This is a genomic window from Xenorhabdus beddingii (assembly GCF_002127545.1).
GTDB classification, from domain to species: domain Bacteria; phylum Pseudomonadota; class Gammaproteobacteria; order Enterobacterales; family Enterobacteriaceae; genus Xenorhabdus; species Xenorhabdus beddingii.
Genome location: NZ_MUBK01000014.1, coordinates 1 through 57,671, shown reverse-complemented (window position 1 = coordinate 57,671; position 57,671 = coordinate 1). Strand labels below are relative to the sequence as shown.

Genomic DNA, 57,671 nt, shown 5'->3' with positions numbered 1-57,671 from the left:
CGCAGCCCACTTTCTGCCAGACGAGACTGCTCGCTCTGGTGTTTACGGGCGCGAAAACGTAGTGCAAAGCGATCCATGCGGTCAATCTGACCGGCAAACAGACGATCCTGCGGCTTATTAAACGTCAGCTTGCTATCCAGAAAAACTTCCCGTAGGCAGATATTTTCTTCTTCAGTATCCAGACGAGTACCGATGTAGATCAGCAGGCCATTATCTTGCTGAACGTCATCGATCTTGAGTTTCCAGCCTTCGTGACTGGTCACGGTATCGCCCGCATTAAACATAACGCGGGTAATGGGGGAGTCATTGCGTGCGTAAAGGCGGTTTTCTCCGCTGGCAGGAAAAAGCAACGTCACCATGCGCGTATCAAGCGCCACGACGGTTCCTAATCCAAGTTCGCTTTCTGTATCGCTTATCCAGCGTTGACCAAGAGTAAATGGCATAAATTTTGGCTCAGTTTTCTGTTAGACAATGTTATTTATGGTTGCAGGATGGCTGCTTTTGTTGGATATCGATCATCATTGGTTATCGATAGGGATAGTTTTCAATGGCACTTTACCACACCCGTTTTCTTGAAAATGGGGTTACAAAATCACCATTGCCCATTAGAGGGGCGATATGTTAATTGAAGCGGAGCAAGCCGTCACCTGCAAAAATAGCCATTACTCAAAAGAGATGCTCATTTGCCCGGTGAGCAGCGCCATAAAGTCATCTTGCATAAAGGGCAAAATCGCATCGGCAATCGGCATCAACTGCTTATTGATATAGTGCTCATAATCGGGTGCTGCCGTCTGATTTTCCAACGGTTCCGGCCCGGATTGCGTGATGATATAGTTGATCCAACCGCCATTCTGGTACTGCAACGGGCGATGATGCTGCTGATTATACTCATCTGCCAAACGTGCGGCCCTGACATGGGGAGGAACATTGCGCTGATACTCCGACAGCTTGCGGCGCAGTCGTTTGCGATAAATCAGGCGATCATCAAACTCACCGGCCAGCGTCTTGGCAATATACTCACGAAGATAATTCTGATAGGGCCGTTGATGGAAAATCAGGGTATACAGCTCCTTCTGGAACATTTGTGCGAGGGGCGTCCAATCCGTTCTTACCGTTTCCAGCCCTTTAAAAATCACGTTATCACCACTTAATCCGGCATAACGTTTTTTACTGCCTTGCTCCGTACCCCGTACCGTTGGCATCAGAAAGCGCCGATAGTGCGTTTCAAATTCCAATTCCAGCTTACTGTCAAGATTGAATTCGGTTTTAAGGTGATTTCGCCACCATTGGTTAACAAACTGCGTCAGCGTATGACCAATCCGGTTGGCTTCTTCTTCAGAATGGGGACGTTTTAGCCAAACAAAGGTTGAATCCGTATCGCCATAAATCACCTGATAGCCCTGTGATTCGATCAACTCACGGGTTTGATGCATGATTTGATGCCCACGCATCGTAATGGAGGATGTCAGACGGGGATCAAAAAAGTGACAGCCGGAAGCCCCGAGCACGCCATAAAACGCATTCATGATAATTTTCAGCGCCTGAGAAAGCGGGGCGTTCTGTTGCCTTTTGGCTTTGTCACGTTCGTGCCAGATGTGTGTGACGATATCGGGCAGGCAATGTTGAGTACGGGAAAAAAATGCCTGCTTAAAACCCGGAACGGCATGTTCACCATCGGGGTTGGCAATTCCCTCGACCATTCCGACCGGATCAATCAGGAACGTGCGGATAATCGAAGGATAGAGGCTCTTGTAATCCAGTACCAGCACCGAATCATATAGCCCCGGAAATGAATCCATCACAAAACCGCCGGGGCTGCTATCATCGAAAACCGTTGGCTGAACGGGCGCGACATAACCCATGCGGTGCATTTTGGGCAGATAAAGATGTGTGAACGCTGCCACCGAACCTCCGCTGCGATCCACCGCCAATCCGGTTACCGTAGCGCGTTCCAATAAGAACGCCATCAGATCCGTTTTCTCAAAAATACGATTGACCAGAATACAGTCCTGCAAATTATAGTGAGCGAGCGCGGGCTTATCTTCCTGAAAGCGACGATTGATCTCGATCATCCGGTCATAAGGATTATCCAGCGCTTTTCCTTCTCCCAACAATTCCTGCGCAACATATTCAAGGCTAAAGGAAGGAAAATTCCACGTTGCCGTTTTCAGCGCATCAATGCCATCAATAAACAAGCGGCCTTCTGCGGAGGCAAAAAAATGCCCCGGCTTGAAGCCATGTTCGCGCCATTCGAGCAAACCCTGATTACGGCCGAATTTCAGTGGCACATTATAGTGTTCGGCATGTTGTTGCAGCACCCTTAAGTCAAACTGAATCAAATTCCAGCCAATAATGGCATCAGGATCGTAATGAGCCAGCCATTCATTCAGTTTTTCCAGCATCCGTGGGCGGCTGGCAACATACTCCAGTTTGAAATTAAGATCCTGCCGACAACCCTTTTCCGGTTCCAGCATAAACACGGTTTTCTCACCGCATCCCGCCAGACCGATGGAATACAACTCCCCATGCTGACTGGTTTCGATATCCAGGGAGACCCATTTCAGATTGGGACGATAGGCCGGGTTGGGTTTCATCTGATAACTCCCATCCGGTTTCTGGCTGAACCAAACCGGAGCAGTAATAAAGCGCTCCATCATAAACCGATCGGGAGGACGAATATCGGCCTCGTAGAGTGGAATATCGTGCTCTTTAAAGATTTTTTCCAGATATTGCAGGCGGTGATAGTGTAAGCAGTACAGTGCAGCGACCGGCTGACGATGGAAATCTTTCAGTGATAATGCTTTTAGCTCGCAAGGCTTTTCCTGTACGAGTAAACGCTTGGCTTTGGGTAAATCATGTTGAGGAATAAAGGCAACCGCTTTTTGGTGAGGGATAGTAATGCGGCGTGCCCCCTTATCTGTCGCGAGCCAATACACCAACTCAATGCCAGCCGAAGTCTCTTTCCAGTGGCGAGTCAGTATAAAACCTTGTTCAGCGTGATTTATCTGCATGATTTTTCTTTGTTGAGACCCATTAGCCATATTGAGTTTTGTGGAGGATAACTTCAATCATAGCATTTATGGTGTGTATTTATACAGTATTTTTTGAAGAAATAACAACACGAGGATTGTTAATGATATGAGCCACTTTATTTCTTTATAAAAAAGGGGTATCTCATTAATAATGATGTAATGGAAACTTCCCTAAGGAAATAATATCCATTTAAATATAATTACGGTGCCATTTTTCAATGAATTTAATTTCATCATATTAATGTCAATGAATTTAACTAATTCTATAATATAGAATGTTTATCCGGTGTGATCACGCGCATTTTGTTATAATTTCCAATGAGGTAAGATGTCATAGGTTTGTATGCAGAAGATGAATGCTCATTGAATTTGGTAAATATTGATGAATAACCCCAATAAACTGACTCACACAGATATCAAAGCGTTGCTGTTATTTGTTACTTTCACATTGCTTTATTTATTACCTGGCGTTTATGGGCATACGCCTTGGAAACAAGATGAAAACTATAGTTTTGGCATTATTCAAACCATGTATGAAACCGGAGACTGGCTGGTAACCATGAATGCGGGGCAACCTTTCATGGAGAAGCCCCCGCTGTATTATTGGACAGCGACTTCCTTTGTGCATCTATTATCTCCTTGGCTTCCGATGCACGATGCGGCCAGAACCGCGACACTATTTTTTTCTGCGATCAATTTTTCCTTTTTCATTCTATTGTCCCGCCGTGTCTTAAATGTCAGAAACTTTACCGACAACCGGATATGGATTGCTTTTGCCTTATATGCAAGTGCTCCCGGCCTGATTCGCCACAGTCATGATATGTTTACTGACACGGCATTAATCACCGGAACCACCCTCGGTTTATATGGTCTGCTGGGATTAATTAAAAACGAAAAAACACCTTATTCCTGTTTATGGTTGATCATGGGTACGGCCATAACCTTATTATCAAAAGGGATATTTATTCCGGGATTATTATGGCTTTGTTTGCTGCTTGCCCCGATTTTTCTTAAAGGTTGTCGGACTAAACAATATTGGCTAAGTGCTTTAACGTCAGGCGTTATTGCACTGGTTTTGATCCTGCCGTGGCCGGTGATGTTACTTATTGAACATCCTGATTTATTCAAAATCTGGTTTTGGGATAATAACATTGGCCGATTTTTAGGTTTCTCTGTTGAAGATCTTGGCGCCCGGGGTAATTTAACCATGATCCCGGAAGCCGTGTTATTGTTTGCCCTGCCTTCCGGTATTCTGGCATTTATCTTTATCCTCATGAATCCAATCAAGGCCCTGTCAGATGAACATTATTTCCTTTGTTCTTCATTTGTTGTATTAGGTATTATTTTATTGCAAATATCAGCCTCCGGTCGTGCATTATATCTATTGCCCTTTATTGCACCAATGGCCATTCTGGCCACAGAAGTTTTTATTAAATTACCTAAAGTCATCTATAAATCTTTAACCCTATTCTCCTCTACACTTTGGTCTGTTCTGATGCTATTTTTGTGGGGGTGTTATTTATTGTCGCTTTCTCCGGATGATAAGCATTGGTTGTCGCCGCTTGGCCGATGGTTGCCGATGAGTTACCAGATGCACTTTTCGGGATTTATCGTCGCCATTGCTGCTTTAATCACCGTGATATGGATAGCAAAAAGCGGGTTTCTCTCTCAATCACCCGCCTTGCGCGCCGCCCAACATTGGGTTTTAGGTATCGCGACGGTTTGGGGTTTAGTCTTTACATTATTTATTGGCTGGATTGATTATGCCAAAGGTTATCAAGACGCATTTCTTGATTTAAAGCAGAAATTGGCAGGCGTGTATCAAGTGAATGACTGTATGGCGTCGTATAACATTGGTGAATCAGAAGCGCCAATGCTTTATTACTATGCCCATATTCTACATCAACAACAGAATACGTTTGATACGCCAAAAAAATGCGACTGGTTGATTGTCTTATCCAAAGAAATGGCACCTGCACCCAAAGGCATGGTGCTATTCTGGCATGGGCACAGGCCGGATGAAGATAGGGAGAATTTGGTGGTTTATAAGAAAGTGGAGTTTAGTAATCATTCTTAAACCTATCTGCGAGAATCAGGCAGGTAGACAACTCTCAACCAATGTTCTGAGAGTTTCCCCTTAGCGGTAACTTCTTGGATCGCGACTGAAAATCTGATGCCTCAACCTATCCCCAAAATCACCGCCTCATCCGCCTCTCCACTCACCAGCTTCTCGGTTGCCCCATCATAATGAATCTTCCCATCCACAATCAGCAAAGCGCGCGGAGCGATTTTTGCGGCATCATCAAGATTATGGGACACCATCATTAACGTGATTTGGCGCTCGGTGCAGACTTGATCCAGCAATTCCAGCATTTCATTACGCAAAGCAGGATCAAGTGCCGAAAACGGTTCATCCAGCAATAAGATCGGTTGATGGCGGACTAAGCAACGAGCCAGTGCTGCCCGCTGACGTTGCCCGCCGGAAAGTTGGGCGGGCAGACGAGGCAAAAACGCTTCCAGCGATACCTGAGTGGCAATCTGCTGGAGTGCCTGCTTTTGTTCAGCATTTAGTCGCAATCCGGGGTGCAATCCCAAGCCCATATTTTGCTCGATGGTTAAATGGGAAAACAGGTTGTTTTCCTGAAACAGCATCGAAACCGGCCGCTTGGAGGGCGGGGTGTGGGTATGGTTTTCGCCATCCAGCCAGATATGACCTTGTTCTGGAAACTGGAAACCTGCCATTAAACTTAACAAGGTGCTTTTACCCGCCCCGCTTGGGCCAAGGATCGCAATGCGTTCTCCGGCTTTTACTCTCACATTGAAATGCATGGTAAGGTGCTCATAAGTGTAAATGACATTTTCAAGTTTAATCATGGCGTCGGCTCGGTAGGCGTTCAATCACAGTGAATAAAATAAAACAAAGCAGGAGTAGCAGAAATGCGGTCACTGCACCATCCTGACCGCGATAGGCCCCAATTTGTTGATAAAGATAGAAAGGCAAAGTGCGAAAATCTTCGTTGCCAAATAAGGCGACAACCCCAAAATCGCCAATGGAGAGGACGCAGGCGAAAGCCAGTGCTTGTGCCAATGGAATTTTCAGCGCCTTAAGCTCAATTAAACGTAGCCGGTGAAGACCCTGAATATTGAGGGAACGACATAGGGGATTGTAGCGTTCCGCCAGATCACGCATGGGATTTTCCAATACTTTCAGAGCATAAGGGATCGCCATCAGTGCGTTGGTCAGGATAACCAATCCATAAGGTGATTGAGGTAGGCCAATAGTGGTGTTCAGCAGGAGAAAAAAGCCCGTGGCAAGGACAATTCCCGGCATGGCAAGAATCAATAAACCGCTGGTTTCCATCGCTTGCCCCCAGCGGGACAAGTGGCGTAAGCGCAGTTCGCGGCTGCTCCATAGCAGCATCATCGTGAGAATGACGCACAGCAATCCTGCGCCCAACGCGATAATGAGGGAAGTGATAAGAGCCTGCCATAAAGCGGGTTGGCTTAAGACACCCCAAATATCAGGGTTCAGGCCATCAATGATGACCGCCAAAAAAGGAGGGAGCAAAAGCAATAACGCCATGCCAATCAGTAAACCATCCGATAATTTTTGCAGCCATGAATCCTGCGGATTACGCCATTGTTGTTGATACCCGTAACCAACGGAAAGTACGCCCTTAAGTCTTTGGCTAAGAAGCACCAAACCGAGGCAGCAAAAAAGCTGGATCAAGGCAAGCAGGGCGGCATGGGCAAGATCGTAGTCATAACTGAGCGCCTGATAAATGGCAAGTTCAATGGTCGTTGCTGCCGGGCCGCCGCCCAGCGCAAGAACGATAGCGAAACTGGCAAAGCACAGCATGAAAATCAGGGCGCCAGTCGGCAGAATTTGACGGCGCAGATAAGGCCATTCCACAAAACGAAAATGCTGCCATTCGCTCATGCCAAGCTGGGCAGCGAGTTGGCGCTGCTCAATGGCAATATTTTCCAGAGATTGCAGCAATAACCGGGTTGCCATTGGCATATTGAAGAAAATATGTGCCAGTAGAATGCCTTTTAACCCGTAAGGTGTAAAACGATATTCAACGCCTATCCATTGGGCAATCGTTGCCAGCCAGCCGGTTTGACCATAAACGGTAAAGATGCCAAACAGAGCGACTAAAACTGGAAGAATCAATGTCATGGCGCATAAGCGCAGAAATAGGGTCTTGCCCGGAAAATGGCGACGGTAAAGTGCCCGGGCAAGAAAAATGGCCGGGGTGACCGAGAAGACCGCAGAGAGAAATGCCTGCCAGAAAGTAAACCGAATGACATGCCAGAGATAGCTGTCATTCAAGAATTCCTGCCAGTCGCTTTCAGGCGCGTTGAACCACAGCGTCCCGAATGCTGACAGGGCAACAACAATCAATAGGCCGGAGGCAATGACCCCCGGCAATAACCAACCCGCGATTAACGGCTTACAGCGCTTTGCCATGTACGGATCCATTTTGTACGGTGTTTTGCCACATTCTCTGCGTTGAATAGCAGCGATTTTTCAGGAACAGGAAGTTGTTTGAAAACGTCAGGCAAAGGAATATCAATGGCGGGATACATCCATTGAGTGGTTGGCAGAACTTGCTGGAATGCGGGTGAAATCATGAAATTCATGAATTTTTGTGCCAGTTCAGGCTGCTTGCTTGAGGCTAATTGAGCCGCGACTTCAACCTGCAAATAATGTCCTTCCTTGAATATGGCCGCCGCATAATTGTCTTTTTTCTCTGACATGATGTGATAGCCCGGTGATGTGGTATAGCTCAACACCATATCACCTTCACCTTTCAGGAACAGGCCATAGGCGTCACTCCAGCCTTTCGTGACAGTGAGCGTTTTTTTGGCGACTTTCTGCCACTCCTGTGCGGTTTTATTTCCATAGAGATCTTGCATCCAGAGCAGGAAACCCAATCCCGGCGTACTGGTGCGTGGGTCTTGATAAATTACTTTCCAATTCTGGTGACTATTGATTAATTCATCCATACTTCTTGGTGGATGAGGTAGGGTGTTTTTGTTGTAAATAAAAGCAAAATAGCCGTAATCGTAAGGAATAAACGTCGTATTGTTCCATGCGATGGGTAATTTCAGTTTTGAGGTATCAACGTGACTCGCTGTGAATAACCCTGTTTGTTGAGCCGCTTGAATCAGATTGTTATCCAAACCCAGCACGATATCTGCTGATGTTTTTTTGCCTTCCATTCTCAAACGGTTCAGCAAGGATACCCCATCTTCCAAAGCAACGAATTTCAGCTCACAACGACATTCTGTTTCAAACGCTTTTTTAATGGCTGGCCCGGCTCCCCATTCAGAGGCAAATGAATCATAAGTGTAAATTGTCAATGTGGGCTTCGCCTGGGCAGAGACACAAGCAGAAACCAATAGCGTACTGATAGCAATAAAGCTGAAAAATAATTTTTTAAACACTTTGCGCTCCTGTAGTTATAGCTATATCTATAAACATCAATAAATAACGTTTGTTATTCGCGGATGGCAAAGGATCTGAGAAGGTGCTAAATGAAAATTACATATGTTATATCAATGATTAGCATCCCAAATCCCTACGACGGTACTAGCAGGTTCAGGTTCGACGGGTTTGTTCTCAGCAAAACTGTTTCATCACGGCCGCACCCCGTTGAGATGGCGGTATTGTAGAGACTTCGGCTGCGTCTGCAAAGTCCAATCATAGAGGTTTACCGCTTGAGATGAGTGTGAAACAATTAGCTATCTTTTCAAATGTGTTTTATCAAGAGGTAGTCTGGTGATCGATGATGATGGCTACCGCCCGAATGTAGGAATTGTAATTTGTAATCGCCAAGGGCAGGTGTTATGGGCCCGCCGTTATGGGCAGCATTCCTGGCAGTTTCCTCAAGGGGGCATCAATCCGGGGGAATCACCAGAACAAGCGATGTATCGCGAGTTGTTCGAAGAAGTTGGTTTAAGTCGCAAAGATGTACGGGTTCTCGCCTCTACCCGGAGTTGGTTGCGTTACAAATTACCCAAGCGTTTGGTGCGTTGGGATACAAAGCCTGTTTGTATCGGGCAGAAACAACGTTGGTTTTTACTACAATTGCTGTGTAATGAAGCTGATATTAATGTGCAGCGCAGTAGAACGCCGGAATTTGATGGTTGGCGTTGGGTCAGCTATTGGTATCCTGTTCGGCAGGTGGTTTCCTTCAAACGGGATGTGTATCGCCGCGTGATGAAAGAATTTTCTCCCATTGTGATGCCGGTGCAGGAATCTGCTTCACAACTATATTCACCTTATTTACATCGTCGCAGAAGAAGTTAGGCTATTGTTATGCTCATGCGCTTACGGGAAATTGTCGAAAAGGTTGCCATGACCGCTAATTTATCTGAGGCGCTTGAGCTGCTGGTCAATGAAACTTGTCTGGCGATGAATACGGATGTTTGTTCTATCTATCTGGCCGATCATCAACGACATTGTTATTACCTGATGGCAACCAAAGGGTTGAGAAAACCCCGGGGAAAGGCGATTAGCCTGGCCTTTGATGAAGGTGTAGTGGGTGAAGTCGGGCGTCTGTCTGAATTAATCAATCTTGCCGATGTCCGTGAGCATCCCAGTTTTAAATATATCCCCCAAGTCAAAGAAGAAAGCCTGCGGGCTTTTTTAGGTGTGCCGATTATTTATCGCCGTCAGTTACAGGGGATCTTGGTCGTTCAGCAACATGAACGGCGGTTGTTTGATGAAAGTGAAGAATCTTTCATGGTGACGCTGGCGACACAGCTTGCGGTTATTCTCGCTCAGGTGCAGTCAAAAGGATTATTTGGTCAGTATCGTCAAACCCGGATTAAGGCGCTCGCCATTTCTAACGGCATTGTGATGGCCCAAGGATGGCAAGATTGCTCACAGCCTTTATTGGATCAGGTATCTGAGGCATTAACGCTGGATTATCAGGCTGAACGGTCGAGACTCACTCGCGCCCTGGAGCAGACAACAGCGGAATGCCGCCGGATTAGTAAACGTTTCACTGCCAGCTCACAGAAAGAAAGCGCGGCTATTTTTGACCTCTACTCTCATTTATTAAATGATCCCCAGCTCAAGCAAGATCTGTTTTACTCCGTCGATAATGGTTTTGTGGCGGAATGGGCAATCAAAACCGTGATTGAAAAATACGCCGAACAATTTGCCAGCCTGCAAGATCCCTACATGAGAGAAAGAGCTTCCGATTTGCGGGCGCTGGGGCAACGGGTATTATTTCATTTGGACGATTCTTTCACGGGTGCTGATCAGTGGCCGGAATACTTTATTCTGGTTGCCGATGAACTCAGTGCCAATTTATTGGCTGAAATGCCGCAGGAGCAATTGGCCGGCGTGATTGTGCGGGATGGCGCAACGCATTCCCACTCTGCGATCCTGGTTCGGGCGATGGGCATCCCCGCTATCATGGGGGCGGATATCCAGCCTGAGTTACTGCATAACCGGATGCTAATTCTGGATGGTTATCGCGGAGAGATCTTCATTGAGCCAGAGCCGCTGATTGCTCAGGAATATCGGCAGATCATTGAAGAAGAACAGGTTCTCAGCAAATTGGCCGAAGGTGAACAGCAGCAAAAAGCCCGGCTCAAGAGTGGGGAGCGGGTTTTAGTGCAACTTAACGCCGGCCTGAGTCTGAAACATGAACAGCACATAGCGGACAGTATTGATGGTGTCGGGTTATATCGTACAGAAATCCCCTTTATGCTACATAACGGTTTTCCATCAGAAGATGAGCAAAAAAATCGTTACCAAGAGATGCTGGAACTGTTCCCCGATCAACCTGTGGTATTGAGAACATTGGATATTGGGGCTGACAAACAACTTCCTTATATGCCGATTAGTGAAGACAACCCTTGTCTTGGCTGGAGAGGGATCCGCATCACGCTGGATCAACCAGAAATTTTTCTTATTCAGCTCAGGGCGATGCTGAAAGCCAATACCTGCACGGGTAATCTAAAAATACTGTTGCCGATGGTGACAAGCATTGAGGAAGTTGATGAAGCCCGAAAACTGATAGAGAGAGCGAAAACGGAAGTTGAGCAAGCCATCTCCGGCACACTCACCATGCCCCAGATTGGCATCATGATTGAAGTACCATCGACTCTTTTTCTGCTCCCACAGTTAAAGAAATGGGTTGATTTTGTTTCCATTGGCACCAATGATTTAACCCAGTATTTACTTGCGGTGGATCGCAATAATACCCATGTCGCTTCGCTGTATGATAATTTACACCCTGCGGTAATTAGGGCACTGAAACTGGCCTTTGATGAATGCCAACGCCTTGATCTTCCTGTTAGCATATGTGGTGAGATGGCCGGTTCACCCATGGGGGCACTCATATTGCTTGGTTTAGGTTATCGTAGCCTGAGCATGAGTGGCCGAAGCGTTCCACGTACCAAATACTTGTTGCGCCATTTGGATGTTCACGAACTGGAAGGCTTTATGAATGTTGTACTGAAAGCAGAAACCAGCCAGCAGGTAAAAACATTGTCGGCTGAGTTTATGGAATCGCACGGACTGGGAGGCTTAATTCGAGGTGGTATTTAAGCAAAATAATTCATTCGCACAAGATAATTTATCCGCATATCATTCATTCACACAACATTACTTTTAGCGGGGAACGATGAGCACTAGCTATCTGGAATTTCCTAAAATTGACCCTGTCATATTTTCCATCGGGCCTGTATCTCTTCACTGGTACGGTTTTATGTATCTGGTTGGTTTTGTTTTTGCTATGTGGTTGGCAAATCGTCGTGCGGCAAAACCAAACAGTGGCTGGAACAAAGTGGAAGTCGAGAACTTGCTGTATACAGGGTTTGTCGGGGTTTTTGTCGGTGGGCGCCTCGGTTATGTCCTGTTTTATAACCTCCCGATGTTCCTTGATAATCCCCTTTATCTGTTCAAGGTTTGGGATGGGGGCATGTCTTTCCACGGTGGGCTGATAGGGGTTATCTGCGCCATGTGGTGGTTTTCCCGCCGGACTAAACGTCACTTCTTGCAGGTCGCTGATTTCGTTGCTCCACTGATCCCTTTTGGTCTGGGAGTAGGGCGTATCGGCAACTTTATCAACGGCGAGCTATGGGGCCGTGTCACGCTTGATACGCCGTGGGCGATCCTGTTCCCGCATTCTCGCAGTGAAGACATTGCAATGGCGACAGCCGATCCTTCTTTATGGCCGATTCTGGAAGAATATGGTGTCCTGCCACGCCATCCATCACAGTTATATGAGATGGTGCTTGAGGGGATTGTACTGTTTATCATCCTCAATTTATTTATCCGCAAACCCCGTCCGATGGGCAGCGTTTCAGGACTGTTCCTGATTGGTTACGGCATATTCCGCATAATAGTCGAATTTTTCCGCCAGCCTGATGCACAACTCGGGTTATTCGACGGGATCAGTATGGGACAAATCCTTTCAGTTCCAATGATCTTAGTGGGAATTTTACTGATGATATGGGCATATAAATGTCCTCGCAACAAGATTCAAGACAACAAGATACAAGAGGCAAAATGAAACAGTATCTGGATTTAATGAAAAAAGTGCTGGAAGAAGGCACAGTAAAAGATGATCGCACGGGGACGGGGACGCTCTCTCTCTTTGGTCATCAGATGCGTTTCAATTTGCAAGACGGTTTCCCACTGGTAACCACCAAGCGTTGCCATCTTCGTTCCATCATCCATGAACTGCTTTGGTTCTTAAAGGGCGATACCAATACCCAATACCTGCATGATAATGGCGTGACCATCTGGGATGAATGGGCTGACGAAAATGGAGATTTAGGGCCGGTTTACGGTAAACAATGGCGCGCCTGGGGCTCGGCGGACGGTCGTCAGATCGATCAGCTAGCCCAAGTTCTTGAGCAATTGAAAAGTGATCCTAATTCACGCCGGATTATTGTTTCCGCATGGAACGTTGGCGAATTGGATAAAATGGCATTGGCGCCATGCCATGCTTTTTTCCAGTTCTACGTAGCAGATGGCAAACTGTCCTGCCAGCTTTATCAGCGCTCCTGTGATGTGTTTTTAGGATTGCCATTCAACATTGCCAGCTATGCTTTGTTAGTGCATATGATGGCTCAACAGTGTGATCTTGAAGTGGGTGACTTTGTTTGGACCGGCGGAGACACCCATCTTTACAGCAATCATATGGAACAAACTAAACTTCAATTAAGCCGTGAGCCGCGTGCGTTGCCTAAATTGGTGATTAAGCGTAAGCCTGACTCATTGTTTGATTATCGATTCGAAGATTTTGACATCGTGGATTATGATCCGCATCCGGGCATTAAAGCCCCGGTCGCGATTTAAGAAACTATTCCCATCGTTTCCAAACGAATACCAAATTGTTAAAGAGCGGGTTTTGCCTGCTCTTTTTACATTTATCATCAACGGTTCTCAAGATTAAAAATCAGCCCCTTATCACTTTTGCGTGTCGCTCCACAAATAAAATGAAAAAATCATTTCACGGTTATTCTTCTCGGAAATCGCTTCGCATAATGTGATTAATCGTCTTTTCATGTTGCTATGAATCAAAGATATTTTCAGCCGGAAAACGCACTCCTGAAATAGAAACAGAGAAAACGGATATGGCGAAAATAGGTTATGACGATAATGACGACAGAAAAAAATGCTCTGGGAATGACCTGATAAATAGTGCGGTAAATAGAAGGATAAATAGAAGCGTAAATAGCAAAATAAAGAGTCCCGAACAATCAGGCTTTACACTATTGGAGTTATTGATAGCGATGCTCATCATCTCCATCAGTTTGTCTTGTGGATTGTATTATTGGGGGAAATACCAAAAACGTCTGCGTTTGCAATCCGCCGTGCATAATGTTCTGTCATTTATGGAAAGACAACAGGCGTTGGCAAACTATTTGAATCAGGATCGCACCTTATGGGTGGTTATGGGGCATTCTTGGTGTTTGGTCTCGTCTGTAACCAAAATAGCTGCTTGCAGTGAAGGCGAGAGGGAACGAGTTAATTCTCCTCATGAAGATGTATTTTTGCCATTTTCCACGGATGATCGCATTAATTTTTATGGGATCAGAAATACAGCAATACCAGCCAGTTTTACTCTGGCGAACGCGGCTGGTGAAATTAGCATCGTAATTTCGGGACGCGGCCGGATTAGGACATGCAGCAATACAATGAGTCAACTGCCTAATTGTGAGGGAATAAAAAATCCATGATGCTGACGAATTTCTGTTTTAAACCTATTTTTTGTTTAAAACCTATTTTTTGTTTTAAACAAAAACAGGCTGGATTTTCCTTGCTGGAAGTGATGGCAGCCATGTTGATTAGCAGCGTAATACTGGTTGCCATGACCAAAACTTATCCGGTCTTATCTGGTCAAATTCTCGATCTCTATCGTCAATATCGGCTGCATTATCTGGTGAATAGAACCGTTTATTTGATGGAAAAAGATATCCGGCGGGCAGGTTATTGTCTGGATAAAAAATTGTGTGAAGGTGAGCCATTGATGATTAAAAATAAAAATACGGAATTGCCCAATTCCTGTTTTATTGTCGCTTTTGATCTCAATTTAAATCATCGATGGGAAAAACCTGATCATATTGAATCCGAGTTTTTTGGTTATCGCCTAAATAACCGGGCTCTCGAATGGAAAAGAGGCGCGGGTGATTGTCAGGAAAATGGCTGGGAACGGTTATTTGACCCAAAAGAGATCGTGATTGAGACCTTTCATCTTGAAAAATCACAGGCAAAAGGGGAACTGATTTTTGTCACTTTATCCATCACAGCCCGGTGGCTGAAATCTCCACTTATTGTATATCGCCATCAAACGACGATCCGATTGCGTAATGTCAGGGAGTGAAGAGGATATGGCAGATAGGCAACAGGGAAATGTTTTACTGGTCTCTATCATGATGTTATTGGCGTTGAGCTTAATGATGTTGAAAGCGCTGCATTATCAACAGGAAAACGCGCTGCTCATGATGATGGATGAACAAAATTATTTAAAGGCTTTTCTGCGGGCAGAATCATCACTGGCATGGGGCAAAGTGCAGTCATGGCAGATCAATCAACCAGAAATGGAGGGCTGGCTTTGTTTGCAGCAGGCTGAATTTAATTTGCATAGTTGCTTAAGGCGTTATTCGGATGATCTTTTTTTATTAAAAGGCATTGCCCAACTTACGTCAGGGGAAAATGTTGAACTTTATCAATGGATGAAACAGATGAAACACGTAAATCAAGATACACTTATTTCTAGTGGGCTGATCCCCGTTGAAAGTGGTTGGTTGGATTTTTGTCCGGTTCCTCAGGCTGAGTTTTGTTTATGAAAAGAGTCCATCAAGCTGAGAGTCAAGGGGGCATGAGTTTGCCAGAAGTCTTGGTGGCATCGGTAGTATTTGCGATCTCTCTATTGGGTTTAATGCGCTACCATCAGGCATTGTCAGCAAATTTTCAGCAATACTGGGGACAACTTAACGCAATGCGCTATGCCCATGATCAGTTGGAGCAGTATGAACGTTTGCAGGGGCTGATAGGTTCAAATCAAACAGAGGGAGAAATGGCATCAAGGCAGAAATGGAACATGGAGTTTCAGCGAGATTTTCACTCTCAGGGATGCTTTCGGGTAACCGTTAAATTGACAGTACATTACAATAAACCGAGTAAATTAGAACGCTGGTTTTGTGCAAGTGGGAGCATTGATGTTTAGAGTTTACCATTCAAATCAACTCGATATTCTTAAGGAGTTGATGGCGATATTGATCGGGGAAAACCCCCTTTCTGACCCATTTGGCAAAGAAATGATTTTGGTTCAAAGCCCGGGAATGTCACAGTGGTTGCAAATTCAGTTGGCAGAAAAACTGGGCATTGCTGCGAACATGGAATTTCCGCTTCCTGCGACGTTTATCTGGCAGATGTTCACTCAGATATTACCCGATGTCCCTAAAGATAGTGCGTTTAGCAAGGATGCCATGAAATGGAAGTTAATGACATTACTGCCTAATTTGTTAACGGAACCCGAATTTTCAGCACTCAGGCACTATCTTGATCAGGATATCGATAAACGTAAAATCCACCAGTTAGCGGGTAGGGTTGCCGATCTATTCGACCAATATCTGGTTTATCGTCCGCAATGGTTAGAGAGCTGGGAAAACGGTCAATTAATTGATGGGTTGAGCAACAATCAATTGTGGCAAAAAAGACTCTGGTCTGAACTGACAGAATATACTCATCAGCTACAACAGCCAATGTGGCACCGCGCCAATTTATATCACCGATTTATAGAAACCTTGGCCAATGGAAATTTTCCATTGGCCAACCTTCCCTCACGTATTTTCATCTGTGGAATATCTGCATTGCCCCCCGTTTATCTGCAAGTCTTTCAGGCATTGGGACAACATATTGATATTCATCTGATGTTTACTAACCCGTGCCAATATTATTGGGGAGATATCCAGAGTTATGCGTTCCTTGCCAAGTTAAACAGCCGTAAACCCAAACATTATAAAAGCAGAAAATTGCTGGAAAGATTCAAAGATCCTGATAATGCGCCATCACTCTTCAATGAAGAAGGGGAACAGTATCTGAATAATCCACTCTTGGCATCCTGGGGAAAATTGGGCAGGGATAACCTCTACCTGCTGTCACAATTAGAGCCGGATTCCGATGTTCATGCTTTTGTTGAACTGGAATCTGACTGCATCTTGCATCAAGTCCAACGGGATATCCTTAATCTTGAAGATCATACTCAGATTGGTTCTACGGATATTACTTTCAAAAATAGTTTAAAAAAACGCCCGTTTGACAGTGCGGATCGTTCCCTGACTTTTCATTCATGCCATAGTCCACAAAGGGAAGTCGAAGTGTTGCAGGATCAGATCCTGCATTTGTTGGATAATGACCCCTTGCTGTTACCGAGGGATATCATTGTGATGATGGCTGATATTGACAGCTACGCCCCCTATATTCAGGCGGTTTTCGGCAATGCACCCGATGATCGCTATATCCCTTTTGCCATTTCTGACCGTAAAGTTCGTCAGGCGCACCCTGTTTTACAGGCATTCATGACGTTGTTGGATTTACCGCAGAGTCGATTTACGGCCGAGCAGGTGCTGGCATTATTGGAAGTGCCGGCTTTAGCCTGTAAATTTGAGATTCAGGAAGAGGGGCTGCGTTTATTGCGGCGTTGGGTAAAAGAATCAGGGATCTGCTGGGGGCTGGATGATGACAATATCGAGGCATTGTCTTTGCCTGCTACAGGGCAGAATACCTGGCGCTTTGGCCTGATGAGGATGTTATTGGGTTATGCGATGGATAGCCATGCGGGGCCGTGGAATGAGGTGTTGCCTTATGATGAATCCAGTGGCCTTGCTGCTGAACTTGCCGGACAGCTCGCCGAGTTTTTAATGGAACTGAATCGCTGGCGTAAAATTTTGAGTGAAGCACAGCCATTGTCGGATTGGTTGGCCGTCTGTCCGCAACTGTTGGACACTTTTTTCGCAGCGGATGATGAAATTGAACTGGTATTGGCACTGATCACGCAGCAATGGCAAAAAGTGATTGATAACGGCCTTAATGCTCATTACAACGAGCATGTCCCTTTGGTGCTATTGCGTGATGAATTGGCGTTTCGTTTTGATAATGAGAAGATCAGCCAGCGCTTCTTAGCCGGATCACTTAATTTTTGTACCCTGATGCCCATGCGCTCCATCCCTTTTAAAGTTGTCTGCCTGTTGGGAATGAACGATGGTGTTTATCCGCGCACAATCTCTCCGCTTGGGTTTGATCTTATGGTGGAAAAGACGCAGCGGGGGGATAGAAAACGGCGTGATGATGACCGTTATCTCTTTCTGGAAGCGTTGGTTTCAGCGGAGAAATTTTTTTATATCAGCTATATCGGTAAATCGATTCGGGATGATACCGAGTGCAACCCCTCTGTTTTGGTCAATGAGCTACTGGATTATGTCTGCCAGAGCTTTTGTCGATCGGGTGATGAAATGCTGAATGTTGATGACAGTGCGAAAAATGCCAGAGATCATTTGCTTTCACAGCATACCCGGGTTCCTTTTGCGACAGAAAATTTCCTGCCTGACCATAACTTACAAAGTTATGCCACAGAATGGCTGCCCGCAGCGACGCAGCAGGGCATTTCAGGGGCTGATTTCTGCCAGCCGATTGCTTTTGATCGTGGTGCAGTAAAAGAAATTGGATTGGATGAATTGATCCGTTTTTATCGCCATCCTGTCAGGGCCTTTTTTCAGCAACGACTAAAAGTCCATTTTGTTATTGAAGAGAGGGAACTACCTGAAGAAGAACCTTTTGTCCTGGATAATCTGCAACGTTATCAATTTAACCAACTGTTACTCAGTATCTTGATAGAACAAGGAGCACCAGAGTCTTTGTTCCATCATCTCCGGGCATCAGGGGGATTGCCATATGGCTCTTTTGGTGAGGTCTATTGGGAAGAACAATTGGGTTCCATGCGGCCATTGGCGGATAAAGTCCGTGAAGAAAGAACGGAGACTTTCTCCATCAACTTGTATGAGGAACTGAACAGCGTAATATTGACCGGAAAAATCAATCAGGTACAGCCTGATGGAATTTTACGTTGGCGTCCGGCGAACTTAACGGCCAATGATAGTATCCAATTATGGATTGAACATCTTGCCTATTGCCTTTCAGGTGGAACCCGCGAAAGTCGCATGTATGGAACGGGGAAAAAAGACAAAAGAGAGAAGGAGGGTAAAAATGTGCCGGATTGTCGATTCCTGCCAGTAGGGCAGGATGAAGCGAGAAACTATCTGAATCAGATGGTAGAAGGCTATTTTCAAGGGATGTCTGAACCTCTCCCCCTCTTTTGTCGAAGCGGTTGGGCATGGTTGATGGATTGTTTTAACAAGCAAAGTCAGGAAATCGACTTTAGTGAGGAAGCTCAACAAAGTGCTGAAAGTAAGCTGATGGAACAATGGCTGGGAACACATGATAAAAAAGGCGAAAGTTACGATCACTATGTACAACGGGCTTTCCGGCAAGTTGATCAATCACTTTTGGCGCGTATGAAACGCGAAATTCAGCGCTATTTGTTGCCTATGGCCCGGTATTCAAATGGCTCGTTGTTCAAATAAATAGGGAGAATATTAGGTTATGCCTAAGTATATTATCCGCATCATGATGATGTTTGTTCTGCTACTGTGTGGGGTAACGAGTGGGGTAACCGCATATGCCCAATCGCTGTGGCAACCATTGCCGGAGACGATCCACAAAAGTGATCGCGATCCTCGCCAATATAAAGCCATTCAATTGCAAAATGGTATGACCGTCCTACTGGTTTCTGATGAAAAATCCATTAAATCATCGGCCGCCGTTTCGCTTCCGGTCGGTCATATGGAAAATCCAGATAACCAGCTTGGTTTGGCTCATTATTTGGAACACATGGTATTAATGGGTTCTAAGCGCTACCCTCAAGCCGGTGGTTTTACTGACTTTCTGCAAAAACATGGCGGAAGCCATAACGCGATGACCACATCGAGCAGTACGATATTCTATTTAGAAGTTGAAAACGGCTCCTTGACGGAAGCCGTTGATCGTCTGGCTGACGCACTGGCTGAACCGCTGTTGGATCCGGAGAATGCGGATCGTGAGCGCCATGCCGTTGATAATGAAATGACCATTGCCCGTGCGGGTGAAGGGCATCGCATTTGGCAAATCCGTTCAGAAACCCTCAATCCTGCTCATCCTAACGCTCGCTTTGCCGGTGGAAATCTAGAAACACTCAAAGATAAATCCGACAGCAAATTACACACGGCACTGATTGATTTTTACCAACGCTATTACTCCGCCAATTTGATGAAAGGGATCGTGTATGGGAATCAATCGATAGACAAACTGGCAGAGCTGGCAGCGGAAACTTTAGGCCGTGTTCCAAACCGACATGCGTCAGTGCCTGCCATTACAGCACCGGCAATCACGGATAAAGAAAAAGGCATCATCATCCATTATGTACCTGCACAGCCTCATAAATCCTTGCATCTGGAATTTAGCATTGCTGATAACAGCGCTGAATTTCGCAGCAAAACAGATCAATATATCGGGTACTTGATTGGTAATAACAGCCAAAATACGCTATCTGACTGGTTACAAAAGCAAGGATTAATCGAAAATATCAGTGCTTCCGCAGATCCAAAAGTAGATGGTAACTCAGGAACATTTAGTATTTATGTTTCATTAACGGATAAGGGATTGAAACAGCGCGATCAGGTTATTGCCGCCATTTTTTCCTACATCAATCTGTTAAAACAACAGGGCATTCAAAAGAGTTATTTTGATGAAATGGCGAAAGTGCTCAATTTGTCATTCCAGTATGCGTCCATCGTGCGGGATATGAACTACATTGGGGGATTGTCCTATGCCATGCTGGAGCTGCCTGTTTCCCATGTGCTGGATGCCTATTCCCTTACAGAAAACTTCAACCCAAAAGCGATAGCCAGCCGTTTGAGCGAGCTGACGCCTGAAAATGCCCGTATCTGGTTTATCAGCCCAACAGAGCCACATAACAAAGAGGCTTATTTTGTTCAGGCTGCGTATCAGGTGGATAAAATCACGCAGAAACAGCTAACGGAATGGACAACGCTCGAAAAAAGTACCTCTTTCTCTCTGCCTGAGTTGAATCCGTATATTCCTGATGATTTGTCCCTGATTAAAACCGCTGATCGCCAAAAACATCCTAAAATTATTTTGGAACAGCCAAATGTTCGCTTGCTTTATATGCCTAGCCAATATTTTGCGGATGAACCCAAGGGCAGTATTGCATTGGAGATGCGCAATCCCAATGGATTGAAAAACATTAAAGATCAAGTTTCAGATACGTTATTGAATTATTTATCTGAGCTGGCACTGGACCAACTGAGCTATCAGGCGTCGGTTGGGGGCATGGGAATATCTACGGGTTATGCTAATGGCCTGAGGATCGGAGTCAGCGGCTATACACAACATTTACCCGAGTTGTTAACTTCAGTGATTAACCGGTTCATTTCGTTTACACCAACACAGGCAGAGCTGGATCAGGCAAAATCGTGGTATCGGATGCAACAGGACGTCGTCAATAATAGCAAAGCCTATCAAATGGCTATGCAGCCTGTTTCGCGCCTTTCGGGTACGCCTTACTTTGAACAGGCTGATAAATTGAAGGTGCTGGATACCATCACCATTGATGATATTGTGAAATACCGCCAGATGATGATCCAACATTCGGCTTTACAAGCGCTGATCTTCGGTAATTTCACGGAACAGCAGAGTATCCATATCGTTCAGTCGGCACAGAAACAGCTCGCCAATCAGGGAACGGTGTGGTGGACGGGCGATCATCTTGTGGTCGATCGCAATTATGCGGTTGATTTTAAGGGAACGGCGAACAGCACGGATAACGCGTTGGCTGAAATCTATATTCCAACCGGGTATGACCGCACCCTTGGCCATGCCTATTCCGGTTTGCTGAGTAGCATTTTGTCACCATGGTTCTTTGATCAATTGAGAACGACAGAGCAACTTGGCTATGCCGTCTTTGCTTTCAGCCAAAATGTAGGCGAACAGTGGGGATTAGGTTTTCTGTTACAGAGTAACAGCAAGCAACCGGACTACCTGCACCAACGCTACCAGAATTTCTATCAACAGGCGGATAAGAAATTGAAAGCAATGCCTGATGCCGAATTTGAACAGTATAAAAAAGCCTTGCTGACAGAAATGCGTCAACCGCCGGAGACTTTTTATGCCGAAATAGGGCGTTATAATTTTGATTTTGGACGCAATAATTTCAAATTTGATACGCGAGAGAAAAATATTGCCGCCATGGAGAAAGTGACGAAAGCACAACTGATTGAGTTCTATGAAAAAGCGGTGATCAAACGTCAGGGATTGGCATTGATGTCCCAAATTACCGGGAAAAAAGGCACTGCTCATCAATATGCTGAACTGAAAGGCTGGAAAACTTACGATTATGTGTCAGATTTCCAGAAACAATTACCGGTTAAGGCGAATGCTCAGTGAGCAAAGAAACACCGGGCTATGAAAGACTGGGCACGCAGATGCAATCCCATAAACTTAACCCGCTAACATTGCCGCTGCATGGTCAGCGGCTGATCGAGGCTTCAGCAGGCACAGGAAAGACCTACACGATAGGGTTGCTTTATCTGCGCCTGTTACTGGGACTGGGCGGCTCTGCCGCCTTTTCCCGGCCGCTGAATGTTGAGGAAATTCTGGTTGTCACCTTTACGGAAGCGGCAACGGATGAATTGCGTGGGCGTATCCGCGAAAATATCCACCAGCTTCGTTTGGCCTGCATACGGGAAGAAACGGCTGTGAGTGATCCGGCCTATCAGCAATTGCTGGATGAAATTCCTGATAAAGAGATCGCCGCTAACTGGTTATTAGCCGCTGAACGCCAGATGGATGAAGCGGCGATTTATACTATCCACGGATTTTGTCAGCGGATGCTGGTGCACAATGCGTTTGAATCCGGTGTGCTGTTTGATCAAACCCTGATTCAGGATGAGAGCCAACTGCGTAAACAAGGCTGTGCCGATTTCTGGCGGCGTCACTGTTATCCCCTGCCACTGCCTATTGCCTCAGAGATCAGCCGAATATGGAGTGGGCCGGAAGCCTTGCTGAAAGATATCTCTGACTATTTGCACGGGGATATGCCGTATATCGTCAATGCCCCTGATAGCGATGAAACCCTGTTTAGCCGCCATCAGAAAATCATTGAGCAAATTGATGTGATAAAACGTCAGTGGAATGAGGCTGCCGCTGATTTACCCGATCTTATTGCTAATTCCGATGTTAATAAGCGCAGCTATAGCAGCCGGTATTTATCCACTTGGTTAAGTAATATCTCTGAATGGGCTAAATCACCCACGAAAGATTATCAGCTTGCGAAGGACTTGGAGAGATTTAGCCAATCACACTTGCTGGAAAAGACGCCAAAAGGCGATGCTCCACGGCATCCGTTGTTTGAAGCTATTGATGAGTTATATCAGCATCCACTGACATTGAAAGATATCATTATTGCTAAGGCGATTGTTGAAGTTCGCCAGTCGGTGAATCACGAAAAGTTGATGCGTGGCTACATGGGGTTTGATGATTTGCTGACCCGTTTGGACAGTGCGTTGAGGCGTACAGGGGGCGAGCGGCTGGCAGCGACTATCCGCCAACGTTATCCGGTCGCGATGATTGATGAATTTCAGGATACTGACCCCCAGCAATATCGCATTTTTCAGGCGATATATTGCGATCAACCAGCAAATAAGCCGCCAGAAGAGCCATCATCAGAAAATGGCTTGCTGTTCATTGGTGATCCTAAGCAGGCGATTTATGCGTTCCGTGGTGCGGATATTTTTACCTATATCCGTGCCCGTTCCAATGTCAAGGCTCATTACACGCTGGAGACTAACTGGCGCTCTTCCGCACCGATGGTGCGGGCAGTCAATAAACTGTTTTCTCAGGCAGAACGTCCATTTTTGTTTGCACAAATCCCATTCATTAATGTGAACGCAGCGGAAAAAAATCAGGGGCTGAATTTCTCCTTACATAATGAGGAACAGGCTGCATTGCGATTTTGGTTACAGCCCGGTGAAGGGGTTACCAAAGGGAAATATGAACAAAGTATGGCACGGTTATGCGCCGCCCAGATTCGGGATTGGTTGCAAGCCGGGCAAGAAGGTAAGGCACTTTTGTTCAGGGCAGGAAACAGTCGTCCTGTGATGGCGGCGGATATTACGGTATTGGTGCGTGATCGCCGGGAGGCAGCGTTAATCCGTAAAGAATTGAACACATTAAAGATACCGTCGGTATTTCTTTCTAACCGGGAAAGTGTATTTGATACCCCCGAAGCCAAAGATCTACTTTGGTTATTACAGGCGGTATTGTCGCCAGAGAAGGCCCGAGAGCTGAGAAGTGCATTAGCCAGTAGTTTATTTGGCCTGAGTGCGCAGCAAATCGATCAACTGAATCACGACGAAACCGCTTGGGATCGTCTGGTTGATGAATTTGATGGTTATGCCCGTTTGTGGCGTACACGGGGGGTATTGCCGATGCTGCGGGCCGTGATGGTGAAATATCAGATAGCGGAAAACTTGCTGGCCGGGGATGACGGTGAGCGCAGGCTGACGGATGTTATGCACATTGGGGAGTTATTGCAGGAGGCATCCCTGCAACTGGATAGCGAACATGCGGTTGCCCGTTGGCTGGCGCAACAGATTTCTCGCCCTAATCCACAAGCAGAAGCCCAGCAAATGAGGCTGGAGAGTGATCGACATTTGGTGCAGATCTGTACTATCCATAAATCAAAAGGGTTGGAATACCCCTTGGTTTGCCTACCTTTCATTTGTGGTTATCGGAAGCAGAAACAGGCGGTTTATCATGATCGCCATAATTTCGAGACTCATCTCAGTATTTCCCATGATGATGAAAAGCTGAAAGAAGCCTTGGAGCTGGCTGATGAAGAGCGCTTGGCAGAGGATTTACGCTTACTCTACGTTGCATTAACACGTTCGATTTATCACTGTAGCATGGGTGTGGCGCCGCTGATTAAGGGAAACAGAGGAAAAAGCGGGGATACCGATTTACATTTGTCTGCCCTTGGATATCTGTTGCAAAAAGGGCAGAAAGGCAATGCAGAATTGCTGCTAAATCGCTTAAATGAGCTTTGTGATGACAGTGACAGTCCTTGTAATAACAGTATAGAAGTCAGTCTGGTAGAGGACATGGCTGATGAGCAATGGTGTTCACAAAGCGAAATGCCCTTTTCGCTGGAGGCGAGAAGATTTCAGCGCTCTATTCGGGATGATTGGCGTGTGACGAGCTATTCAGGCTTACAACATTCAGCTTCCCACACGATGTCAAATACGCTTTCCCGTGATCGTACCAGTGCATTTGGGGAGTCAGTGGATGTCATCGTGCAATCCATTGCCCCGAAGCTGGATATTGATGCGCGAGGCGAAAAACAGGGGGAGCAATCGTTGCAGATGACCCCACATACTTTTCCTCGCGGGGCTTCAGCGGGAACGTTCCTGCATAGTATTTTGGAAGATATGGATTTTTCCCATCCTCCGGATCAAACTTGTCTGGCAGAAAAACTGGCAGCATCGGGATTTGATGAAAATTGGGCGCCGGTATTGCAACAGTGGGTAGAAGATATTCTGCGTGCAGCGCTGAATGAGCAAGGAATGCGGCTTGCCGATGTTCCCCGCCATCTTCAGCAAAGTGAAATGCAGTTTTATTTACCGGTGGATAAGGTACTGCATTCAAAAGCGCTGGATGCACTGACCCGTCGTTATGATCCGCTGTCAGCACAATGTGCACCGTTGGACTTTCATCAGGTCAAAGGCATGTTAAGAGGGTTTATTGATTTGGTTTTTTGCTGGCAGGATAAGTTTTATGTGGTGGATTACAAATCAAACTGGTTGGGAGAAAGCAGCCTGTCATATACGCAGGAAGCGATGGCCAAGGCGATGATAGATCACCGTTACGATTTACAGTATCAACTCTATACTTTGGCTCTGCACCGTTATTTGCGTCACCGATTGGTGCATTATGATTATCGTCAGCATTTCGGTGGAGTGATCTACCTGTTTTTGCGCGGTATTGATAAAAATAACCCCGGACAGGGTATTTATCACTATTTACCCCCCGTTGAGTTTATTGACGAACTGGACACGCTTTTCAGTGCGGCGGCTGAGGAACAAAGCGCATGAATTCCATGATGTCATTATTACAACAAGCCGTAAGCCAGAAATTGTTGCGTCCGCTGGATGTACAGTTTGCTTATGCGATGATTGAAGATGAACATCCGCTGTTACTGCTGATTACGGCCTGGTTGAGTGCTGAATCAGGGGCAGGGCATGTGTGTTTACCTCTGGAACGGATCTCACCGGAATATTTATTTGAAGGCAGGCAGCCTGAGTTGGCGGCTGCGCTTTGGTCTTTGGCCGGTGAGCCTGATCAAGGGCAAATTATTGCGGCTTTGCAGGCATGTCAGGCCGTGAGTTCGGGAGAATTTCCTACTCCGATGATCCTGTCGCATCAAGGTATTTCTGACTACCGTTTATATTTACAACGCATGTGGCAGAGTGAACGGCGTGTGGCGGATTTTTTTGCCACGGTCGAATTGACGGAAGTTCTTGATGAAATGCAGCTACGTCGCATTTTGGATGAGCTTTTTGGTGACACGATCGAAGGGGAAATAGATTGGCAGAAAGTGGCGGCGGCAGTTGCTGTGACCAGCCGTATTGCTGTTATTTCCGGTGGGCCGGGAACAGGGAAAACAACAACCGTGGCTAAGTTGTTGGTTGCCCTTATTAAACTGCATGAAGGGCAGCCGTTAAGCATTCAATTAGCTGCCCCAACGGGCAAGGCAGCGGCAAGATTAACGGAGTCGCTCAGGGAAGCGGTCAAGAAACTCGCTTTAACCCCAGAACAATGGCGCAGCATTCCAGAACAGGCGCAAACCCTCCATCGTTTACTGGGCGCACAGCCGGATAGCCAGAAACTTCGTTATGATCGTCATCATCCTCTGTCCCTTGATATTTTGATCATTGATGAAGCCTCAATGGTGGATTTACCGATGATGGCACATTTGATTGATGCGTTACCCTCGCGGGCGAAAGTGATTTTCTTGGGAGATAAAGATCAGTTGGCGTCGGTCGAAGCCGGGGCGGTATTGGGGGATATTTGCCGTTTTGCTGAACAGGGATATAGCGCCAGCCGTGCCGAACAATTGGAACGCTTGACGGGATGTCAGTTAATGCCTTATTCCACCGCCCATTCTGGTGACAAATATTCTGACGGCAAATTTTCGGCAGTACGGGATTGTTTATGCCTGCTGCGCAAGAGTTATCGTTTCAATTCGGCTTCGGGTATCGGGCAATTGGCATCGGCGGTGAATCAGGGAAACCGAATGGGAGTATCTGCGGTGCTGAATCACTCTTTTCCTGACGTTGACTTCAATCCCCTTTCAGGGGAGGACGATTATCAGCGTTTGTTGGTAGAAACTGCCGCAGGTTACTATCAATATTTGGCGATGGTGAATGAACGGGCTTCAGAAAAAGCCATTTTGGCGGAGTTTAACCGTTTTCGGCTACTGTGTGCCTTAAGGGAAGGGCCATTTGGTGTCACCGGATTGAATCAGCGGGTGGAGCAACTGCTGCACAGAAAAGGCATTATAATGCTACCCGGAAATAGAGAGAGCCGGGGTTATTCTGGGCGTCCGATCATGATATTACGGAATGACAGTACCCTCGGACTGTTTAACGGCGATATCGGGATTATGCTCAAGAATGAGGATAATGAGCTGAAAGCGTATTTTCAGTTATCCGATGGGCAGATTAAGGGATTCCAGCCGAGCCGATTGCCGCAACATGAAACCGCTTATGTGATGACGGTACACAAATCTCAGGGTTCAGAATTTGAACATACGGCCTTGGTATTACCGACCCAATATTCACCGATAGTCAGTCGGGAATTGGTGTATACCGCACTGACGCGGGCACGGGAGAAACTGACCCTTTATGCCCATAAGCCGGTGCTGGACAAGGCGGTGGCTATGGCAACCCAGCGGCGAAGCGGGTTGGCAGAATGGCTGAATCAGCCGTGAAACCGTTTACTTGGCCTGAGTCGGAGTGACTCAGGCCAAAGCGCGCAAAGTCAATGGGGCTGTAAATCCAGCACCAAGATTTTGGAGCAGCGCTGGTAGTTATACAATGCCTGTTTTTCCACTGGCAATGTCTCAATTCCGGCGGGTTCAAAGCCTTTCTCTTGAAACCAGTGAATACTGCGGGTTGTAAGCACAAAAAGTTTCTCTAAACCTGTCTGTTTGGCCTGATGGATAATGGCATTGAGCAGCACTTCCCCTCTGGAAGAGCTGCGATAATCTGGATGCACGGCAACACAGGCCATTTCCCCGATTTTTTCATCAGGATAAGAATACAGGGCCGCACAGGCTATGGTGACGTTATCGTGTTCTATCAGAGTGAACTTATCGATCTCCATTTCCAGTTGTTCCCGTGAGCGGCGTACTAAAATGCCCCGCTGTTCCAATGGACGAATCAGCTCAAGAATGCCACCAATATCGTTGATATTGGCACGGCGAATTTGTTCGGAGCGCTCCATAACAATTTGGGTGCCGATGCCCTCGCGGGAGAATAACTCCTGAATCAGCGAACCATTTTCCTGATAACTGATTAAATGACTGCGGCGAACCCCACGGCGGCAGGCTTTGATCGCTCCCCGCAAAAAACGTAATGTTCCTGAATAGTGATCATCGGCATTTTCCAATTCATGCAGGCAGGCTTCTCCTTCATTGGGGAACATTTCTGATAAGGTATTGCCTTCAGTATCAAGTACACCTTGTGATGAACAGAAACCGATTAATTTCTCCGCTTTTAGCTTGATCGCCAGTTGTGTCGCAATCTCTTCAGATGTCAGGTTGAAACTTTCTCCCGTGACGGAAACCGCAACCGGCCCAATCAGGACAATGGCGTTCTTATCCAATTGCTGGTTGATGGCTTCTTCATCAATGCGGCGTATTCTGCCACTATGGCAATAATCGACCCCATCATCGACTCCCAAAGGCTGGGCAATGATGAAATTACCGCTGACAACATTAATATTTGCACCTTGTGACGGTGTATTGCTCAGGCTCATGGAAAGACGTGCCGTAATATCCAGTTGTAACAGACCCGCAGCCTGTTTAACCAGATCTAACGTCCTGGCGTCAGTCACTCTGGTGTGTTTGTGATAAAACGATTGGTAATTGTGTTCGGCAATATTTTGTTCGATTTGTGGGCGGGCACCATAAACGACAATTAAACGAATGCCCAAATTATGCAGCAATCCAATATCGTTGACGATGTTGGGAAAATTCTCATGGGCGATGGCTTCCCCTCCCAGCATAATGATAAACGTTTTACCCCGATGTGCATTGATATAGGGAACTGAATGCCGGAAGACTTCAACTAATTCGGTACTGCGCTCGCTCATGAAACCCCCTTTGATTGAATTTTTATTCTGATTTTCTGTATTTTTATTCTTTTTAAAAAGAAATGGCAAGAGGAAATATGGATAAAAATAACGTTATTATTTATATTGGTATAATAACTGAGAGAGCAAAAAATGCTTTTTTTGATGACAGCGATTCGTTAATTAATTAGAGTGCCCGCCTGACTATACCCCACATAATTCGAGTTGCATCGCGGCGGCAAGGGAGCGACAAATTCGTCGGGAACGAATTTGCCCAGCCAAAGGCTGGCCTCCGGTGAGAGGCAGGAGCCTCTCAGTAATCCTCAGGAGCATAGATAACTCTATGTTTATAAGAACGGTGACTGGGGTGAGTGAGTGCAGCCAACAAAGAGGCAGCTTGAAGTATGACGGGTATATTATGTTTGGTAACGATTACTGCGTTTGGTTGTTTTAAATGGAATAAACGATGAGTCACTCAGACCCTAATTCTTCACGTCGTCGTCTGTTGAAAGGCGCAGCAGCTATGTGGCTGTTGAGTATCAGTCCTATAGGCCATGCCGCAAATTCAAAAGTGATTGCTGTGCGTATTTGGCCAGCATCAAGTTATACCCGAGTGACGTTGGAGTCTAATATTCCACTCAACTATCGCCAATTTTCGCTTTCAAACCCTAATCGCATTGTCATCGATTTGCAGGGTATCCAGCTTAATAGTGTCCTGAGCAGTATGGGCGCGCAGGTTCAGCGACGCGATCCTTACCTGAAATTGGTGAGGGCAGGGCAGTTTAATCCCAAAACGGTGCGTTTGGTGTTTGAAGTCAAGCAGCCTGTTGCCCCACATCTTTTTACATTGCCACCGATTGCGAAATTTAAGCACCGCTTAGTCTTAGATCTTTATCCGGAAAAGGCCGCTGATGTGGATGATGATCCTTTACAGGCGTTGCTTGAAGAGTACAACAGTGGGGATTTGGAGAAGCATTTGCCTGCCGAAACACGTAAACCCGGCAAGGCAGGGAAAGACAGGCCAATTGTGATTATGCTCGATCCGGGTCATGGCGGCGAAGATTCAGGGGCGATTGGGAAATACAAAACCCGTGAAAAAGATGTTGTGCTGCAAATTGCCCGTCGTTTACAGGCGCTGATTAAACGTGAGCCGGGTATGAAAGTTTACATGACCCGCAATGAAGATGTCTTTATTCCCTTGAAAGTCAGGGTAGCGAAAGCACGTAAAATGCGGGCTGATCTGTTTGTTTCCATTCATGCGGATGCCTTTACGAATCGGTCTGCGCGTGGTTCATCTGTATTTGCGTTGTCAACCAAGGGGGCGACCAGCAATACCGCCCGTTTTCTGGCTCAGACCCAAAACGAGGCTGACCTGATCGGGGGCGTTAGCAAGAGTGGGGATAAATATTTGGATCACACCATGCTGGATTTGATTCAAACCGCGACTATCAATGATAGCCTGAAATTTGGTGATGAAGTTCTCAAGCGCATAGGCAAGATCAATAAATTGCATAAAAATAGTGTTGACCAGGCGGGATTTGCGGTATTGAAAGCGCCAGATATTCCTTCCATTCTGGTGGAAACCGCTTTTATCAGTAATTTGGAAGAAGAGCGCAAACTTAAGACAGCCAAATTCCAGCAACAAGTTGCGGAGTCTATTTTTGCTGGCATCAAAGCGTATTTTAAAAGTGGCGCAGTGTTGGCACGGCGGTGAAATATCCGCCTTGAATCGTGATATTCAGACTAAAACAAGTTAGATTTAAACAAGATTTAAATAAAGTTTAGAAATGAGAGTGAAAAAAGTGAAAAATAGATAAACGATAAGGTAAAAATGAAGGAAATTGGGATAATAAAAGAAAGGTTGGTTGCGGGGGCCGGATTTGAACCGACGACCTTCGGGTTATGAGCCCGACGAGCTACCAGGCTGCTCCACCCCGCGTCCGTCTATTTGCAAACTTTTATCATCAATAATGAGCGATTATTGACAGTGAATGCAAATATTGAATCATGACATCATAAAAAATTGGTTGCGGGGGCCGGATTTGAACCGACGACCTTCGGGTTATGAGCCCGACGAGCTACCAGGCTGCTCCACCCCGCGTCCGTCTATCTGCAAACTTTCATTATCAATAATGAGTGATTATCAATAGTGAATGCAAATATTGAATGATGACATTCTTTACTATATTTTTCTTTACTACATTTTTCTTTACTACATTTTTCTTTACTACAACATCGATCTTTAACTGCCAGACCGTTCCGATGCTATCACATACAAGATACTGCATCGAATTGGTTGCGGGGGCCGGATTTGAACCGACGGCCTTCGGGTTATGAGCCCGACGAGCTACCAAGCTGCTCCACCCCGCGTCCGATGTGGGCACACTATACTCTTGAACGAAGTGGTTGCAAGTTTTTTTATTGATTTTTACTGAATTTGTTTATCCGATGATTAAAAGATGTTCTTTCTGTTTTGTTTTTGCTCTATTACCTTTGCGAAACCGTAAGCTATTTTTCTCTAACTACATTTTATTATCTATGGGGGTTTGATATTGTTCGTTGTTGGATTGTGACGGTGAGAGAATAAGGCATAAATATGAAACATTGGGGCAACTATCTGTTATGTGGATTTGTCATTTCGTTATTATCAGGATGTCATTTGCGCCCGACGGATCAAGCGCAGCAGTATAAAGATGGTCGAATCAATCAAAACCTCCAATTGGTTAATATGCCGAATGCTCAAGGTTCGCCAGTCAATGCCAAAGATTTTTCTGCTCAGGTTAAATATATCAGCGAATCTTCCCCCCGCTTGTATAACAATAACCGTGAAACGTTTGATGCCATCAAGAATTGGATGTTGTCCGGTGGCGATACCCGTCATTTAAGTGAATTTGGTTTACTCACCTATCAAATGGAAGGGGAAGATAATTATGGCAACGTGAAGTTTACCGGTTATTACACGCCGGTTTTGCAAGCACGACGCGCCAGACAAGGGGAGTTTAAATATCCCCTGTACAGTATGCCCACTCAATCGCGTTTCCGGTTACCCAATCGCGCAGCCATCTACAATGGGGCGTTGAACAAAAAATTTATCATCGGGTACAGTAACTCCCTGATGGATAATTTTATGATGGAAGTGCAAGGAAGTGGCTATGTCAATTTTGGTGATGGTCAACCATTGACCTTTTTTGGTTATGGCGGCAAGAACGGGCATGCTTATCGCAGTATTGGCAAGGTATTGATCGACCGTAGAGAAGTGCCTAGTGAAAAAATGTCAATGAAAGCCATCCGTCAATGGGCTGAACAGCATAGAGAAGCCAAAGTGAAAGAATTGCTGGAACAGAACCCTTCATTTGTTTTCTTTAAACCTGAACCTTATACCCCTGTTAGGGGAGCCAGTGCCGTTCCTCTTGTTGCAGAAGCATCGGTAGCATCCGATAAGTCATTGATCCCTCCCGGAACAGCATTGCTGGCGGAAGTCCCGGTATTGGATGAATCAGGTAAATTCACCGGACAGTATCGGATGCGCTTGATGGTGGCATTGGATGTTGGCGGAGCCATCAAAGGGCATCATTTCGATATTTATCATGGTGTTGGTGAAAATGCGGGTGAAATGGCAGGTTTTTACAATCACTATGGGCGTGTTTGGGTATTGAAGAAAGCATCATCTGGTTTTTTGACGGCAAACCAGTAAGATCCCCCAATTAACATCATCAATCGATAACCTATCTCCATAGAGGTAGGTTTTATGCAGGATTTATTTAGCGATGCAAGTTTCTCTCTCTGATGCTTATCTTCAGCGTTTTGCTGGCACGGCCCGATTATATGGACAGAAAGCGCTTTCATTATTTGCCCATTCACATGTCTGTGTCGTAGGCATTGGCGGTGTGGGTTCATGGGCCGCAGAAGCGTTGGCACGCACAGGCATTGGTGCTATCACACTGATAGATATGGACGATGTCTGCATCACCAATACCAACCGCCAGTTGCACACTCTGGTACAAAATGTGGGATTGCCAAAAACGGAGGTCATTGCCGAACGGATACGGGCAATTAATCCTGAGTGCCAAGTGACCTGCATTGATGATTTCGTCACCCCTGATAATGTGGCCGAACTGATGTCTGCGGGATTCAGTTATGTGATTGATGCCATTGATAGCATACGACCAAAAGCGGCGTTATTGGCTTATTGCCGCCGCTATAAGATCCCGGTTGTGACGACGGGAGGAGCCGGCGGGCAACTTGACCCGACCCGGATTCAGGTAGTGGATTTGGCGAAAACGGTGCAAGATCCACTGGCGGCAAAATTGAAAGAGCGTTTGAAATCAGATTATCGCGTCATGAAAAATGGCAAGGGTAAGCTGGGCATCGATTGTGTTTTCTCAACAGAACAATTAGTTTATCCGCAGGCTGACGGCACGGTCTGTGCGGCCAAAAGCACGGCGGACGGCTCCAAACGGATGGATTGTGCCTCAGGTTTTGGTGCCGCAACCATGGTTACGGCGACCTTTGGTTTTGTTGCGGTATCCCATGCACTAAAAAAGATGGTGGCAAAAGCCGGGCGGGAAAACACACTTTAGCCAGATTTGATGTTTAATAAACCTAATTAATATCAGTACGAGCGATTTCCTGAATCGTGTTTATCAGGGATCTCACACCATTGAGCCTTGAACCACTCAGTTGTTGTTCAAGGCCGAGTTGTTGAAAAAACTCAGTTAAAGGCATTTGTGAAATCTGTGCTGGTGTTTTACCTTCCACGGCGGTCAGCAGAATTGCCAATAATCCTTTGACAATCCGGCCTTCGCTATCGCCATAAAAATGCAGACGACCATCTGAAAGTCGTTGATATCCCAGCCAGACACGATTTTCACAGCCGGATCTTTCGATATGTTGTTGTTTGAATTCATCCGCCAAAGGAGGCAGCTTTCTGGCCAGACCGATTAGCTGCCGATAACGATCTTCCCACAATTTGCATTGCTGGAAGTTTTCAATAAGTTGTTGTTCCGTGATCTCTGTTCCGAATGGGTGCGGAACAAGGAGAGTGTCTGAAAGTTGTGTCATGGGTTATTTGTCTTGCCGTGGATGTGTCGCTGATGTGTTCTGAATGGGATTTCAGGATCATAGCAGTTATGTTGCTAAACTAAAGTTATTTGATGTGAAAAATGACAATATTGAGATACAGAGATCTCGTTCTGAGTAGTTTTTATCATCAACAGATTGCTCTGTGATAACAGGGCTTATTTCTATTTACTGGGTAAAATAATGTGTTTTATTTAAATAAGCGTTACCAATGTGAGCAGCTTATTTAACCACTGATTGAAATGCGGACATTGGGAACGCATTGTGTCTAATCCAATATCACCGGCGATAAGTGGGCCATGCAGGGTCTTATGATAATTGGGAATTATCGACAAAATACGTTTAGAAGGTGCGGTTTCTGGGCTGTTATTAATATCTTCAGGGCTATCAAATTGGGCTTTGATGGCTTGTAATGTGCCAATAGGGGCGCTTTCATCAAGCCAATCCGCAAATTTTTCGGGTTGGCAGAATAGTAGCGCTTCAAATTCATGCAATAACAGGTTGGGAATAAAATTAGTTTGCCCAATATCATTAGCAAAGGCTTGTTCTAGCTTCACTATTCGTTTGTGGGCAGCACTATCCTGTTGTTCGTTATAATCAGGGAAATCAGTAGGCAGACCATAGTAGTCGATTAATGTTGTGACGAACGCATCAGGATCTTGTCGGCATAAACGGGTAATTTGATGTTTTACTTTGCCGTAACTCGTGATACCGCCTTTCTGACGGGGACTCGTCTGAGCTAATATTGGCGTCAGGTAGATTTGTTGTGCTACAAAATAGGAGCCAGCACATCCCGCACGAAAGTCTCTTCCGTTTGCCCTTCCACAAAAACGTTGATACGGATCATCGCTGTGGTCTCCCACCGAGTAAGTTTTTCGTCCATAATTCACCCAAGCTATAGTCTTCAAGCCATTCTGAAAGGATTGCATTATTTGGACGCTTAAAGGTGGATGATCCTTGTTGTTTATCGACAACGATCAAATCGTCAGCATCAAATTGATTGATCAACTCGACTGACTGGGTAGAGATAATTAACTGATGTTTATTGCTGGCATTTTTGATCAGACCAGCCAGTACGTTAATAGCATAGGGATGAAGTCCGAGCTCTGGCTCATCAATAATAATTGAGCTCAGTATGTCATCTTCGGGTTGCAGTAACACGGTAGTTAATAGAATAAAACGTAACGTTCCGTCAGATAATTCACTTGCCTTAAACGGAATATCTTGCTCTTTCTCTGTCCATTCAAGTTGAATGTAATCGGTATTATCCGGAGTGGGTCGCAAGTAAAAATCACCGAAAAACGGCGCAACCATCTGAATGGTTTTGATGATGCGAGTGTAATGCTGTTGATGATGTTTTTGCAGACGATATAAAAATGCCGCTAAATTAGCGCCATCTTCCCGTAGATAATCATTATCATTAATGCGATGAGTTTGCTTAACTTTAGCGCTATCACTTGTATCATGGAAATGGTACACCCGCCAACGGAGCATGGCTGGTAATGTATAATTTTTGATATATGTATGATGCTTGTCGACCTGAGATTCAAAGTGCCCAGAGCCAATATCATAATCCCCTCTGATATCCCAAAAAAGCGATTCATGTCGGAACATCATGCGGTTGTCATTGGTGGGTTCCAGTTCAAATTTATAACCATTGTGACCAAAATAAAGTTCAGCGCTCAAATATTCGGTTTTCTTACGGCCAAAATGCAACAGTGTGTCAGGCCCCCCCATTTTACCAACAAGAGATTGTAGGCGATGATCAAGTACAGAGGCCATTAAGCGAAATAAGCTGATGAAGTTGGATTTCCCAGCGCCATTGGCACCGATGAGTACATTCAGGCTCCCTATTTGTAAATCACATTCTGCAATAGATTTATAGCCTGCTATTTTGATTCTGCTTAAATGGTCATTATTGGTTACTGGTTTCATAATCTTGCCTTTTCAGCATCATGTAACTCGAATGTGCTCTATTTTAGGGAAAACAATAGAATAAGTATCGTCTTGATTGCCAGGTTTGCGTTTAGTACTTCTGTTTTTGATACTTTTAAGTGAGAGTGGCACTGGTGGACAGAATACCAAATGAGGAGATAAAATCCTCAAAACACTATTCTTGCTATATCCAAGAAAGAATGCCGCTGCTGATTGGGCGGCGGCTCGTCTTCCAGTCATACAGGCCGAAGTTTTAGCCTATGCGAGAGAGATCTATTTGAGAGGATGTGAAGAAGATTGGCGAAATCGCCAGCAAGAACTTCAGCTCACGGTAAGTTCACTGCACGATTGTGTGCTAGCGAATCTATGACACTTCCATCATGCTACATCGTAGTGAATTGACCACAAATAACACCAGCAGGCTGATTAAATGGAAACTCGGTGCCAGAAACTGAATATGCTGCGTAAAATTGATAACTTCTTAATGGCTCATAAGCCCAATAACAGCACAGGTGTTAAGCGATTTGTTTTAGAGTTTCTTTTCTTTGGATTGATTAATGCCCGCTCGTGCTTATTCGCCGGTTTCTTTTTTCTGGCTTTATTTTTGGTTCCGGCAAAAGGCATCATGGGCATACCGCGTTATGATGTACTGTTAGTATTTGCAGTAGCCTTTCAAGCCTTGCTAATAAGGTTAAAACTCGAAACATGGGATGAATTAAAAGCGATCTGCGTCTTCCATTTAGTCGGTTTTATCATGGAACTATTTAAGACATCAGCCTCTATTAGTTCATGGCAATATCCTGATGCGGCGTTCACTAAACTTTGGGGAGTTCCACTCTTTACTGGTTTTATGTATGCGGCCGTAGGGAGCTACATTATACAGTCATGGCGCTTTTTTAAGGTACGTATTGAACATTACCCACCATATTGGATGGCAACACTGGTGGCACTGGCAATTTATATCAACTTCTTTAGCCATCATTATATTGATGATTATCGCTGGTACTTAACGGCTTTTATTTTCGGTTTATATGCCCGTGGTACTGTTTTTTATACGCCGTTGGATAGAGAATGCAGAATGCCACTATTACTCGCTTTTATACTGATTGGTTTTTTCATTTGGTTGGCAGAAAACTTCGGTACTTTCTTTGGGATCTGGCAATACCCGAATCAATTAGGCGCTTGGTCTGTTGTCCATGCAGGAAAATGGGGGGCATGGTCATTGTTGGTGGTTGTTACCTTCACGATTGTCGTTCACCTTAAACATATCAAAGCGAATGTGGCGGTTGCCCGTTAATTTACTCATGTGATTTTTCAATTGACGCGTTTTCCCGTTGCCTATGGAATAACGGAGAGAGCATCCACACGGGCAATAATTATTTATTGCCCGTGGAATATCAAAAAAATGTCTGGTTTTTCTTGAGCAGAACATTTAGCGTGCCTGAAGATTTAGCACCAATGCCTAACTCAATCAAATAAGCCCGTGTACCAAAATCACGCCGATACATAACGGCCCGACATATCTCCATATAAACAGTAAACACTGACGGTTCCGCGATGGCATATTATCCGGTATTAGTGCATTGACCTTACGTGACCAGCCAAATGCGAGGCAAATGATAATCCCGAACAATGGCATCAGGACATTGGAAGTAATGAAGTCCAGCATCTCGAAGATGGATTTTCCACCTAATGTGACGTGACTCAGGGGACCAAACGATAAGGAAACAGGGATCCCCATTAACATAATCGATGCCGTGACTACTAAACTGGCTTTACGACGCGACCATCGAAAACGCGTCTGAACATAAGCAACAATGTGCTCCAGTAATGAAATTGCTGAGGTCAGCGCGGCCATTAATAACAATAAAAAGAACGTGACGGCTAAGATTGAGCCACCCGGAAGACTGGCGAAATAAATTGGCATCGTCATAAACGTTAATCCGGGTCCCGCATTGGGTTCTAAGCCAGCCGCTGCCAAAGCAGGAAAAATCATCAGGCCAGCCAATACACAGACTAAACAGGAGAGGATGACAACCCAGATACTCGATTTACAAATACCTTTATTATTAGGTAAATAGGAGCTGTACGTAATGTGGATACCCAAACCGATAGAGAGTGAAAAAAATGCCAATCCCAATGCATCCAGAATCCCTTTTCCGGTCAGGCTACTGAAGTCTGGGTATAGGAATAATTTAAGCCCTTCTGATGAGCCGGGTAAACGGATGCCGATAATAATTAACACTATCATGATCAAGAATAACAGTGGCATCATGACTTTAACGGCTTTTTCCAAACCTTTTTGCACACCAGATAATACGACGAAACAGGTTAGCCCTGAAAATGCCAGATGTGCGATTATCGGCCACCATGGATTGCTGATGAAATTGGTGAAAATAGATGTCAGTTGAGAGATATCTGTAATATTCAACTGTCCTGTACCTGCCATCACCGTGTAACCGATAGTCCAACCACCGACAACACTGTAGAAGCTATAGATACACCATGAACTGAATATACCTATAAAGCCAACCCACCCCCAGTGTTTACCCAGTGATTTTTTAAACGCATTAACGGCTACTTCACTCGTACTGCTTCCCAGTATGTTTTCAGCTAACAGAATTGCCAAGCCAATCACAAAGCTGAATAATAAAAAGACAATCAGAAATGCACCGCCACCATTTGTTGCTGAAACATACGAAAATTTCCAGATGGCACCAATGCCAACGGCAGATCCGGTTGCTGCTAATACATGCCCCAGACGGGATGTCCATTGTTGACTCATGCTAACCCCCGGATAGATACAGTGTCAGCACATGTACCCAGGCTCATGGCCGTAGGTAAAAAATCAACAGCAGTGTCCCAAACCTGCTCACCCGACTGCAGGCCAACCCTAGGCGGGGAAATGATATTTCCTGCCCCGACGAAGAGGGCAAAGGACATAAAGCCCGATGCCAAAATATCTTTAGATGATAAACGGTATGTCATAATAATTGTTAACTTATTGTTGTAAAAATAATTGCGCATGTAATAGTAATTATTAAAAATTACTTGGATTTCCACTGGCGACACCAGATTCTGATTTTACCGTCAGTGATAAGCATCATACCCACTGAGACTAGCAAGATACAGAATGCAAGATACAGAATGATAGTGGTAATAACAGCTAGAATCACCAACAATGGCCCCCCAAGTAAAACTTTCAAGGGCTAAATGGCACCTTGTGAGGTGTCCAAGATGATGACTTCACTACACAAAAAAGCGGTGCCACTGGCACCGCTACACTCTGTACTGAACTTATTATTTCTTGTCTGCTGCGATCCGATCACGAACGTGTTGAGCACGCTCCTGTGAAGGCGGATGTGAGTCAAACATGCTGGTTTCACTACTGCCCAGTTTAGCCAGTTTTTCAAAGCTGGTTGCTAAACCTTCAGTTTTGATATTGCGTTTTTTCAGCAGGTTATAAGAGAAGTCATCAGCCTGACTTTCCTGATGTTGTGAGAACTGCGATCTGATCAGTTTTTGCCCCATCGCGGCAAGCTGAGAATCACTCAACTGTGCGGCGACACCACCGGCTGATGCCGCTGCGGTACGTGCAGCAACTGTAGCATAAGCAATTTGCATTGCTTTACGGGAGTGGCCCAGTGCAACGTGCCCCATTTCATGGCCCAGAACGCCTTCGACTTCGTTGTCGTTCATCATATTCATCAGGCCGCTGTATACACGCACACAACCGTTAGCCATTGCCCAGGCGTTCACGTCATTAGTCAGATACACTTTATAGTTAACCGGCGTACCGTTAACTTCGTTACCTAATGCTTTGGCGATTTTATTCAGACGTTTAGTATATTGACTGGATGCCGGTGCAATTTTATTCTGTGCATCCATATCCTTACATGACTGGTCAGATAACTGTTTGACATCAGAATCACTTAGCGTCGCTGCCTTGAATAATTGCATTCCGGAACTAGCCAGCATTCCCTGATCCATATTCTTACAACCTGTCAGAATGACAGCAGAAACGGCTACTGCAACAAGAGCTTTAATTTTCATGATATTTTTTTCCTTGCAATTCATGCAACTATGATATTTTAGGCGTATTAAAAGACGATGAATTCTGCTAAAAATGGCAATAGGAGTAAACCCCAATATTTATAATTATGTGAATTTGATAACGTTTTAAATAAGTTTCCATAATAGTGATACACTGAAATTCCGAAGATTCCTTACTCCCCGCGCTGCGGGGAGTAAGGAAGTGTTCTACAATTTTGAAATGTCATTTAAACAAAATAATAAAATCATAAGCATAATAATTCAATTTAAATTTACTTAACTAAATAATTTTTCGTCTATTTAAATAAATTCTCAAAACGCCAGAACACTTTTTTACTCCCCGCACCGCAAGGAGTGGGGGGAGTCAGCCCAGCGGGTTTCTTCTCCCCATATCTGGCTACTGCAAAAAATACGAATCACGATTTGAAACTATTTAAACGACAGACATGGGATAAAGAAAATATCGCCAGTTAAAATAACCTAAATTCATTATTTTAATGCAAATAGTTTTAATAAGTTATTTAATATTATATTATCATAAAATTGTTTATTAATAATTAAATAGAATGATGGCGTTAATATTTGAGAAAAAATAACATGTTGCATACGGCAGAAAAAATCAGTTGGATGGATTATTGGAAGAGGACTTTTTTCACATATTTTGAGGCCGACAGCAGAATGAAGCTATCGCAAGGTCAAGCAGGTATTTATCTGATTTATCGGTGAAACAATATCACCGGAAGACATCACTCACCCTCTGGCACTATTGCATTACGAGAGAGACAGAACTATTCCTTATATTCTGCCGGAGTCGCCGCAACCAATTTTTTGAAGTGCCTATGGAAGTGGCTCTGGTCATTAAAACCTAAATCAGTCGCTACAGATGCAATCTTCATCCCTTGCTTCAAAAGCAATTTTGCTTCATTAATGCGCATCGCAATTTGCATAGCATGTGGGGTAATACCATATGTCTTTCGGAATGCATGGATAAGGTGATATTCACTCAATTCCGAGTGAACGGCGATATCCTTGACCGATATATTGCTTCGGAAGTTGTCACAAAGGTATTCATACGCCTTAGATATATTATTCTTTAGCACTGCTTTTTCTAAAGGTCGGGAATAGGATTGCGAAAAGAGACGGGAGAAAAAAGCGATGCTCTCTTCTTCCGTTTTCATGTTGTCTCTATCGTGGATGATTGTGTTGGCTAATGCTTGGAACTGTACGTAAAGCTCTGCATCATCGGTATAATTGATAGGGAACGGGATGAAATTAGTGACCTCTTCACCTGTAACCATCGATTGTACATAACCTAACCATTTGGGACATACATACAGCATTTTGTAGCTCCAGTTTGTATCTGGTGCCGGGTTGCATGAGTGAACCTCTAGAGGGTTCACTATGACAAGAGAACCTGTTTGTATTCTACGTTCCGTATTACTGTTGAAGTAAACGCTATGACCGCCATCTACGGCTCCGATGGAAAACTCTTTGTGAGTGTGTTTCCCGTAACACGCTTTCGAATCTTTAGAAGAACGTAGCTCAATTGGGACTGTGCTTAAACGATATAATCGTGGCTTGGACATCTATGCTCGCACTCTCTTAACTTGACATGAAAAAAGTATATAGGACAGTAATGGCTAACAATAGCCCCATAGAGAGATTGAAAAACTTAAAGTGTTTAGGTTTGTCTAAAACTGTTCTAATCGTGACGCCCAAGACAGCCCAAGCAGAGATTGATGCATAGCAAACAATAAAAAAGATCCCACAGAACAGGAGTAGTTCATCAATATTTGCATCGCGGCTGTTAAAAAACACGGATATACCCGCTAAAGACACAACCCATGCTTTTGGGTTAAGCCATTGACACATCATTCCTTGTACAAGTGATGGCGCACGGGTCTTTGGTTCGTGACCATCGCCGGACATTGGATTTTGCATAGCAACTTTGTATGCCAGGTATAACAAGAAACAGCCGCCTATATAGGTAAGGATTTCTGTTAAGTATGGCACTTCATTTATGACTTGAGATAATCCAAAACCCAGCAGAAATAGAATCGATACGAAGCCAATTGTGGCGCCAGTGATATGTGGGAGAGTCCGAACATATCCACAGTTGGCTCCGGTAAATGTCGCTAATATGTTTACAGGCCCAGGTGATATAGAGGTCACGAAGGCAAAAACTGCCATTGCGATTAGTTGAGTCATAACCGTCTATCTCCTAGAAATCTGTTACTTCTCCGGAACCGTTAATAAAGCGATGCTCTTGCAAATCAACTATACGGTACCGCTTTGCCTTGATTTTACCTTCTTTGCAATAACCGGCTTTGCCTTCCCAAAATCCTTGTTCGAACTCATCAGTGAAATGCAATTCTGACAAGCACTTAATTCCTTTGTATCGATATAGAGAAAAGTCGATTAGGCGGATAGGGTAGCCTTCTTCCAAATCTGGGACTTGCCTAAGCCAAAAGTTATCGTTGTTAAATATCATTGTTTAGTTCTTGTGCGTAATTCACATTAACGATATCCCTCCCTAAAAGTTAGGTATTGTACAAAATTGTTGTTTATCATTTTATTCTAAATAAGTGTGTTGCACTTAATATGCGAATCCAAGTTGTTAATTTATTTTCGTTAATTATTAAATTTTAAAAAAGAATAACAGGCTTTATTTATCATTTTATTCGGTATGCTGTTCTTTTCAAATTTTGTGAAAAGGGTAACATGTCCGTGTTGCAAAAAAGCCAATCTTCTTTGTTCAGTGGGGCAAAGTCCCTGATTATCGGCCTGTTAGGCGTACTACTCAGTGTTCACAATCAGGCCGTGCCGCAGCGTAAAAATGAAAATACGAATGCGCAAACGCTGGCTGAAATCACCTCACAATGGAGACAACTCACCCGGTCACAATCCCCTTTCGAAGCCGCGCAGACGATGGCAGCACAACGGTTATCGTCTGCGGTGACATCAACATTGACACCTTGGTTTAATCAATATGGCAATGCCCGTATGACGTTACCTTTTGACCGCCATTTTTCGTTAAAAGACACCGCGTTTGAATGGCTCTATGAGGAATGGGGTAATTTTTATCTTTATGACGGCTGGTGGCGGGAATTTTATGTAACATCAACGGATTACCTTGCCGCCGGCTCAGGCTCAACAGAACATCTGGCAAAATGGGCGTTTTGGGCAGGGACGGGTAGATGGACTCGAAATGCCTGGGCGATGACGGCATTTGCGTGTGGTCAGTAGCGGTATTGAATAGCGTTCTTTTTTTACCTGTTATTAAAGGGGGTATTTAATATATGAGCCAACGCTCAAAAATATGACTATCTCTCTGAAACTCATGGTTGGGTTATAATTTGTACAGTACACTATGGCTCATTCTCTGATCTTGCGGTGCAAATCACTTTATGAAAAAGTCCTGTATGTGTATGGCTTCACTTGTTAGCCTCATCTTTCTTTATTGCTCTCCTGCCAGCGCCGTCCGATTACAGCAGGGAACTGTACAATTCGATATTGACCCGGCAACGCTACAAATTAGCGTTGATAGCGCTGTGGTAAACTTACCTCAAATACCACAAAAAGTCAGTGAATTAAAATATTCCTCTGCCTCGGCAAACTGGCACTGGCCGAAGCGCAGTATACAAATTACCGCCAGACTGGAAGGTAATGATCTTCGTCTGAACTTCACCAGTAAACATCCACAAATACTTAACTGGTTCACTTTACCGTCACAGGCCAGTGCGCTGCTACTACCTCTTGGAGAAGGTAGCCGAATTCCTCTTGATAACACCGTATGGCAATCCTATCTGGTCAAAGAGCAGACCCCTCTGGACACTAACTTTGATCTGAAGTTGCCACTATGGAGTCAGGAACAAAAGGGCAAAATTTACAGCTGGTTGCTGCTGACACCGTTCAGCAATGAGGTCTCATTCAGTAAAACCAATACGCATTTACAGATGCAAAGCATCCATAAGTTCAATCGCTTTAACCAACAGCAGCCTTTCGAAGTCCTGCTGCATGTTGGTAACACGCCTCTATCGGGTGCGATACGTTATCGTGAATACTTGCAACAAAGCGGTCAGTTCAGTTCCTTACGCGATAAAATCAAGATTGCTCCTGAAGGTAAGAAACTGGTAGGTGCAACACATATTTATCTGTGGGGCAGTATGTTATTGGCTCAGGAAGACGTGAAAAACTGGGTGGGACTGGTCAGTTATCTGCAAACTTCCGAAGGGGCAGCACTTTGGCAGAACATGGGTACTGAAGCAAATAAAGTGATACAACAGCTGCAAGGTCGCGAGCCTGAAGGCTGGCAGAAGCAATCACTTATTGAAGCCATCAATAATGCTCTTGTGGCACTGGTACCCCTGAACGCGTCACCAGATCAGGATACGTTTCTGCTGGCACAGCAGCAGCGGGCAGTTAAAGTGCGTCAACTGGCACAGCACCAGCTTGGAGCTTATCTCGCACCTCCGGACAGTTGGGGGCCGGGGTTGTCTAAACAGGTCATTGAATTATTGCATCAGGCCGGGTTACCCCAGTTATGGTTGGGTACGGATAACTGGACTGCCGAGTTCCTGCATCCGGAAGCCGTGGCGAATGCAAAAAAATCAGGTTATTTGATCGCCAGTTATGACTCCTATGACACAGGCATCCCGCCAGGTATTAATGACAGCTGGCTTACCGCCCAGTTGCCCGGTAAATTACGGGAGAAATGTGCCATAGTACGGGCCGATGGCAGTAAAAAACCCGGTTTCCGTGGGGAGGGTTACTATCTTAACCCTGCGTGTATGTTGCCCTATTCGCAGCAACGTATGCGGGAGTTAACACAACTGGCCGGACTGAACAGTCTGTTCTTGGATGTTGATGGTACAGGCATGGTTTCAGACGACTACCAGCCAGAGCATCCGACAGGTGCAGCTCAGATGGCTGATGCCCGCAATGCCCGGATGGCCTGGTACAGCAATACGCTCAAATTACCGTTAGGATCTGAAGACGGAAATGCGGTGACTGCCCGCCACATCATGTTTGCCCACGGCATGGAAACCTGGGGTTTTGGGTGGGGTGATAAGGATATGCATCAGGACAAAAAATCGCCTTATTATCTTGGCGCCTGGTGGCCCAATGCACAACCAGCTACTTTCTTTCGCCCTGCGAAGGTGAAACAGCCCTATCTCACCGTCGAGTTCGATCCGCGCTATCGTCTGCCGTTGTATCAGGCTGTTTTTCATGATGCGGTGATCAGCTCCCATCACTGGACTTACGACAACCTCAAATTTAGTGATGTCAAAACGACGCGTGAGTTGCTAAGCCAGTTATATAACACGCCTCCACTGTTCAATCTCAACCGTAGTACCCTGAAGGCACGGTTACCTGAAATAATAAAGGCAGATGCGAAGTTCCGCCCTCTGCATCAGGCACTATGGGATAAAGCGTTGATCGATTTTCGCTGGCTGGATCAAAAAGGATTCGTACAACAAACGACTTTTAGCGACGGTTCAGTACTGACTGCAAATTTTGGTGACCGTACATTCAACGGCATAGCCGCCAAAAGTCTGCGAGCCAATCTGCCCAATGGTCGTATTCTGGATTTCACAAAATAGTGGCTGACGCCGAAAAATGTCCTGGCTAATAAACTTTCGGGTGATGGCCGATTTCTGGTGGGGATTACGTCCGAGCCTAATCCCCTGTAACCATGGCAATTGCCCGACCGTCATTGGTACGCTCAAGTATCAGAAATGAAGTAGTGTGCCATCATCTTTTTTCAGTAGTTAGATCAATGAGATAATAATATTATTAACTTATATCAATGGTTATAATCTGAATAATTAGTTTTTCTTGGTTAATATTCCCGTTGTATTGATTTCAGTGATAATATAAAATCCCGCCGCTTTATGCATCAACGAACATCACACACAATATGCAATGTAACATATCGAGATAAGTAAAAGATGAAAAAAACTCTATTTATTTCAGCAATTTTGGCTGGACTATCCATAACTTCATTAACAGCAAATGCTAACGAGCACAACACTATCTCAGTAGGTTATGCACAGAGCAAAATGAGTGATGAGTCTTTCAAGGAAATATTCGATAAGCCAAAAGGATTTAACCTGAAATACCGTTACGAATTTAATGATCGTCTGGGCATCATTGGTTCTTACACCCGCACCGAAAAATCTTACAGTAATACCGTGAATAACATTACTGGCAAAGTTGAGTATGCTTCGCTAATGGCAGGGCCGTCTTACCGCTTTAATGAGTATGTGAGTGCATATGCTTTAGTTGGTGCTGCTGCTGGAAAAATCACAGGAACACAAACTACAACTTTCCTTGGTCGCAGCTACACGGTAAGTACCGACAGCCAAGATGAAGCATCTGTTGCATATGGTGCAGGTTTGCAATTTAACCCGCATCCAAATATCGCAGTTGATGTTTCATACGAACATGCCAAACCGGGTGATGTTAAAGTAGGAACATGGACGGTTGGAGTCGGCTACCGTTTTTAATTGAGTCAGTTAAAAACAGGTTTCCGGTTGGTTGATAAACAACATCCCAATTCTATTTTGGGTGTTGTTTCAGAAAAAATTTCAGGGTTCTCATCCCGTCAATACGTTCTGATCTCGCCCGACCGTGTATTCAAAAGACTGACCCTTTTTTCGTTTATGTGTAAGGCTCTGGTGATTTCACCTTGCTTTGCCAGATAAGAACAAAGTGGGATTTAGCTAAACGGTTTTCAGGCCAGGGAAGGAGTTCATTCAAGCGGTTGTTCGGCCAGGTAGGTAATCGGCGGAGGACATCTTGCAACCAAACCTGGGGATCATGACCGTTCGCTTTGGCGGTTTCTAATAAACTCATCACCATCGCAGCCCGCTGTCCGGCCATTAACGATCCCGCAAACAGCTAGTTTTGCAGTCAGGATTTGGCATAACAGCCACTGCGACCCGGATGCAATTCGTAGTACATCAACCGCAGGGGGATTATCCCGTGCTGTCACATAAGTCCACAGATAAGCACGCTTGAGTTTGCCCCTTTCCAAATATAAAAGATAAAAAGCCGTAGCGTGCATGAGCCGAATGACAGGAACAAGGTGAGTTCACCGGAGCCTTACGATAAACACACTGCCATTGCGGATGATCAGGATAATGTGCTGTACACCGTTAAAGTGCGTGATGCGGCTGACCGGCCCGTCACCAATACCGAAGTGAAATGGTCGGTGGATAACGGGCAGTTGGTCGATGAGCAGGTGCGGACAGGCGGTCAGGGTGAAGCCACAGTTCGGTTAATCAGCCGGAAGGCGGTGGTGACGGAAGACTTTTATTCTGATGCGAAACAGATTTGTCAATCACTCGGCAGTCAGATTGCGTTCAGGTATTCCCTTGAACGGTTCTATGAGGAATGGGGTAATTTTTATCTTTATGACGGCTGGATGCGGGAATTTTATGTAACATCAACGGATTACCTTGCTGCCAGCTCAGGCTCAGCAGAACACCTGGCAAAATGGGCGTCTTAGGCAGGGACGGGCAGATGGACGCGCAATGCCTGGGCGATGACGGCCTTTGCGTGTGGTCAGTAGTTGTTGTAGCAAACATGTGGAATAGCGTACAAGGGTGATTATACCCGTTTAACTTCAAGATGCAGATTTGTCTTGATAAACAGTCAGTTTCAATCAATGTGATATAAGTTATTTATCACGCATCTTCAGGTTTATTGGGCATATACAAAACCCGGCAGGAGACAGAGACGATTTTTGCGGGCAGGGCGAGGCGGTGACATTTCGCCCTGCTCGATATTTCTTTTTACTGGCGGATAAGTCGTCCTGTCAGGGGAGTATTCTCGCAATTACTCCTGAACGGATTGATATCCAGACCACCACGTCTTGTATAACGTGCAAAAACGGTGAGTTTCTCCGGCTGGCAGTAACGCATAATATCGCTATAAATACGCTCCACACATTGTTCATGAAATTCGTTGTGTGTTCTGAATGAGATGAGGTAGCGCAGTAATTTTTCATGATCAATCTTTGCGCCCTCATATTGAATAATAACGCTGCCCCAGTCTGGCTGGTTTGTCACCAGGCAATTTGATTTCAGGAGATTTGAGTGGAGTGTTTCGCATACAATATTATTTCTCACGGAAGCGGCATCTGCCAGTACCGTTGCATCAAAGTCATAACTTTCGATCTCTATATCCAGATCATCCAGTAATTGACCAGAGAGCTGACTGATTTCGTGGCAGTATCCATCGAGGTGGGAGTAAAGTTTAACGTCTACTGATTGGCCCGCTATCAGAGAAAGATCTTTCTTCATCGCGTGGGCTACATCATCCGTTGTTTCAAACTTAGTCTGGTTGAAACTGTTGAGATACAGTTTGAATGATTTAGATTCAATCAATCCGGGGCTGGTTGCCGGGATGATAAATTCCCCTATGGCGACTACGGGCTTTCCTTTCCCATTCAGCCAGGAAATTTCCCAGGCTGTCCAAAGGTCAAAACCCTGGAATGGCAATGAATCAGAGTTTATACCGATATCATTTCGGCCGAGTGACCGTGGGAGGGTTTCAAGTAATTCCGGGGAATAACTTTGTATATAATCTGTTTTTGTTCCAAGTAAGGTCAGTGACTCTTTAATATCCATTGTTATTTCTCTGTTATACGTTTATATATTTTCTGAACAATGCCCGGGCACCATAAATAGGCCCGACGCCCACAATGGCGTAGGCCATTTTGATAATGAACTGAGAAAAAATAATTGATTTAATCGTATCGGCATCAAGCGTATTATAAAATGCGAGTGTACAAAAAATAATACTGTCCAGTGCGGCAGCAATGGTCGTGCTGGTGATGACGCGAATAAAAAGATAGCGGGAGTTGGTAAGCTCTTTTATTTTGCATAATAACCACGAGTTGACATTCTCAGAGACAATATAAGCGACTGAAGATGCAACGAGGACAGCCGCAATGCTGTGTACTATTTCAGTATAGGCTTCGCCTAATCCCCACGCTTTAAGACCCGGAAGTGTTGCTGTGAACATGAGCCCGAGGACAAAGAGGATATTAGCAATAAACGAAAAAAGAATCGCTTTTCTGGCCAGACGCAGGCCATAGAATTCATTTAATATGTCAACCAGGAGAAATGTGAAAGGATAAAAGAAAACGGCTGGCGGTATAACCATATTAATATAGGGAATACTTATCGGCTTTATTCCGGTGATCGTACAAAAAATATAGATAACGGCAAGAGAAAGGGTAATCACCAGATAGGCGAACCAGGAACGTTCGTGCCGATCAGTGAGATCATATGCAGTTACCGTCTCAGCACCTCCATAAATACGGCGATAGACCTCTCTGAGTTCATTTCTGTTTAGATCTTCTGAAACCTGACTGCTTTCCAATTCCTGCAATGGTATGCTAATACGTTTCCCTGTAGACAGGATCATGATATTAGCCCTGATTGCATCAGAAGAGCGACTGAAACCCAGAAGTTTATATTTTTGGTTACCTGACACCGTTAATGCTCCTTTTCTCACGAAATGCGTTCTTCAATTATTGTCCCAATTAATTTCTCGTTTATTGTCAGATCCTTTTTTGTACGATCAAACAAATCATGGAGATAAAATCCCTTTTCAGGGGTGTATATTAATGATGGCGGGTTCTTAACCGGTGTCGCATTACGCTTAATGATTAATGTATCACCGGGGAAAAATGTTTTACTGATTTCAGTCTCTACCGTAAGTCCAATCAGATTTGATCCTTCTTCGAAAGCCCATGTTACCGGATATTTCATGATTAGCTGTCCAATCCGGACATCCATACTGGATAACACTTCTGACTGGGGAATGAGTGGAATAGCGGATGGATTTTTGTTGCCCTCAACTGAAAGTGTATTGTCTATTCGATCAAGCTCTTCTAAATCACAGTGTTCAATGACATCGCATCTGACGCCGAAAAAATCTGCAATTCGAGTGATAGTTGAGTGTTGAACTTTGTTGATTTGACCGTCAAGAATTTTATAGAGCGTGGTTCTTGTAACACCAGAGCGCATAGCCAGTGAGGATTTGTTCTCACCACTTTTTCTCATCATGTACTCAATATTACTAATAATATTAGTTTTTCTTTTTATTCTTGATGTTTTCATCTTGAGAGAGAATATATTCTGCTACATTTTTTATCCAAACATTACCTGATTAAACCGCGTATTTCCATAATATTTTTCAATATACCTTTTTATCAGAATAGTTTTAATAGTAAGTTTTTTCTATAAAAAATATGATAATACGCAAAAAGTGTACAAATTAATGTTCTTTTTGACTACTTTTCTGTTGACCTGATGACATCATGAGTGTTTAATCCGTCATCACGCTGTTAAGTTATCTCAATGCATTAATAATTATAAATAATTATGAGCGTGAAAATAATCCCAGTATAAAATTATCCTCTAAGCCACACCAGGGTTCTTCTTTATAAAGAGAGGGGTGTCAGAACTAGTTGCATCCTGCTCCCCTTCTCTAATCTTACTTTTATATATTGATGCGATGGTTTCCCCTTTTCCTGGTGGCTATAAATTTCTGCTGGGTGTTTTTTCCATTTTGCAAAAATGAATTGTCTGCTGACTTTTCTCCGTTTTTTCCGCACGCTTTCCCTCTGTTTTTGGCGACAGGAATGGGGTGATGAGAAAAAGGTATTTATTATTTTTGCTGGGAGGGGTGGCCTCCTTTGCCATCAGTGCGAAAACGGTGGTCTATACCGACAGCCGGCATCCTCCTGTCCATCCTGCTCCTGATACCAACATTGTCTGGCTGGATGCACCGGAACAGTTCCGGCAGCAGCATTTTGCCCGTCTTCCGGCCAATCCCCGACAGGCCGCAATCCAGGCACAAGCCCTGCTGCAATCTCCCCGGTGGCATCAACAGGAACAACAAGTTATTGAAGCCTACCGTGGCGTTGTTAATGCCTGGCAATCCGGGGTGCGCAAATACCCGGCCGTGGTTTTTGATGACCGGGACGTGGTGTATGGCACGGCGGATGTGGCAAAAGCCCATGCCCTCAGGGAGCAAAATCAACCATGAATGCCTGTCTGCCTGTGCGCCTTGCTTCTTTTCCGATGGTCATCACCCTGATGGCCGCATTTTCACCCGCCGTGCAGGCATCAATAAACACAGCCCAAATCATTGCCGGCAGTGTTTCCCCTTCCTGCCTCAGCTGGCGGGTCAGCGGTATCTGTTACTGGCTGTTCTGCACCTGGCATGGCTGTACGGTGAAAACGTCGGTCAGGGTCAGCCATTATCTCCCCGAAGCCGTGGTCTCCACGTATCACGCTGCCGGCGGCAACCCGTGGTCAGAAATGGCGCAGGTCAGCCAGCTATCCGGTGGGGCAGAAAATGCAGTCACGGGGGCGTTCTCTCACCTGAGTACGGGCGGGGGTGATCACAATGTCAAAATTTCAGGGCAACGCAGTACCCGTCTGCGTTTCAAATACGCCGATGCGATAGGGCACCCGGCCCCCACCCTGATGGGCGGGAGTATTCCGGGTTACTCCTGCCGCAGTGTCGCTACACCGCTGATGCCGTATTTTCTGAGTACGCTGGATACGGTGGCGTGGCGCAGTGGTCTGCCGGAATCATTCTATCCCGAAGCACTTATCCCCGGTCAGCGGGAGCTGGGCAACATGATGGCGGGCAATCTGTGGGGCAATATTTATCCGCGTTCCGGGTTTGTCAGCCAGGGAGATGATGACAAGGCGTCTGCCGTCGTTGCCCAGCGGGTGGCGGATATCATCACCCGTGCCGGACAGCCCCATGTCTATCAGGCATTGCAGGGGCAGCGGGCTGACGGTTATTGGCCACCCGGACCGGTGACAGAAAATAGCGGGACAAAAAATCACCGGTGGCAGCGCTTGTCACCGCATTTAAGTTCATCCTGTGCCGTATTTCCTGACGGGGAGCACACGTCGGACGTGCAGGGCAATCAGGCGTATGCCCTGTGGCAACCCTACAGTTGCTGTCAGCGCCGGGGACAGCGTTTTCTGGGCAGTACCACATTCTGAAAAAGACACTCTGAAAAGGACACCCATGACGAAAAGAACGGCTTTACTGCTGATAGCGGGCTGGATGGCAACGGCGTCTGCACAGGGAGACTCCTCCGTCCTGTCGGTATCCCTGCCCCAGGTGAATCACAGTGCGCTGGGCTACGGGGCGGATGTGACCGGTGCCGTCTCCGATACGCTGTTTTATACCCTGGGGGGCGGCTCGGTGATTTCCCAGCCGGCCACCCGGGGTTCCCTGAAAAAACTGGCCGGACTGGAACTCGGCTGGAGCTCCGATTTGATGTGCGGCAACTTTGATTTGAAAACCACGGTAGGCAATCAACTGAACGGTATCACGGCCGGGTTTAAGAACCTGATGAGTGACGTGATACAGGGTGCCACCGGTGCCGTAGCGAGTCTGCCCGCGATGATTATCCAGCGCGCTAATCCCGGTCTGTATGACATGCTGACCAATGGGGTATTGCAGGCCAATGTCGCGTTCGACAAGGCGCAGTTCAACTGCCAGAACATGGCAACGCGCATGATGAATTTTACGGAATCGAATAAATGGACCCAATCCGCTGCCATACAGGAATACAAAACGCTGGTTAACAGCGGTGATGCGGATGCGGTCAGGGTCAATAACGCCGGCACCAAAGCCACCGGTACGGGCGGGCATCAGTGGATTGGCGGGAGAAAGCAGGGCGGCAGGGGGCAGAATGCCATCCGGCCGACCCGTGATTTAGTCAGCGCGGGGTTTAATATGATGAACAATCAACCGGTACTCAGTACTGCGGCTGTCAGCCGGCAACGCTGTGCGGGCGGGGCGTGCAGCAAATTTCAGACGGCCACAGAAGCGGCGGAAGCAGTGGTGAAAGTCCTCGGGGACAAGGCTATCCGCACCTGTGCCAATGCTTCGGAATGTACCAGCGGGGGCGACACCCAACAACCGGGTGCCACGGTAGCCGGCACCGGCTTTGCGCCGATGCTGGAAGAGAGTACCCAAACCAATATTGAACAGCTGGTGAAACTGGTCAATGGTACCGAACAACCCACGGCCGCCAATCTGGCGAAACTGAAAACCGGCAGCCTGCCCGTGACGAAAGGGGTGATTGAGGCATTGCAACGGGACCCGGACAGTGCGGCACTGACGGCGCGTCTGGCCGGCGAACTGGCGATGGCGGAGACGACAGAAACCGCGCTGCTGATGCGCCGGATGTTAGTCACCGGCCTGTCAGAGCCGAATGCAGCCGCCCAGCCGGAGGCGATGGCGGAAGGTGAACGACGGATTACTGCACTGGACCGGGAAATCAACGCACTGAAAAATGAGATGCTGCTGAAACGTGAGCTGTCCCGCAATGCCATCCTGACCATTATTGAACGGGAAAACCGTCGTATAGAAGCGCATCCGCAGAAACAGATGCCGGAAAATACCGATGCCCGTTTTCATCAGTTGGGCATGCCCCAGCGTCAACAGCGGTAAGGGGCATCATGGCTGAAACGACAAAATCATCGCGTTTTGCCCGGTTATTGAAAACAGTCATGGTCATCATGGTGATGGTCGTAATTACCTGCCTCGCAGGCTGGGCAGGACTCAGTCATCCTGAAAAAGCGTCGGCCCTGCATCACTGGATGGAGAAAACCGGACCGGTCTGGCGGGTCTGGCGCTTATGCCTGTATCTTGCGCTGGGCTGGTGCAGTGGGAAAATCTGGCAAAGGGTAAAATACCAACCGGAATACCGTCCTTACTTAATTCGTATGATGCTCGCCAGCCTGCTGTTTATGCTGCTGTGTGAATATGCCCTGTCAGACAGTCAGGGGGAAACGGCATGACGACCAACAGCTATCTGGAATATTTTCTGACCTTACTGGGCTGGGTGGTCAACAATGGCCTGTGGCAGATATTGATGGCCACCGGGTTGTTTTCACTGCCCCTGGTGATAAAGGTGATTGCCCTCTGGCTGAAAATCAGGGAAGAAAGCGAGGAAGACGGCCATCGTGGATTGCAGTCCCTGTCCCGTATCGAAAATACCCTGTACAGCGCCTTTTTTGTGATGGTTGCCTGCGGTGTACCGCTGGTCAATGTCAGCCTCAGCACCCTTCAGTATGATCAGTCCAGAGCCAAAAGCTGCGGCACCTGGACACCACAGGCACCCAATGAAAGTGGCTATGCCCCGGTCATGTCCAGTCTGAACAATCAGACGGCTGCCGTACCAATATGGTGGGCGGTGGTGCACCGGTTGTCAAAAGGCCTGACGCAGGCCGCCGTCGCGTCCATTCCCTGCCGGCCAGATTTGAGACAACTGCGTTTTGAGGTGCAGCACACCCGCATCAGCAATCCGGCACTGGCCGCCGAGTTACAGGATTTCACTCACGATTGTTATGCCTTAGCACTTTATCAGTGGAAACAGCAAGATCAGGGACAAACTCCCGATCCCGCCACGCTGCATGATATCGAATGGCTGGGCAGTTCAACATTCCTGTCGGGTGATTACCATACCCTGCAATCGCGGACACCCCGGACCCATTTTCCGTGGAATGAGCGCCGGGACAGCGGCCGACCGAATACGGGGCAGGGCGGTTATCCCACGTGTAGAGCGTGGTGGTCAACCCCCAAAACGGGACTGGAAGCCCGGGTGATGGCGCAGGCCGATCCGGGATTGTGGCTGCGTCTGTCAGCCGCCCTCAAAATGACGGGAAAGGAAACAGGGGAATATAAAGAAGCGGTGATCCGTCGACTGGTCAGTCCCGTCAATCTGACGGTCTCGCAGGACGGTTATGTGTATGCGGGGTATGGTGGCAATGCTGACTTCACGCTCTGGGACCGCTCCAGCCGGACAGGGGCGACGGCAGGGGCGTTGTTGGGGGGACTGATCGCTTACCCGATGTTTGATGCGGTACGCCAGGCGTTGCCGATGGTGCAGGCGGTGATCCTGATGGCGCTGTATATCCTGCTGCCATTGCTCCTGTTGTTGGCCGCGTATGAATTCAGGACGGTGTTGACACTGACCTGTGTGATTTTTGCGCTGAATTTTCTCACGTTCTGGTGGGAACTAGCCCGCTGGCTGGACAGCTATCTGCTGGATGCACTGTATGGTTCAGAAACCCATAGCCTGTCCAATCTGGCGGGGTTTCAGAACACGTCCGATGATTTAATGATGGGGCTGGTGATGGGCACCCTGTTTATTGTCCTGCCGATGGTCTGGCTGGGCGCACTGGCCTGGGCGGGCGTCCGGATGGGAGATATCGCCGGCATGATGAATCAGGGTGTGGCACAGGCAAGGTAATCAGCCGGCATGCTGGGGCAGGTGGCGACGCAGAAAATTCTGTCCGGAGGAAAATAGCCGGGCAGGATGTTTTTATTGTTCAGGAGGGGACGGTCTGTCCCTTAAGACTATTCTGAATTTCATCAAAATCATTATGTTTTCTGATCATATAAGTCAATTTTTCACTTATTTCCGTTCCAACGATCAGAGCAATCGACTTAAGAGCCTGCAAAACAGGGTTGATGAATGTTCATTAATTGCCGTTTTGTTGCCTATTTATAGTTAAATAAACCAGATACACGCCTAATTGGTCTAAATGCGATCAGTTAGCTTGAAAATAAATCATTCCTGACCATAATTGCCTATCTCAAATTTCCCCCAAAATAGTTTACCAACGATTAAGTATCTGGTGAGTTCGATTATGGCAACGAGGACAACGGTAACGCCCGGCAGGGTGATCACCGGATTGGTCGGATGGGCGATATTCGCCATTCAGCCCGTACAGGCAGATAACACCCCCCTGATTCATCAACAGCAACAGCAGGCACAAAGGCCGGCGGTCAATTCCCCGTCAGTGGGGCTGGCAGTGCCTTTTTCTGATCACCAAGCGCAACAGGCGGCGACTCTGGATGATCAGGCGCAACGCAGGCAACAGGAAAGGCAGCAGGCGTTACAGCAGCAACAGACGCCGGAGACCGATGTCCGGCTCACGCGACCCGGCGTGCATGTGTCGGATTATCCGGCTGACGAACAGCCCTGCTTTACCATCCATACCTTACGGTTAGAAGGGGATGCGGCCCGCCGTTTTCAGTGGGCGCTGGACACGGCCGCGGATGCGAAAGGGCGTTGCCTGGGCGGACAGGGCATTTTACTGGTCAGCAACCAGGTGCAGAATGCCATTCTGGCCAAAGGTTACGTCACCACCCGCGTGATGGTGCAGGAGCAGGATTTGACGCAGGGGGTGCTGACGCTGACGCTCCAACCCGGTCGCATTGCCGATATCCGTTTTGAGGAACCGGTGTCCTGGCGCGGACGGCTGTGGAATGCGATGCCGGCCGCCTCCGGCGATATTCTGAACCTGCGTGATATCGAGCAGGCCCTGGAGAATTTCAAACGGGTGCCGAGTGCGGAGGCTGACATTAAAATCGTGCCCGGTCAGCAGGAGGCCACTAGTGACCTGTTAGTGAGCTGGAAAGCTGGCCGCCCGATCCGGCTCAGTCTGGGACTGGATGACAGCGGGGCCAAAAGCACCGGCCGCTATCTGGGATCGGCGACCCTGGCGATTGACGCGCCGTTTGCCCAGAACGATCTGTTCTATGCCAACATCGGCAAGGATCTGTTTGATTATGGCCCGTTCGGTAACCGCTCCCGTACCGTGAACTACCTCTTCCCGCTCGGTTACTGGACTTTTTCTGCGAATTATAACGATTACACCTACCACCAGAATATCGCCAATGCCAACGAAATACTGGCCTACAGCGGCCGAAGCGAGAATGTGCAGTTCACGGTATCCCGGCTGCTGTTCCGCAATCAGTTGCATAAAACCACTCTCAATATGCGCGTCTTCCGCCGCCATTCCACCAATGCCGTGGGGGATATCGAGATAGAGCAGCAACACCGGCGTACCGCCGGCTGGGAGCTGGGACTCAGCCAGCGCAGTTACCTCGGCAACGCCACGCTGGACGCCAGCCTTAACTGGCGGCGGGGCACCGGTGCATTCGGGGCGCTGCCGGCACCGGAAGAAGCCGATCACCGGGGCAGCGCCCGCACGGGCATGGTCCTGGGCGATATCAGCCTGAATGTGCCTTTTCACTGGGGGAAACAGCCCTGGCGTTATTACACCAAACTGCGCGGGCAGTGGAGCGCCAATCCGCTGACCCCACAGGACCGGATGGCGATTGCTGGGCGTTATACCGTGCGCGGGTTTGACGGTGAACAGTCCTTGTCCGGCGAAAGGGGGCTGCTCTGGCGTCATGAGCTGGCCTGGAATGTCCTGTCGCGCGGTCACGAACTGTACTGGGCGCTGGACTACGGTCGGGTGGATGGCCCGGGCACCCGTTATCTCGTCGGTCATCAACTGGCCGGTGGTGCGCTGGGCGTGCGCGGTACGTTGTGGCGCCGGCTCAGTTATGACCTTTTTGCCGGCGTGCCGTTCTACAAGCCGGCGGGTTTCCATACCGCAGTAAGCATCCGGTCATCTCACCTTGCTTTACCAACCAACACTAAAAATGGGGGATTTTTAACTGAAAGGATTATCTGACCAGGGAAGGAGTTCATTCAA

Annotated in this window: 44 protein-coding genes, 3 tRNA genes and 3 pseudogenes (1 of these 50 running past the window's edge); 28 read left to right on the top strand and 22 right to left on the bottom strand. The window is 46.3% G+C overall.

Translation table 11 applies throughout. The annotated features are described in order from the left end of the window. A protein-coding gene (rapA, locus tag Xbed_RS09865) for an RNA polymerase-associated protein RapA (RefSeq protein WP_086112756.1) crosses the window boundary here: on the bottom strand, positions 1-443 show its 5' portion. The gene continues 2,467 nt to the left of window position 1, outside the view; the window shows 443 of its 2,910 coding nt (coding positions 1-443); the start codon lies at positions 441-443; its stop codon lies off the left edge, out of view. A gap of 219 nt (positions 444-662) precedes the next feature. After that, a complete protein-coding gene (locus tag Xbed_RS09860; protein WP_086112755.1) occupies positions 663-3,011 on the bottom strand; it encodes a DNA polymerase II in 2,349 nt (782 codons plus the stop codon). 403 nt (positions 3,012-3,414) lie between these two features. Here Xbed_RS09860 and Xbed_RS09855 point away from each other — a divergent pair, with 403 nt between their 5' ends. After that, positions 3,415-5,109, top strand: coding sequence for an ArnT family glycosyltransferase (locus Xbed_RS09855; RefSeq protein ID WP_086112754.1), 1,695 nt, complete (start codon positions 3,415-3,417; stop codon positions 5,107-5,109). Positions 5,110-5,210: 101 nt separating this feature from the next. Here Xbed_RS09855 and thiQ read toward each other — a convergent pair whose 3' ends face one another. From thiQ to thiB, 3 genes are read right to left on the bottom strand one after another with little or no spacing between them, the layout of a single operon-like run. Beyond that, on the bottom strand, positions 5,211-5,906 hold the full coding sequence (gene thiQ / locus Xbed_RS09850) for a thiamine ABC transporter ATP-binding protein ThiQ (RefSeq protein WP_086112753.1): 696 nt from the start codon (positions 5,904-5,906) through the stop codon (positions 5,211-5,213). Continuing rightward, positions 5,899-7,503, bottom strand: a complete 1,605-nt coding sequence (thiP, locus tag Xbed_RS09845; protein ID WP_086112752.1) for a thiamine/thiamine pyrophosphate ABC transporter permease ThiP — start codon at positions 7,501-7,503, stop codon at positions 5,899-5,901. The genes thiQ and thiP overlap by 8 nt, the downstream gene beginning before the upstream one ends. Continuing rightward, complete coding sequence (gene thiB / locus Xbed_RS09840) at positions 7,479-8,483, bottom strand: thiamine ABC transporter substrate binding subunit (RefSeq protein ID WP_086112794.1); 1,005 nt, start codon at positions 8,481-8,483, stop codon at positions 7,479-7,481. Before thiB ends, thiP begins: the two co-directional genes overlap by 25 nt. Positions 8,484-8,817: 334 nt before the next feature. Between thiB and rppH the strand changes: the two genes are divergently transcribed. The 12 genes from rppH (at position 8,818) to recD (ending at position 27,670) form a co-directional block, all read left to right on the top strand. Further along, on the top strand, positions 8,818-9,348 hold the full coding sequence (gene rppH / locus Xbed_RS09835; RefSeq protein WP_086112751.1) for an RNA pyrophosphohydrolase: 531 nt from the start codon (positions 8,818-8,820) through the stop codon (positions 9,346-9,348). 9 nt (positions 9,349-9,357) lie between these two features. Further along, on the top strand, positions 9,358-11,604 hold the full coding sequence (gene ptsP, locus Xbed_RS09830; protein WP_086112750.1) for a phosphoenolpyruvate--protein phosphotransferase: 2,247 nt from the start codon (positions 9,358-9,360) through the stop codon (positions 11,602-11,604). Positions 11,605-11,680: 76 nt separating this feature from the next. Then, positions 11,681-12,571, top strand: a complete 891-nt coding sequence (gene lgt / locus Xbed_RS09825) for a prolipoprotein diacylglyceryl transferase (RefSeq protein ID WP_086112749.1) — start codon at positions 11,681-11,683, stop codon at positions 12,569-12,571. Continuing rightward, positions 12,568-13,362, top strand: coding sequence for a thymidylate synthase (thyA, locus tag Xbed_RS09820; protein WP_086112748.1), 795 nt, complete (start codon positions 12,568-12,570; stop codon positions 13,360-13,362). Before lgt ends, thyA begins: the two co-directional genes overlap by 4 nt. 278 nt (positions 13,363-13,640) lie before the next feature. Continuing rightward, on the top strand, positions 13,641-14,246 hold the full coding sequence (locus tag Xbed_RS09815) for a prepilin peptidase-dependent protein (protein ID WP_086112747.1): 606 nt from the start codon (positions 13,641-13,643) through the stop codon (positions 14,244-14,246). Continuing rightward, positions 14,243-14,890 (top strand): prepilin peptidase-dependent protein, encoded by a 648-nt coding sequence (locus Xbed_RS09810; protein ID WP_244182460.1) that lies wholly within the window; start codon positions 14,243-14,245, stop codon positions 14,888-14,890. The genes Xbed_RS09815 and Xbed_RS09810 overlap by 4 nt, the downstream gene beginning before the upstream one ends. A 7-nt stretch (positions 14,891-14,897) precedes the next feature. Continuing rightward, a complete protein-coding gene (locus Xbed_RS09805) occupies positions 14,898-15,356 on the top strand; it encodes a YgdB family protein (RefSeq protein WP_244182459.1) in 459 nt (152 codons plus the stop codon). Then, positions 15,353-15,736: a prepilin-type N-terminal cleavage/methylation domain-containing protein gene (locus Xbed_RS09800; RefSeq protein WP_086112745.1), complete on the top strand. Its 384-nt coding sequence runs from the start codon at positions 15,353-15,355 to the stop codon at positions 15,734-15,736. Before Xbed_RS09805 ends, Xbed_RS09800 begins: the two co-directional genes overlap by 4 nt. Then, positions 15,729-19,151, top strand: a complete 3,423-nt coding sequence (recC, locus tag Xbed_RS09795) for an exodeoxyribonuclease V subunit gamma (RefSeq protein ID WP_086112744.1) — start codon at positions 15,729-15,731, stop codon at positions 19,149-19,151. The genes Xbed_RS09800 and recC overlap by 8 nt, the downstream gene beginning before the upstream one ends. A 19-nt stretch (positions 19,152-19,170) precedes the next feature. Next, on the top strand, positions 19,171-22,068 hold the full coding sequence (gene ptrA, locus Xbed_RS09790) for a pitrilysin (protein WP_086112743.1): 2,898 nt from the start codon (positions 19,171-19,173) through the stop codon (positions 22,066-22,068). A gap of 38 nt (positions 22,069-22,106) precedes the next feature. Continuing rightward, positions 22,107-25,772 (top strand): exodeoxyribonuclease V subunit beta, encoded by a 3,666-nt coding sequence (gene recB, locus Xbed_RS09785; protein ID WP_086112792.1) that lies wholly within the window; start codon positions 22,107-22,109, stop codon positions 25,770-25,772. 5 nt (positions 25,773-25,777) lie between these two features. Continuing rightward, complete coding sequence (gene recD, locus Xbed_RS09780) at positions 25,778-27,670, top strand: exodeoxyribonuclease V subunit alpha (protein ID WP_208612225.1); 1,893 nt, start codon at positions 25,778-25,780, stop codon at positions 27,668-27,670. Positions 27,671-27,720: 50 nt separating this feature from the next. Here recD and argA read toward each other — a convergent pair whose 3' ends face one another. Further along, entirely contained in the window at positions 27,721-29,055 is a 1,335-nt protein-coding gene (gene argA / locus Xbed_RS09775; RefSeq protein WP_086112741.1) for an amino-acid N-acetyltransferase, read from the bottom strand. Between the two features lie 445 nt (positions 29,056-29,500). Here argA and amiC point away from each other — a divergent pair, with 445 nt between their 5' ends. Beyond that, positions 29,501-30,748 carry an N-acetylmuramoyl-L-alanine amidase AmiC gene (amiC, locus tag Xbed_RS09770; RefSeq protein WP_086112740.1) on the top strand — a complete coding sequence of 416 codons (1,248 nt, stop codon included), beginning with the start codon at positions 29,501-29,503 and terminating at the stop codon, positions 30,746-30,748. 148 nt (positions 30,749-30,896) lie between these two features. Here the strand turns inward: amiC and Xbed_RS09765 are convergent. From Xbed_RS09765 to Xbed_RS09755, 3 genes are all read right to left on the bottom strand, one after another. Further along, positions 30,897-30,973: transfer RNA gene (locus tag Xbed_RS09765), tRNA-Met, on the bottom strand. Between the two features lie 85 nt (positions 30,974-31,058). After that, positions 31,059-31,135 (bottom strand) — tRNA-Met (locus Xbed_RS09760). A gap of 192 nt (positions 31,136-31,327) precedes the next feature. Next, positions 31,328-31,404, bottom strand: a tRNA-Met gene (locus tag Xbed_RS09755). A gap of 226 nt (positions 31,405-31,630) precedes the next feature. Between Xbed_RS09755 and mltA the strand changes: the two genes are divergently transcribed. Beyond that, positions 31,631-32,728, top strand: a complete 1,098-nt coding sequence (gene mltA / locus Xbed_RS09750) for a murein transglycosylase A (RefSeq protein ID WP_086112739.1) — start codon at positions 31,631-31,633, stop codon at positions 32,726-32,728. Between the two features lie 73 nt (positions 32,729-32,801). Beyond that, on the top strand, positions 32,802-33,614 hold the full coding sequence (tcdA, locus tag Xbed_RS09745) for a tRNA cyclic N6-threonylcarbamoyladenosine(37) synthase TcdA (protein ID WP_086112738.1): 813 nt from the start codon (positions 32,802-32,804) through the stop codon (positions 33,612-33,614). A 22-nt stretch (positions 33,615-33,636) separates the two neighbouring features. Here tcdA and csdE read toward each other — a convergent pair whose 3' ends face one another. From csdE to Xbed_RS09730, 3 genes and pseudogenes are all read right to left on the bottom strand, one after another. Next, entirely contained in the window at positions 33,637-34,095 is a 459-nt protein-coding gene (gene csdE, locus Xbed_RS09740; RefSeq protein WP_086112737.1) for a cysteine desulfurase sulfur acceptor subunit CsdE, read from the bottom strand. A 212-nt stretch (positions 34,096-34,307) separates the two neighbouring features. After that, a pseudogene (locus Xbed_RS09735) lies at positions 34,308-34,960 on the bottom strand (DUF4276 family protein). Next, a complete protein-coding gene (locus Xbed_RS09730) occupies positions 34,957-36,048 on the bottom strand; it encodes an AAA family ATPase (protein WP_086112736.1) in 1,092 nt (363 codons plus the stop codon). The pseudogene Xbed_RS09735 and the gene Xbed_RS09730 overlap by 4 nt, the downstream one beginning before the upstream one ends. 181 nt (positions 36,049-36,229) lie before the next feature. Between Xbed_RS09730 and Xbed_RS20700 the strand changes: the two genes are divergently transcribed. Both Xbed_RS20700 and Xbed_RS09720 read left to right on the top strand, forming a co-directional pair. Further along, on the top strand, positions 36,230-36,418 hold the full coding sequence (locus Xbed_RS20700; protein ID WP_167371892.1) for an aminoglycoside adenylyltransferase domain-containing protein: 189 nt from the start codon (positions 36,230-36,232) through the stop codon (positions 36,416-36,418). Between the two features lie 60 nt (positions 36,419-36,478). After that, entirely contained in the window at positions 36,479-37,345 is an 867-nt protein-coding gene (locus Xbed_RS09720) for a DUF817 domain-containing protein (RefSeq protein ID WP_086112734.1), read from the top strand. Positions 37,346-37,519: 174 nt separating this feature from the next. Here Xbed_RS09720 and Xbed_RS09715 read toward each other — a convergent pair whose 3' ends face one another. The 6 genes and pseudogenes from Xbed_RS09715 to Xbed_RS09690 all read right to left on the bottom strand — a co-directional run bounded on the left by Xbed_RS09715 (position 37,520) and on the right by Xbed_RS09690 (position 42,481). Beyond that, on the bottom strand, positions 37,520-38,833 hold the full coding sequence (locus Xbed_RS09715; RefSeq protein WP_086112733.1) for a sodium-dependent transporter: 1,314 nt from the start codon (positions 38,831-38,833) through the stop codon (positions 37,520-37,522). Between the two features lie 38 nt (positions 38,834-38,871). After that, positions 38,872-39,036: pseudogene (locus Xbed_RS09710) on the bottom strand (branched-chain amino acid transport system II carrier protein); the annotation flags it as partial. 312 nt (positions 39,037-39,348) lie between these two features. Next, complete coding sequence (gene loiP / locus Xbed_RS09705; protein WP_086112732.1) at positions 39,349-40,101, bottom strand: metalloprotease LoiP; 753 nt, start codon at positions 40,099-40,101, stop codon at positions 39,349-39,351. A gap of 788 nt (positions 40,102-40,889) precedes the next feature. Next, positions 40,890-41,687 carry an AraC family transcriptional regulator gene (locus Xbed_RS09700; RefSeq protein WP_086112731.1) on the bottom strand — a complete coding sequence of 266 codons (798 nt, stop codon included), beginning with the start codon at positions 41,685-41,687 and terminating at the stop codon, positions 40,890-40,892. 16 nt (positions 41,688-41,703) lie between these two features. Continuing rightward, positions 41,704-42,309, bottom strand: a complete 606-nt coding sequence (locus Xbed_RS09695; RefSeq protein WP_086112730.1) for a LysE family translocator — start codon at positions 42,307-42,309, stop codon at positions 41,704-41,706. Between the two features lie 13 nt (positions 42,310-42,322). Continuing rightward, positions 42,323-42,481, bottom strand: a complete 159-nt coding sequence (locus Xbed_RS09690) for a hypothetical protein (RefSeq protein WP_208612222.1) — start codon at positions 42,479-42,481, stop codon at positions 42,323-42,325. A 341-nt stretch (positions 42,482-42,822) separates the two neighbouring features. Between Xbed_RS09690 and Xbed_RS09685 the strand changes: the two genes are divergently transcribed. From Xbed_RS09685 to Xbed_RS09675, 3 genes are all read left to right on the top strand, one after another. Then, positions 42,823-43,347, top strand: a complete 525-nt coding sequence (locus Xbed_RS09685; protein ID WP_086112729.1) for an inverse autotransporter beta domain-containing protein — start codon at positions 42,823-42,825, stop codon at positions 43,345-43,347. A 182-nt stretch (positions 43,348-43,529) separates the two neighbouring features. After that, positions 43,530-45,704, top strand: a complete 2,175-nt coding sequence (locus Xbed_RS09680; protein ID WP_244182458.1) for a glycoside hydrolase — start codon at positions 43,530-43,532, stop codon at positions 45,702-45,704. 348 nt (positions 45,705-46,052) lie between these two features. Further along, positions 46,053-46,610: an Ail/Lom family outer membrane beta-barrel protein gene (locus Xbed_RS09675; protein ID WP_086112727.1), complete on the top strand. Its 558-nt coding sequence runs from the start codon at positions 46,053-46,055 to the stop codon at positions 46,608-46,610. 154 nt (positions 46,611-46,764) lie between these two features. On the opposite strand, the pseudogene Xbed_RS09670 reads toward Xbed_RS09675, so the two are convergent. After that, positions 46,765-47,004 (bottom strand): annotated as a pseudogene (locus Xbed_RS09670) (transposase domain-containing protein); the annotation flags it as partial. 187 nt (positions 47,005-47,191) lie between these two features. Between Xbed_RS09670 and Xbed_RS09665 the strand changes: the two are divergent. Further along, entirely contained in the window at positions 47,192-47,614 is a 423-nt protein-coding gene (locus Xbed_RS09665) for an Ig-like domain-containing protein (RefSeq protein WP_086112726.1), read from the top strand. 286 nt (positions 47,615-47,900) lie between these two features. Here the strand turns inward: Xbed_RS09665 and queF are convergent, their stop codons facing one another. From queF to Xbed_RS09650, 3 genes are read right to left on the bottom strand one after another with little or no spacing between them, the layout of a single operon-like run. Continuing rightward, the gene (gene queF, locus Xbed_RS09660; protein WP_086112725.1) at positions 47,901-48,737 is read right to left on the bottom strand and encodes an NADPH-dependent 7-cyano-7-deazaguanine reductase QueF; all 837 of its coding nucleotides are present in this window, start codon (positions 48,735-48,737) and stop codon (positions 47,901-47,903) included. 13 nt (positions 48,738-48,750) lie between these two features. Then, complete coding sequence (locus tag Xbed_RS09655; RefSeq protein ID WP_086112724.1) at positions 48,751-49,608, bottom strand: queuosine precursor transporter; 858 nt, start codon at positions 49,606-49,608, stop codon at positions 48,751-48,753. Positions 49,609-49,625: 17 nt separating this feature from the next. Beyond that, entirely contained in the window at positions 49,626-50,183 is a 558-nt protein-coding gene (locus tag Xbed_RS09650; protein ID WP_244182457.1) for a helix-turn-helix domain-containing protein, read from the bottom strand. A 586-nt stretch (positions 50,184-50,769) separates the two neighbouring features. Here Xbed_RS09650 and Xbed_RS09645 point away from each other — a divergent pair. The 6 genes from Xbed_RS09645 to Xbed_RS09620 all read left to right on the top strand — a co-directional run bounded on the left by Xbed_RS09645 (position 50,770) and on the right by Xbed_RS09620 (position 57,650). After that, positions 50,770-51,168 (top strand): TIGR03757 family integrating conjugative element protein, encoded by a 399-nt coding sequence (locus Xbed_RS09645; RefSeq protein ID WP_086112722.1) that lies wholly within the window; start codon positions 50,770-50,772, stop codon positions 51,166-51,168. Beyond that, the gene (locus Xbed_RS09640; protein WP_086112721.1) at positions 51,165-52,145 is read left to right on the top strand and encodes a TIGR03756 family integrating conjugative element protein; all 981 of its coding nucleotides are present in this window, start codon (positions 51,165-51,167) and stop codon (positions 52,143-52,145) included. Before Xbed_RS09645 ends, Xbed_RS09640 begins: the two co-directional genes overlap by 4 nt. Positions 52,146-52,170: 25 nt before the next feature. Then, positions 52,171-53,607 carry an integrating conjugative element protein gene (locus tag Xbed_RS09635; protein ID WP_086112720.1) on the top strand — a complete coding sequence of 479 codons (1,437 nt, stop codon included), beginning with the start codon at positions 52,171-52,173 and terminating at the stop codon, positions 53,605-53,607. 8 nt (positions 53,608-53,615) lie between these two features. Next, positions 53,616-53,957: a hypothetical protein gene (locus Xbed_RS09630; protein ID WP_086112719.1), complete on the top strand. Its 342-nt coding sequence runs from the start codon at positions 53,616-53,618 to the stop codon at positions 53,955-53,957. Further along, positions 53,954-55,411 (top strand): conjugal transfer protein TraG N-terminal domain-containing protein, encoded by a 1,458-nt coding sequence (locus tag Xbed_RS09625; protein ID WP_086112718.1) that lies wholly within the window; start codon positions 53,954-53,956, stop codon positions 55,409-55,411. Before Xbed_RS09630 ends, Xbed_RS09625 begins: the two co-directional genes overlap by 4 nt. Positions 55,412-55,811: 400 nt before the next feature. Beyond that, on the top strand, positions 55,812-57,650 hold the full coding sequence (locus Xbed_RS09620) for a ShlB/FhaC/HecB family hemolysin secretion/activation protein (RefSeq protein ID WP_244182456.1): 1,839 nt from the start codon (positions 55,812-55,814) through the stop codon (positions 57,648-57,650). Positions 57,651-57,671: the final 21 nt, after the last annotated feature.

What these genes read in the sequence shown, in the direction of transcription:
- Xbed_RS09860 (WP_086112755.1), bottom strand. Translation starts at nt 3,011, where the DNA reads ATGCAGATAAATCACGCTGAACAAGGTTTTATACTGACTCGCCACTGG.
- Xbed_RS09855 (WP_086112754.1), top strand. Translation starts at nt 3,415, where the DNA reads ATGAATAACCCCAATAAACTGACTCACACAGATATCAAAGCGTTGCTG.
- thiQ (WP_086112753.1), bottom strand. Translation starts at nt 5,906, where the DNA reads ATGATTAAACTTGAAAATGTCATTTACACTTATGAGCACCTTACCATG.
- thiP (WP_086112752.1), bottom strand. Translation starts at nt 7,503, where the DNA reads ATGGCAAAGCGCTGTAAGCCGTTAATCGCGGGTTGGTTATTGCCGGGG.
- ptsP (WP_086112750.1), top strand. Translation starts at nt 9,358, where the DNA reads ATGCTCATGCGCTTACGGGAAATTGTCGAAAAGGTTGCCATGACCGCT.
- lgt (WP_086112749.1), top strand. Translation starts at nt 11,681, where the DNA reads ATGAGCACTAGCTATCTGGAATTTCCTAAAATTGACCCTGTCATATTT.
- thyA (WP_086112748.1), top strand. Translation starts at nt 12,568, where the DNA reads ATGAAACAGTATCTGGATTTAATGAAAAAAGTGCTGGAAGAAGGCACA.
- Xbed_RS09815 (WP_086112747.1), top strand. Translation starts at nt 13,641, where the DNA reads ATGGCGAAAATAGGTTATGACGATAATGACGACAGAAAAAAATGCTCT.
- Xbed_RS09810 (WP_244182460.1), top strand. Translation starts at nt 14,243, where the DNA reads ATGATGCTGACGAATTTCTGTTTTAAACCTATTTTTTGTTTAAAACCT.
- Xbed_RS09805 (WP_244182459.1), top strand. Translation starts at nt 14,898, where the DNA reads ATGGCAGATAGGCAACAGGGAAATGTTTTACTGGTCTCTATCATGATG.
- Xbed_RS09800 (WP_086112745.1), top strand. Translation starts at nt 15,353, where the DNA reads ATGAAAAGAGTCCATCAAGCTGAGAGTCAAGGGGGCATGAGTTTGCCA.
- recC (WP_086112744.1), top strand. Translation starts at nt 15,729, where the DNA reads ATGTTTAGAGTTTACCATTCAAATCAACTCGATATTCTTAAGGAGTTG.
- ptrA (WP_086112743.1), top strand. Translation starts at nt 19,171, where the DNA reads ATGCCTAAGTATATTATCCGCATCATGATGATGTTTGTTCTGCTACTG.
- recB (WP_086112792.1), top strand. Translation starts at nt 22,107, where the DNA reads ATGCAATCCCATAAACTTAACCCGCTAACATTGCCGCTGCATGGTCAG.
- recD (WP_208612225.1), top strand. Translation starts at nt 25,778, where the DNA reads ATGATGTCATTATTACAACAAGCCGTAAGCCAGAAATTGTTGCGTCCG.
- argA (WP_086112741.1), bottom strand. Translation starts at nt 29,055, where the DNA reads ATGAGCGAGCGCAGTACCGAATTAGTTGAAGTCTTCCGGCATTCAGTT.
- amiC (WP_086112740.1), top strand. Translation starts at nt 29,501, where the DNA reads ATGAGTCACTCAGACCCTAATTCTTCACGTCGTCGTCTGTTGAAAGGC.
- mltA (WP_086112739.1), top strand. Translation starts at nt 31,631, where the DNA reads ATGAAACATTGGGGCAACTATCTGTTATGTGGATTTGTCATTTCGTTA.
- tcdA (WP_086112738.1), top strand. Translation starts at nt 32,802, where the DNA reads ATGCAAGTTTCTCTCTCTGATGCTTATCTTCAGCGTTTTGCTGGCACG.
- csdE (WP_086112737.1), bottom strand. Translation starts at nt 34,095, where the DNA reads ATGACACAACTTTCAGACACTCTCCTTGTTCCGCACCCATTCGGAACA.
- Xbed_RS09730 (WP_086112736.1), bottom strand. Translation starts at nt 36,048, where the DNA reads ATGAAACCAGTAACCAATAATGACCATTTAAGCAGAATCAAAATAGCA.
- Xbed_RS09720 (WP_086112734.1), top strand. Translation starts at nt 36,479, where the DNA reads ATGGAAACTCGGTGCCAGAAACTGAATATGCTGCGTAAAATTGATAAC.
- Xbed_RS09715 (WP_086112733.1), bottom strand. Translation starts at nt 38,833, where the DNA reads ATGAGTCAACAATGGACATCCCGTCTGGGGCATGTATTAGCAGCAACC.
- loiP (WP_086112732.1), bottom strand. Translation starts at nt 40,101, where the DNA reads ATGAAAATTAAAGCTCTTGTTGCAGTAGCCGTTTCTGCTGTCATTCTG.
- Xbed_RS09700 (WP_086112731.1), bottom strand. Translation starts at nt 41,687, where the DNA reads ATGTCCAAGCCACGATTATATCGTTTAAGCACAGTCCCAATTGAGCTA.
- Xbed_RS09695 (WP_086112730.1), bottom strand. Translation starts at nt 42,309, where the DNA reads ATGACTCAACTAATCGCAATGGCAGTTTTTGCCTTCGTGACCTCTATA.
- Xbed_RS09685 (WP_086112729.1), top strand. Translation starts at nt 42,823, where the DNA reads ATGTCCGTGTTGCAAAAAAGCCAATCTTCTTTGTTCAGTGGGGCAAAG.
- Xbed_RS09680 (WP_244182458.1), top strand. Translation starts at nt 43,530, where the DNA reads ATGGCTTCACTTGTTAGCCTCATCTTTCTTTATTGCTCTCCTGCCAGC.
- Xbed_RS09675 (WP_086112727.1), top strand. Translation starts at nt 46,053, where the DNA reads ATGAAAAAAACTCTATTTATTTCAGCAATTTTGGCTGGACTATCCATA.
- queF (WP_086112725.1), bottom strand. Translation starts at nt 48,737, where the DNA reads ATGGATATTAAAGAGTCACTGACCTTACTTGGAACAAAAACAGATTAT.
- Xbed_RS09650 (WP_244182457.1), bottom strand. Translation starts at nt 50,183, where the DNA reads ATGATGAGAAAAAGTGGTGAGAACAAATCCTCACTGGCTATGCGCTCT.
- Xbed_RS09645 (WP_086112722.1), top strand. Translation starts at nt 50,770, where the DNA reads ATGAGAAAAAGGTATTTATTATTTTTGCTGGGAGGGGTGGCCTCCTTT.
- Xbed_RS09640 (WP_086112721.1), top strand. Translation starts at nt 51,165, where the DNA reads ATGAATGCCTGTCTGCCTGTGCGCCTTGCTTCTTTTCCGATGGTCATC.
- Xbed_RS09635 (WP_086112720.1), top strand. Translation starts at nt 52,171, where the DNA reads ATGACGAAAAGAACGGCTTTACTGCTGATAGCGGGCTGGATGGCAACG.
- Xbed_RS09630 (WP_086112719.1), top strand. Translation starts at nt 53,616, where the DNA reads ATGGCTGAAACGACAAAATCATCGCGTTTTGCCCGGTTATTGAAAACA.
- Xbed_RS09625 (WP_086112718.1), top strand. Translation starts at nt 53,954, where the DNA reads ATGACGACCAACAGCTATCTGGAATATTTTCTGACCTTACTGGGCTGG.
- Xbed_RS09620 (WP_244182456.1), top strand. Translation starts at nt 55,812, where the DNA reads ATGGCAACGAGGACAACGGTAACGCCCGGCAGGGTGATCACCGGATTG.